Here is a 57,106-nt window from a genome sequence, read left to right on the forward strand (position 1 = left end):
GGACGCGGACAGACCATCCTGCTCGAACGCGAAAGGATCAAACGAGACACGATCAAAAAACGCCGCTTGAACCACCAAGCCAAAGCCGCTTAAATCAAACCCCAAACCGAGCCGGAAACTCCAATCTTCAAAAACACAAATAGTCTCAAATCATTCGACGACGGACAGGTCGGCTGCGGTCATCGTTTTTCTGTTCCCAAGCACCACGCCTATTATTTTGATCCGATTCGCTCTTTAATTTCCATCGAAATGGGTGGTTCGGCGATTATTGCATGCAGCTGGACTCAGGCTGTGCAGAACAGAAAGGATTATCGTTAAACCTGCGGTCTGTGGATTCTTTCTGCTAAGAAATAAAGCCCGATCATCGTTGTAAGGACAATTTTTGCCGCAAGCCAGAATGAGAGCAGGAGATAGCCGCCGCTCACCACAAAGATAGCAATACGTTTCCAAGCGGTTGGTAGCATTTCTATAAGAAGCTTTGCACTGGGTGCAATAAGTTCAGCGCCCATAAATAGGAAGACTGCGACGAAAGAAAGGGCCGTTAAGTAAGAAAACATGTGCGATAAGAACATGCGGAACGTGAGGGACATTTCTTGGTCGACGCCTCTGGTTCTTAAAACCATTTTTGGCGCCGGATTTGGCATTTCGAAATCCATCTCCTCCCGATTGAACGTCGCAACAGCAGCTAGGGCTGCGATGTAAAAACCAGGAAGGATTGCAAATACGTTCAGCATGTGCCTGCTTACGCTACCATCCCCTGTAAATTTGGGGCGAACCGGCAAGAGTTCGAAGCCGAGTGAAAGCAGGAGGCCCACAGTGAGCGGTACCCATGTCAGGAACGGCGCAAGGTCGGGGTGTTTGATCTTCCCAAATGCGAATGCTCTCCTGATCTGATACCAAATCATCTCAACCTACGTTCTCTCCGCTATGACGCGTGCTTTCATGGCGTTGGCCAGAAAAGGTGCGAGCTTTACCGAAGACTCATCCATTGGTGGTTTTATGTTTTTGACAAAATAGGACTTTATATAATTTTGCTGCTCCGGCGTTCCCGATGCGATATCATAATCTATGGCTCTGCTAACGCCTGATGGGTCCTTGAAGCGAACCTTAGCTGTGTGAAAATCGGCCTGTCGCGTGCGGAATGCATTGAGAAGCGTGGTCACACGACCTTGGCTGGGAATGGCTCTGTCAACGCGAATTTTTATAGACTTCTCACTTTCCACAAGATACTGATTTCCACCCAGATTATTGTGGGCATGGCTGTTCACAAGGGTCACGTTTTCAATAATGCCGTTTTCCATATCTTGGATCAAAGCTTGAGAGAGATGTCCCGACAACTCAATCGAGGGAACGAATGAGTGCATTTTCGCACCTCCTCCTCGAACACGGGCACCATTCGTGCCCGCATACTCGAAAACGGCACGTCTATCGGTAATCGCCTTCTTGAGCACTGCGTTCAACATCGCCTGAACTAGCCTATGGCTGAGCCCTGGAACACCTTCAAGGTGGCAGAGATAATGGTTCGGTTGGCCGCTCTGTTCCGCAAGTGAAAGAACTAAATGTGCTGCGCGGTCACCTCCCTCATCTGCCTGTTTTGCTGCTATCCTTGGGACGCCTGTATGTCGATGTGAATAAACTGCGTTTGCGGCGTTTGTGTCACAACGTCTGATTAGTATTCGGGCGATCTGACCTTGCTGATCGATATCGATGTCGCCGATCCGATAAATGACCGCCCCTTTCTCGCGTTCGTGCGAGCAATCGCCTACGTTATACATTGCTTGCCAGGCATTGATGATTTCTTGTAGCGGTGGAGGTGGCGCATTCTGGGCCCTTGCACCCACGGTTATATCGTAGGCAAATACTTGCCTCTCTGAACGTTTCAACATTAGCCCCTCATCTTTCCACGCTGCTCATAATTGTTTTATCTAACTTATATCGAAGGCGTAAAGCCAATAATTAGCGATAGAGCCGAAGGCAGTTTCAATCAACCGCGCACGAACCGAAGTTCGCTTCAAGTTTTGTACCTCTCATGTCAGAGTTTTTTTAAGCAGCATCCGAACTTCAGAATTGGTTAAATATATCGCGATAGCAGCCGCCCTCCCATCGTAGGGAACAACGAGTTCAAAGACATTGGCTGCTATGAGAATACAATCTGCTTCAACGGTTCATTTTCAACGTAAAATATCCAGTTTCTGCGATTTGCGCATTGCTCCGCTTGTTTCAGGTCCTGCCCTGGATAATATCAAACGGCACTTGGTTGGGTTGATTTGCGACAGGAAAAAGCCGCCGGCGCGCGCCAATCGTATTGACTGGCACTCGTTTGGGATTGATTGCGATATAGACACTGAACTGACGGAAAGCTTGAAGCGTGCGCTTGAGCCAGGATTAGAGGCGATTATCCGCTGGATTGGTCATGAAGGGTCGCGTAGTAGCTGTTCCGAGGACAATTTGAAGCCCAAACGATCCTTAAAAGTCGCAAAGCCTTCCCGAGCTTCGGCATCAAAAAAGCCGCAATCCCAAAAGGGGCGATCACCGGAAAAGAAGGGTAGGGTACCGTCCAAATCGGTGGAGGAATTTCCGACCCCGCTCTTCGACTGGACGGAGGATCCGGCGGATTTCCAAAGTGCGCTCAGTTATCATCTGCGCCGACATGGCGAAACATATTGGAAACTGCATCAAGCGGAGGTCAAAGGCGATGAAACTTTTGACCGCACGACTTTGATGAGTTGGCTGAATGGCAGTAAAATGCCGAGATCAGTTGAGAGCTTTGAGATATTGTCGCGTATTGAGCGACGCTATCGCCTTCGCGATGGCTATTTCAAAGCCAAGCTTCCTCATCAGGCTCGTTCCGCTTATGGTTTGAATGTCGGCGAGAATATAGGTGCTGCGGAACGGCGACGGCTTGCCTGGCATCTGCCGGATGATTTCAACAAATTGCCATTCAGCAAACGTCAAGAAATATTGGATTGGGTGCGGCGAGTTATCATTTCAGGCTCGACCGATTATCGGCGTTTTCAGGCAAGTGCAACGCGCCAGCGTTATGCAATCCGCTTTCCGGCCATATCATATGGCAATGCGCTATCGGCTCACCGGGGCGCCGAGAGCTTGAACTGGGATGATGAAATTGATCAGGTCGAAATCGAGGATCCTGATCTTCTGGCAGGGGTGGTGGATGCCCCGCCGCGGTTGTCGATGGAAATGGCAAATCTCGTTCGCTTCAAAACAGCAACATTGACCACAATGGGTTTTCAGCGCAACGGCGTTTGGGGAGAAGAAACGGCCTCGCAGAAAATCGAGCATCTCGGTTTGATGTTCGGTGCGTTGGCGGCTTCTCCCAAAGGTGAGATCAAAGGACGCGGTGTTCCGCTGAGCCAGTTGACATTCGGACTCCTTGTTTTCCCGGGCGTGTGGGACTGGTATTTGCAATGGCGCGAAAAGCGGCGTGGATTCTATACGTCCTGGGAACATGACATGTTGAGCGTTCTGCTTAGCATGACACGTCCTGAAACCGGCTGGTTGTGGCAGCATCCCGAGCTTTCCCGCAACATAAGGCCTGTCGCTGGTCTTATCACTGAAAACGAGATTGCAATGGCAAAAGAGGATTGGCACGCAGCCTGCGCAACCTGTTTCAGGCACGCTGCTCATCGTTCAAAAGAAATCCAGCGCGTCATGCGGGTCCACCGTGATCCCTTCGAACCTATTATGCCGGTGCTGGAGGCGGAAAGCCCGCTTGCTGAATATCGCAAGATCACCGAGGAAATCATCCGCCGGCTTCCTGACGAAAATCGCTATCCGGTTTCGGCGGCCGAGGCTGTCCGTTCCTTTCTCATGCTGCGTCTTGGACTTCATCTCGGCTTGCGTCAGAAAAACCTTCGGCAATTGCTCGTTTGTCCACGCGGTCACTTTCCGACCTCAGAGCGTCGGCTGGAAGACATGAAGCGGGGCGAAATCCGTTGGAGTGAACGAGATCATGGATGGGAAGTGCTTATCCCGTCCAACGCATTTAAAAACGCGAACTCATCATTTTTCGGCTCAAAGCCGTTCCGGCTGGTTCTGCCTGATTTGCAGGGTCTCTATGATTATCTCGAAGCCTATATAGGCCGGCACCGGAAAGTTCTGCTTCGACAATGCGAAGATCCTGGCACCCTGTTCGTAAAGACGGTCAAGACCACCAGCAAGGATGCCAGCTATAATCAGACAACTTTCTATGAAGCGTGGAGGCTGACAATCCAACGCTACGGGATTTATAATCCCTATACAGGACGTGGTGCTATCAAGGGGCTCCTGCCGCACGGTCCGCATAATGTCCGCGATGTTCTGGCCACTCATATTCTCAAACAGACCGGTTCTTACGAACAGGCGAGTTATGCAATTCAGGACACGCCGGAAATGGTTGCGTATCATTACGGTCGTTTTCTGCCGCAGGATAAGGCAGCGCTTGCGGCAAAAATTCTGAATCAGGTATGGGAAGCAGCATGACGCCGATAGGCATTCTCCAGCAATCTTGATAAGGGTAGCACTAAGTGCTATATATCCAATGTCAGAACGAGCTTTCAAAACGGCATGGTTCGCAAAGGCAGCGAAGAAAGCCCGAATTTCGGACAAGGCTCTTTTCCGGGCGATCGAACAGATCGCTCTGGGGCAGGCCGACGATCTGGGAGGCGGTGTGTTCAAGAAGCGGTTGAACGATAATATGTATCGTTCGATTGTTCTGGCCAAGGCAGGAGAGTTGTGGGTGTTTGCCTATCTCTTTGCAAAAAAGGATCGGGCAAACATCGATAATAGTGAACTTCTGGCGTTTAGAAAGCTTGCCGAGCTTTATCGGCGCAAGACGCCGGAAGATATCGACGCCGAAATAGAAAGCGGTGTTTTGTTGGAGATTGACAATGGCGACTAAGCGCAAATTCAAGAGCGACGCATTCGAAGCGATCCATAGCGCTGTCGAAGGCATGTATAAGACGGGCACTATCGACAAGGCGACCATGAAGACCTTCGATGAAACCTGTCTGGTTGTACCTCAGGAACTGACCCCGCCGGAAATCAAGGCGTTACGCGAGAAAAACCATGTCAGCCAGCCGGTCTTCGCGCGCTATTTGAATACGAGCGAATCCACGGTTCAAAAATGGGAAACCGGCGCGAAGCGGCCGAGTGGACCCGCGCTCAAGCTCCTTTCTATCGTGCAGAAACACGGCATCGAGTTGCTGTCGTAAGCTGGGGCGCCAAGCTCACTTGCAGCCAGCGTGATAGTTTGCGCTGGTGATCTTCACCCCAACGCCTCTGCCAATCTCTCAGAAATTCTTGTCGCTGCCTGTTTGATGGGATCGGCGGCAAGATGGGCATAGCGGGCTGTGGTCTGAACCTGACTGTGACCGAGAAGCTTGCCAATCATCGGCAGGCCTTCGCCGACGAGAAGGCCGCCTGATGCAAATGTGTGCCGTAAGTCATGAATGCGGACGTCTTCCAGTTCGGCTGCCTTGCGAATGCGCCTCCATGGCTTCTGCATGTCGTTGAGATGGTGTCCGTCTATGTGACCGACGATGACATAGGGATTGTCCTTCACTCGCGGCAGCTTCTCCAGAATGGCAACGGCTGCCTTGCCAAGATGAACCTTCTTTGCACCCGTCTTGCTATCAGGAAGCCGAAGCTCGTGTTCTTCCAGATAGACATATTCCCATTTCAGCTTCTGGATTTCCGATGATCGGCAGCCTGTCAGCAGAAGAAGCCGGAAGGCGGCAACTGCATGGACGGTCAACTCTCCATCCTTCTCCAGTGCCGTCATTGCGTCGCCCAGCCTTTTCAGTTCCCGTGCTGACAAAAACCGCTCGCGCTTGTGTTCGGGATATCGTCTGATGTCTTCACAGGGATTGGTATGGCGCTCCCGTATGCCCCATATTTCCGCAAGGCTCATCATTTTCGATAGGACACCAAGTGTCCTGTTTGCCTGATAGGGGATATGAGACTGGGAACCATGAAGTTCCGCCACATCGGCAGGCGTCACGGTTCGGGCACGCTGCTTTCCAAAAAACGGATTGATGAACAGTTCGACCGAACGCTTGTATTCACTTTGCGTGGTGGGTTTACAGCGAACGGCAACATGTTCCTTCATAAAGCGTGCGCCAAGTTCCACGACGGTAATCGACTGTCGCTCCCTGTCACGGTCGGCAGCAGGATCGCCATCGGCACCCCGGACATTGCCGAGCAGTCTGGTTGCCTCCTTACGGGCGAGATCAGCGGTAATCGGTCCGAACATGCCAAGCATGACGCGGCGCGATCTGCCATTCCTTCTATACTGCACGAGGAAGAAGCGTCTGCCGCTTGGCATGACACGAACACCGAAGCCGGGAAGTTCGCTGTCGAAGGCGATATAATCCTTTTCCCTGACAGCAAGCTGTTCGATACTGCGCTTGGTAAGTTTTACCGCCATGGCATCCATCCTTCCATCCAACCCAGGTCATCATCCAGCGTCTTTCTCCGGCTTTCAGATTGTGCTTTCGTGGAAGCATAGTGGAAGCGTCAGGAAGAAAGTCGTGGCGTGGCCAGTCGTGAAAAAGGATGGGATGACGACAAAAGAATATCAATAGAAAACCGAGGCTTATCGAACAGTAGAGTGCAAACAGAAAGCCAATCGAAGGATCGGAAAAACTGTCAAAATATCACTCATAACCTGAAGGCCGCAGGTTCAAATCCTGCCCCCGCAACCAAATCAACCCGCCTGAAGGCGGGTTTTTTTTGGACAAAAGCCAAAACATCCGCAAAAGACAGCGCGAAGGCTGACTTTCGTCCTCCGCCTCAGACGCTGAAGAGGAGGAATGAATCCGTTAAAGTAACACCTTGGAAGCTGATCGAGCGGATAAGCGTTTATCTGTAAAAATCCATATTTTCTAAGGCTGACGCGTTAAAATTACGGGCGTAATGATGGCCGCTATAGACCGCAGCAGCAATGATTGACGGCGCGTAACAGTCACCGATTGCCGTAACAGATTTGATACCCGCGTCTTGCCATTCATCCCTGCGGGCTTCTAACGTCGCTGACAACATATTGTTCGGATAGCGGCTGGTTACTGGTACCAACGTACCACATGGGATTTCGGTTTCCTTGCCGGAATAAACGCACTCAACCGCCAGACTGTCAGATGTCTGCTTTGCGAGCTTATGCAATGGAATTATCTTGACGCCTTGCTCTATCAATCGCGTCTGAATTTTGGACTGTTCGAGCGTGTGCTCCGTCCAGGGAGCCACGATTGGGGCCGGCGTTACAAGTGTCGTGTCAATGCCATGACTGATGGCGAGTTCGGCCAGAACAGAGCCGAGATAATAGCGATCGTCATCGAATATCACCATCGGTCCGGGGAACTCGTCCAGTGACGCCTTGTTTCTCAGAATGGTATCGACGCTGAGGGTTCGTCCTTCCAGTGTTTCCAGAGTTTTCCTGTGAGAGCGGCCGACTGCGTCCGTTCGCCAACAAGCGCCGGTAGCCAGCACCACGTGTGGAATTCCGTAAGCCAGGATCTCATCGGTATCCAGATGACTGTCGAGATACATCTCCACATTATTCGCGCGCTGCAATTGCGTCATGCGCCAGTCTCGAACACGCGCCCAGCTTGCCAGGCCGGGAAGGGCTGCTTCCTCCGTCACGCGTCCACCCCAATAGGTATGCTTTTCGGCTACGATGACTTCTGCACCGCGCTCCGCCATGGCGCGGGCCGCTTCAAGGCCAGCCGGCCCCCCGCCGACCACCAGAACTTTCTCGGCAGTTTGCAGCCTGCTGATCTTCTCCGGGTGCCACCCCTTGCGCGCTTCTTCGCCGATCGTTGGGTTCTGCGTGCATCGTAGCGGCGCAACAATGTTGTCGCTGGCAGTGCATATATTGCAGCCGATACATTCGCGAATGTTATCGACACGGCCGCTCCGGATTTTTTCCGGCAAAAATGGATCGGCGATTGAAGGGCGAGCGGCACCGATAATATCCAGAACGCCCAACCGGATTGCCTGTACCATGGTGTCCGGTGAAGTGTAACGCCCAACACCTACAACGGGTTTGCTGGTGAGTGATTTTACAAACGAGATATAAGGCTCCTGAAAGCCTTCCTGCGAAAAGCGGGATGTCTGGCTGTCGTTGGACCAGCCGGACAAGTTGACATCCCAGAGATCAGGTTCTTCGGCGAGCGCTGCAATTACGTCTCGTCCTTCGCCGTTGTGCTGGATGCCCTGGTCCCCGAGAAACTCTTCGACTGCAAAGCGCACGGCAATCGCGCACTTGTCACCGACGGCGTCGCGTGTATCTGCCAGTACCTCGCGAAACAAGCGCAGGCGGTTTTCGAACGACCCGCCATATTCGTCCGTGCGGCTATTGTAACGCTTCAGTAGAAAATGCTGCAGCAGGGTCATATCGTGCCCTGCATAAACATAGATAATATCGAAACCAGCTCGTTTAGCGCGAAGCGCGGCATCGCGATGCCATTTGCGAAACCGGGTAATATCGGCCTTGTCCATGGCTCTTGCCTGAACCGGATCTTCCACATCGACTATCATGTCCATAGGGCCGAGAGGCGGTAGTCTGGTCAAGCGGTTGGAGACGTGGATGCCGTTATGCACAAGCTGTATTGCGGCGAGGCTTCCATGCTGGTGAACGGCATCGGTCAGTTTTTGAAGACGGTCGGCATCTTTGTCATCCCATATGCGACCTTGATTGGAAGGGGTGATATCCGACGTGGGATGGATTTCCGTTTCCTGTGTGGAAACCACGCCCCAGCCGCCTTCGGCTTTCATCTCACGCAACCGCAGATCATGTTCAGGATAGCGGTGTCCCATGCCGCTGCAGTGCGGGACCTGATAGAAGCGGTTCTTTGTCGTGACGGGGCCAATCTTGATTGGCTCGAACAGAATTTCGTGGCGCTTGTCCATGGTCGCTCTGCTTATAGCTTAAAGGAATGTCACCCCGTTTCGGGGTGACAGAACGAAAATTGGATTTTCTGCTGCTCTCAACGCGCGAGAGAACGTTTGAAGCGAGCTTCGAGTTTAGCCTGACCGTATTCCAGCACGATGGACAGAGCCCAGTAGATCATCGATGCGGTGATGAGCATTTCGATGTGCCGGAACTCGGTTTGGCCTTGGGTGCGGGCAAGATACATGAGCTCCCATACGCCGATGACGGAGACAAGTGACGAGTCTTTGAGCATCGCGATAAACTGGTTGCCAGTCGGTGGGATGATAATGCGCATGGCCTGAGGAAGAATGACAAGCCACATCGTTTGGGAAGGCCCCAGACCCAGTGCAGCCGCACCCTCTTGCTGCCCGCGCGAGATGCTTTCAATTCCTGCGCGAAAGATCTCCGTCATATAGGCACCGTAACACAGGGATAGCGCCAGGATACCAGCGGGGATAGGTCCGATGACGTAGCCTACCTGGGGCAGCCCAAGATAGATAATATAGATCTGCATCAACAGCGGCAGGCCGCGGAAGAGCGAGGTGTAGAAGGTCGCCAAGCCGTAGATAAGGCCGTTCTTTGAAAGTTTGGCCACTGCGCCGATCAGTGCCAGAATGGTTGCGAAAAAAATCGAGGCTGCGGAAATATAAAGCGTCGTGACGACACCCTGACTGATCAGAAACCCAATCTTTCGGGCTATAAACTCAAATGAGAGATCGAATGAATAGAAGAAGATCATCAGCAGCAGGAACAGTTCCAGCCATATTGCTATGATCTGTGCCCAGCGAGGAAAAAGTCGCAGAAAGCTCCAATTGGCGAAGATGATAAGACTAAGCAGAATGGCGGAGAGCAATGTCGATTTGGTGAAGCCTGCCTTCGCGACTTTCGGATCGATGCCCAACCAGTTTGTGATGCCGGAAAACCGGACATTCAGGAAACAGAAGAATGCCGTCAGGATAACAAAAAACGCTACCTGAACGGTACGTTTAGCGGCCTCCGGCCTTGTTAGAAAAAACCTCCCAAGCATGTTCTCTCCCTGTTAGCTTGCCTTTCGCTCCGCAAGCCAATCCTGCATCTGCAATTTCCAATAGGTTAGTTGAGCGGCTGCAAGGCCAGCAGCGCCTCCAGCCCAGACAAGTCCGAATTTTTCGAAGAGTTTATAACGGTCACTTTGTCCGCAAATAGCTTCGGCGACGACCTTGCCGCCGATGGCAGTCGTGTTAAGCCCGTGGCCACCAAAAGCCGTGCAGTACCAGGTGGAATGATCGATTTGACCGATCTGGGGCATCAGATGTCTGGCGTAGGACATCAGGCCCGACCAGGCCAGTTCTGTCTTCAGTGAAGCTAGCTGGGGATATGTTCCGACCATTTCGTTGCGCAACTCGCGCACTACGCCTGGTGTATCGGCAGCTCTCGTCGTGATGCGCCCGCCCCATAAAAGTCTCCGACCGTCATCGATCACGCGGTAATAGTCACCGGCCCGACGGTTATCACCAATCGCGGATGTGGTGCGGATCGCCGATGCAATCAGTTCAGGTGCCTCTTCGCTGACCATCACATAAGTTGCGATCGGTAAATATGCGCGCTTGATCTGTCCGACCAGACCGTCAGTGTAACCACCTGTGGTGATCAGCACAGCGCCTGCTTTGACTTGTCCATGGGCCGTTTTTATAAGCTTGCCATCGCTGTGGTCGAACACTTGGACGACACGGCTATGTTCGAATATCTGTCCGTCAAGCCGCTCTATCTCGCGACCGAGTGCCCGCAAATAGTTCAACGGATGGATGTGAAAGGCGTTGGGGTCGCGGACCGACTGGAAGTAGCGCTTGGAATTCAGGATGTTGCGCGTTTCTGTTGTCGTATGAAACTCGATCTTGTAGCCATAGTCGCGATAGAGCTGATCGGCATAGTGTTTCAGGCTGTCACCATCGTCATATCGGCGAACGCTCATAATGCCGGGAGAAAGTTGGGCTTCCCCGATCTTTAGCGTGTCTATGTTCTGCCGAACGAACTCGACGCCCTCAATCGACATTTCATGAAGCGTTCTGGCGACAGTATCTCCGGTGCGGGCAGCAATGGCGTCGCCACCCGTTGCAAAACCGGGGCTGACAAACCCGCCATTGCGTCCAGATGCGCCGAAACCAATGCTTTCGGCTTCCAGAACAACAACTTTCTTGCCCGCCTGCGACATCTGCAACGCGGCCGATAATCCAGCCAGCCCGCCGCCAATCACTACGACATCTGCTGTCAATTCGCGTTCAAGCGTCGGGCGTACGAAGTCGTCCGCCTTGGTATGACTGTAATATGTGACGGGATAAGTCATCGTAACACCAGAAAAAGCATATCGTATGAGCCATCGGAGCGATGGCTCATTTCGATACTGACGTAAGAATAATATTAGTCGGCGCTGTAGTCCTTGCCGTACCACTTCGAGGTGAGGCTTGCCAAAGTACCGTCAGACTTCATCTGCTTGATGATTTCGCCGATCTTGGCTGTCCATTCTGGATCATTCTTTTCGGCGATTACAACGAGCGGCTCACGGAAAGCATACTCGCCCTCAATGATCTTCACGGGATATCCATTTTTGATGGCGTTCTGTGCCGTCTGCTCCGGAGCGATGATTGCGTCGACACGAACACCGTCCCCCAGTCTCAGATCGTCGAATGGCAACATGGAATCCGCATAGGTGCGGATTTCGCCTGGTTCGAGCTTGTACTCAATAGGGGGGAGGCCAGGTGCGTCGATTTCTAGCTGCCGACGAGCAAAATCTTCCGAGGTGGTTGCGGTCTCGACACCGATGACTTTGCCCTTAAGATCAGCGACAGATTTTGCTTCGCTGTCCTTATGAACGACATAGACATAGGGGCTGTAGTAGTAGACACCAGCAAAATCGATTACGTTGGCGCGCGCTTTGGTGGGGGTAACTGATCCGACGCCGACGTCATAACGTCCCTGCCAACGCCCACCTGTCAATGTTGCCCAGTCAGGCGTTTCGAAGGACACTGCGACCCCAAGGCGCTTGCCGATCTCATTGGCCACGTCGACGTCGAAGCCTACCAGTTTATTGGAGTCATCTAGAAAGCTTTGAGGTGGCCAGCCTGGATTGGTAGCCACAACCACGGCCTTTTTTTCCATGACGCGATCCAGCGTCTCTCCCGCATGAGCAGAGAACCCGGTAGCCAGAATGGCGCCTGCGATACCCATTATTGTTATGATTTTTTTCATTTTATCGAACCCCTCCTCTGGTTTGATGCAGGAGCATTGCATAAACGCGGAAGTGACGGCTAGGCTGGCCGAAGGGGCATGTCATGAAATTAACGCATGATGGTATGCTATTCGAGCAGAATGTGGGTTGAAGTCTGCTTGAGTTCGGGGCTCTTCGCATGAGGCCCCGATGTGACGAACCAAGCCGTCTGATTGTCGGTGTAGCAACTATTGATTGCGTACTGCCATCGCCGTGACTTCGACCCGCATATCCGGAGTCGCGAGCCCGGCAACGCCCACGGCGCAACGAACAGGAAATGGCTTTTTGAAAAAGCGCAGGTAAACTTCGTTGAAAGCAGGGCGTTCATTGATGTCCGTCAGGTATATTGTCAGGTGAATGACATTCGCCAGACTGCTGCCGGCCTTTTCGAGCGATGTTTTGAGGCTGTTCAGCGTGCATTCGCTTTGGGCCGTTATGTCACCGGTTTCCATGGAGCCATCTGGCCGGACGGGCACATGGGTGGTTACCAGAAAATTGCCAATGCCTGCGACATCGGAAGAAATCTCGCTTTCGTCCGTATCCTCTAGAAAATAGGGGGCTGCGTTGTTTGTCATGGTCATTCTCCAAGGGGTAAGAGCACATCGAGAAAAGTGCGAAGCGGTTTTCGAATAAGTTGCGCGTAAAGACAAGCAGACAGTGCATTGCAATGATGCAAACTGAACGCGAAATGCTTTTGGCCGTACGTCAGAAGCATCTGAAGCGAATGTACATGCCAAGCTTTGCGACTGACTGACTCAAGTGAGATAGCAACAATGTGTATTCGGGCGGCGGTTAAGGTATTGCGATGGTGGTCGAGCAGGTCTAAAAAACGGGTCGGAAGCGCCAAGTCTTCCCTCAACGACGACCAACTCTGGTCTGAAAGCCATCCATGACAGAAAAACATTCTCATCGCGGGCTTGTTGTCGCCGCGATTATGGCAAGCATGGCCATGATCGCCGTCGAGGCAACGATTGTGTCGACCGCAATGCCGCAGATCGCAGCGCAACTGGGCCAGCTCAATCTGTATTCCTGGGTTTTCTCGTCATTCCTGTTGACCCAGACCGCGACGACCGTCGTGTTTGGCAAACTTGCAGATATCTATGGTCGCAAGCCGGTTCTTATTTTTGGTATCGTTCTGTTCCTTGCCGCTTCAGTACTTGCTGGTTTCGCTTGGTCGATGCCTTCGATGATTGTTTTTCGGCTATTGCAAGGTATCGGGGCAGGGGCGATCCAACCTGCTGCCATGACCGTGGTAGCGGACCTTTTTCCGGGAGCTCAGCGCAGCAAGGTTCAAGGATATCTTGCCAGCGTGTGGGCATTATCAGCCGTTGTCGGTCCGTTGCTTGGCAGTCTGATAATTCACAATTTGAGCTGGGCGTGGGTGTTCTGGATCAATGTGCCGGTCGGTATTCTGGCGGCGTCGGGCTTTCTTCTCTTCCTACATGAAGAGAAGCGGTCCAAGCCGGTATCAGTAGATGTGTTTGGCGCAGCACTTTTCGCCGTCTCCATATCCTCGTTAATGATAGCGCTTACCCTGATGGAGAGTGGGATTTCGCCAGAAGGAATTGTAGCAGCGGTTCTCTTCGGTCTTTCGCTGATCGCCTTCATCTGGCAGGAGCGTCGCGCGAAGGAGCCTATGGTTGCGCCAGACCTCTGGCTGAAGCGCCCGATCGCATTTTCCAATCTGGCGGTTTTTCTGGCCAGCATGTCGATCATGGGGCTGACGACATTCCTGCCGATGTATGTGCAGACGGTTCTTGATCGTTCCCCGGTGGTAGCAGGCTTTGCCTTGACCATGCTGCTGCTGGGCTGGCCGTGCGGAGCAACGATTGCTTCGCGGCAGTTTACACGTTTCGGACTGCGTCCGATCATGATTGCTGGAAGCATTTGCATTCCGCTTGGAACGGTTCTGCTTGTCATGCTTACCCCGTCTAGTTCAGCTACGCAGGCCGGAGCCGGTTCGCTGATCATGGGATTTGGTATGGGGCTACTCAACATCGGGGCGCTGATCCTCACCCAGGATAGCGTAAGCTGGTCGGAACGCGGGAGTGCTACGGCATCGAATGTCTTCTCGCGCAATTTGGGTAGCACACTCGGAGCTGCTGTTCTCGGAGCTATACTGACCTACAGCCTCGCGAACGCCAATCACGGTGAAGCGATTACATCAGAACAACTTCGCGACCTTCTGAATGGTGCGGAGATGTTAGTTGACAGGCAAGAGCTTCGGTTGGTGCTTCAATATGCGCTGCACTCGACGTTTGTGGCGATGCTGCTTATTGCTGTGTTGATCGTGCCTGTCTGTCTCTGTGTCCCAGGGGTTAAAAAGGCTTATGAAGAAAAAGTGGTAACGTGAGCGCTCTCGGTTATCCGCAAGCCAAGGGCTCAGCCGATGATCGATCTCAAGTCGGCTGAGCTCGCGACCCTGCGATAACCGTTTGGCGAACTCTGGCTCTTTGTTGAGGAGTAAATGCCTGAAAAGCAAAAATCCCGGACGAAGCCGGGATTTTGTTGCCTATCTGATCGGAAAACTGGAGCGGGCGAAGGGATTCGAACCCTCGACCCCAACCTTGGCAAGGTTGTGCTCTACCCCTGAGCTACACCCGCTCGCGCCAGTCGTTTCCGTCAGGCAGGCGCTATATGAACTAACGCTCCGTAGATTGCAACAGGGAAATTACAGGAAAATGTCATTTCGGCGAAATTCGCTGCTGAGCATGCGTTAATCGTATGGAAACATTGTATTTTTCGAGATGACGATCCATGTTTCCGCCTTTGATTTCTTGTCGTAACAAGAGAAATACGCCCGCAGCAACAATGGAATCAGGCGGCATCGGTACGATTCAGGCCGTTGCGTTCAGTATGAACAATCCAATTTGCTTCGCACGGTTTCTAAGCCTGCAACCATGGTCTATAAGCGCTGTTGCATGTCGTAAAACGTGAGGAGCGCGGTGACGTGCGCTATATATTTGATGCTGAACAAAATGGGGTGGAATCATGCCTTTGTCGCCGAACGAGCTTCACGGTTATCTTGAAAAACTTGGTATAGAAGCGAAAACGGTCGAACATCCTCCATTGTTCACGGTCGCGGATTCCCAAAATCTGCGGGGTGAAATTCCCGGCGGACATACGAAGAATCTCTTCCTGAAGGACAAGAAAGACAATTTCTTTCTGGTTACAGTCGAGGAGGATGCCGTAGTTGACCTGAAATCGATTCATCAAGTGATAGGCGCGGCAAGCCGTGTTTCATTTGGCAAGCCGGAAAAGCTGATGGAATATCTTGGCGTGATCCCCGGCTCCGTCACAGTGTTTGGCGTAGTCAACGATACCGCGCATAATGTGCAGGTCGTTCTGGATGCAGATTTGATGAAATATGATGTCATCAACGGGCATCCATTGACCAATGAAGCTACGACTTCGATCAAACGTGAAGACCTCGTCGCCTTTCTGAAGTCCACCGGACACGAACCGCGTGTTCTCGCCGTTTCCGAGGGTGCGAAGGCGGATGCTTCGGTATAAACTGATTTTCAAACAGGCGACTTTTTCACGCACAGCAATTGGCGATTGATGTGGGACGCGGGAGCGCTAGATTACTGCGCAAATTGCTAGATCGTTCGTCTTGAAATCGACTGTCGAAGATACGAATTGAAAGATCGACATCGGCTTGTATGCGGACTGTCGCATCGGGCGGAAAATACGAAGGAATTCCTTATGACCAGCCAGAACAATCCTTATGCCGGTGCAGGCGGCCAGATGACGGCGAATGTCTCTTTCGGTTCGACACCAGCGGCTGCTGGAGGAACGGATCTCGTCAAGGACACCACGACGGCAAGTTTTCAGGCGGATGTTATCACCGAATCCCGCAATCAGCCGGTGCTGGTGGATTTCTGGGCGCCGTGGTGCGGACCTTGCAAGCAGTTGACCCCGATCATTGAAAAGGCGGTCCGCGACGCTGCCGGTGCTGTCAAGCTGGTCAAGATGAATATCGACGATCATCCGGCCATTGCTGGTCAGCTTGGGATTCAGTCCATTCCGGCTGTCATCGCTTTCGTCAATGGTCAGCCGGTTGATGGTTTCATGGGCGCTGTACCGGAATCGAAAGTGAAGGAATTCATCGCCAAGATCGGTGGGCCGAGCGATGCGGAAGCGGCACTTTCCGAAGCCATCACTGCTGCGAATGAGTTGGTTGAAGCCGGTGATTTCGTGCAGGCATCGGAGATTTTCTCGTCCATCCTTCAAGCCGTTCCGGATAATGTCGATGCGGTGGTCGGTCTGGCGACCTGTCTTCTTGAATCCGGTGATGCAGAAAAGGCGCGAGAAATTCTGGCTCAGCTACCGGCTGAACAGCAAAGCGCGCCTGCTGTTCGGGCGCTGGAAGCACGTCTTGCGCTGGCTGATCAGGTCAAGCTCATCGGCGATCCGGTTGAACTTGAAAAGCGCATACAGGCTGATCCGAAGGATTATCAGGCCCGCTTCGACCTCGCGCAGGTGCGTAATGCGCAGGGCCGGCGTGAAGATGCAGCCAATGAACTGCTTTTCATCATGAAGGCCGACCGCGAGTGGAACGACGACGGCGCGCGCAAACAATTGCTCCAGTTTTTCGAAGCATGGGGCAATGCCGATCCGGCAACGCTGGGTGCGCGGCGCAAGCTGTCGTCGCTTTTGTTTTCCTGATCGCGAGCGGTCAGGGGCGTGGCGGGCAAGTTGTGTATTGCGCGCCATGCGGATTCCAACTGTTAGGGCACATTTTCCGTGAGTCCTAAAGGGAGGTCGCAATGCAGGTGGGCAATGCCCGTTACAGAACGGGCGCTGATATACCCGAGACCGTGCCGGTTTTTCCGTTGAAAGGGGCGCTGCTTCTGCCCGGCGGTCAGCTTCCGCTCAATATTTTCGAGCCCCGTTATCTGGCGATGATCGAGAATGCTTTGGCGGGCAAGCGCATAATCGGCATGATCCAGCCGAAAATCGATGGTGATGACGACGACACGGTGGACGAACTGGATGAAAGCCTTCGCCCCCAGCTAAGCAACGTCGGTTGTCTTGGTCGCATCACGACTTTTGCCGAAACTGGCGATGGTCGCTTGCTGATTACCCTGCAGGGCATCTGCCGGTTTCGCGTGCGGGAAGAAGTCAATTGCCGTCAGCCTTATCGGCAATGCCGGATCATGCCATTTCTGGCCGATCTGGAGGAAGCGCGGGATTCGTCGGAAATAGACCGGGATGCTTTGCTGGGTGCTTTCCGCGACTATCTGGAAGCGCACAATCTGGAAGCGGATTGGGACAGTATTGCGCGGGCAAACAATGAAACCCTCGTCAACGCGCTCTCCATCATGTCGCCCTTCGGTCCGGCTGAAAAGCAGGCCCTTCTGGAAGCCCCGGATTTGAAGACGCGCGCTGCAACTTTGATCGCCATTACCGAAATGGTGTTGGCCAGAGTAAGGGACGACGATTTCGGATCGCGGCTGCAATAAATTTCGGGAATCAAGACAATGGATGACAAGACGGAAACCGGCAATATCGATGTGCGCCTGCTGGAGCTTCTCGTATGCCCGCTTACAAAGGGGCCGTTGGAATATGATGCGGAACATGCCGAACTGATCTCGCGCAAGGCGAAGCTTGCCTATCCAATCCGGGGCGGAATACCTATCATGCTGCCGTCTGAAGCGCGCAGTTTGACAGAGTAAACGCAGGTCGATTTGCAGATGATGGAACGCCTGAAGCACTGAAGAGTATACGCTCTATCGGCTGTTATATAATTTCTGCATAAGCCTCTATCTTTTTCATAAGTTTCAGCCCTGCGCATTATTGCTTGTCGGACAACGGGGCTCTATAACCCTCGCGGAACATGAAAAAGGCAGTAACGGGCGGCGTCACGCCGCTCGCTGCTGTCGTGAATTTGAACGCAATATTCTCGGGAAACGGGCCTCCGTTTTCTGGAATATGCGGTAAAAAACAGAGGCTTGGCATTATGGCATCCAGAAAACTCCTTCTCCTGCCCGGCGACGGCATCGGTCCAGAGGCGATGGCGGAAGTCCGCAAGATTATCGCTTTCCTCAACTCAGGCCTTAATCTCGGCTTTGAAACCGAGGAAGGCTTGGTTGGCGGCTGCGCTTACGACGCGCACGGTCAGGCGATTTCGGATGCCGATATGGAGAAGGCGCTGGCTGCCGATGCCACGCTGTTCGGCGCTGTCGGCGGTCCGAAGTGGGACAGTGTGCCTTATGAAGTGCGCCCGGAAGCCGGTCTTCTGCGTCTGCGCAAGGATATGCAGCTTTATGCAAACCTTCGCCCAGCCATCTGCTATCCGGCACTGGCCCATTCTTCGTCGCTGAAGCCTGAAGTGATCGAAGGGCTGGATATCCTCATCCTGCGTGAATTGACCGGCGGTGTTTACTTCGGTGAGCCGAAGGAAATCATCGATCTCGGCAATGGCCAGAAGCGCGGTATCGATACACAGGTCTACGACACCTACGAAATCGAGCGCATCACCGATGTCGCCTTCGAGCTGGCGCGTACGCGCCGCAACAAGGTTACGTCGATGGAGAAGCGTAATGTGATGAAGTCAGGTGTCCTGTGGAATCAGGTCGTCACCGCGCGTCACAAGGAAAAGCACGCTGATGTTGAGCTGGAACATATGCTGGCCGATGCTGGCGGTATGCAGCTCGTGCGCTGGCCGAAGCAGTTCGACGTTATCGTGACGGACAATCTGTTCGGTGACATGCTGTCGGACGTCGCTGCGATGCTGACAGGCTCGCTCGGCATGCTGCCGTCAGCTTCGCTCGGTGCGGTTGACTCTAAGACCGGCAAGCGCAAGGCACTTTATGAGCCGGTCCATGGTTCTGCACCGGACATCGCAGGCAAGGGCGTCGCAAATCCGATTGCGATGATCGCCTCGCTTGCCATGTGCCTGCGTTATTCCTTCAACCTCGTCGATGAAGCGGATCGTCTGGAAGCCGCGATTGCGCAGGTTCTTGATGACGGTCTGCGCACGGCCGACATCTGGTCGGAAGGCACAACCAAGATCGGCACCGTCGAAATGGGCGATGCCATCCTCGACAAGTTCTCGAAACTTTCTGCTGAGTAAGCGAGATACCACCGTTTGATGAAAGCCCGTCATGCAGTCAGCATGACGGGCTTTTTCTTTTTTGAATAGACGCCCGATTTGAGGCTGTAAATTCATGCTTCGCTGCATAAGAATAGCGGCATGTTGTTCACACTCCCAGATCAAAACAAACTCTACGATGCACTTGTCGCCCGCGATGCCGCTTATGAGGGCAGGGCTTATGTCGGCGTTACCTCGACCGGAATTTTCTGCCGCCTGACGTGTCCGGCGCGGAAACCGAAACAGGAAAACTGTCGCTTTTTTGCATCGGTTGCAGAATGCATGGCCGACGGATTTCGGCCCTGCAAGAGATGTCATCCACTACAGCCCGCTGCCGAGGCGGAACCTTCCGTCAAGAAGCTTCTCGATGCGCTCGAGGCTGATCCCGAACGCCGCTGGAGTGAGGATGATGTTGTCCGGATGGGGCTTGATTTGTCGACGGTCCGTCGCAGTTTCCGTCGTCATTTCGGAATGACATTTCTGGAAATGGCACGACAGGAGCGCTTGCGGCACGGGTTTCAGGCGCTTGCCGATGGCGGGCGCGTGATCGATGCGCAGATCGATGCCGGTTTTGAATCTCCCGAAGCTTTTCGTGCCGCCTTTGCGCGCATTCTCGGGCTTCCACCCGCAAAATTACGCGGTGATGGCCTGTTGCGTGCCGATTGGATCAAATCGCCGCTCGGTACCATGATCGCGATCTGTGATGCGCGAAGCCTGCATCTTCTTGAGTTTGTCGACCGCAAGGCGCTGCCAGCAGAGTTGAAGAAGCTTTATGCCACTTGTCACGGGAATTTGGGGATTGGCCGTTTCGATACGCATGATCTCGTCGAACGACAGCTTGCAGCCTTTTTCAACGGTCGCTTGCCGGCATTCGATTTGCCGCTGGTGCTGCATGGCAGTGCTTTTACGCAGCATGTCTGGCGTGAGCTTCAGAACATCAGGGCAGGGGAGACACGCAGCTACAGTGAACTTGCTCAGGCCATGGAAAAGCCGCTCGCCGTGCGTGCTGTCGCGCGGGCCAATGGTGCGAACCAGATTGCGATCATCATTCCCTGTCATCGCGTGATCGGCGCGGACGGGGCATTGACTGGCTATGGTGGTGGCCTGTGGCGCAAGCAGAAACTGATCGAAATCGAAGCGCAGTATCGGCGATAGAGTGCCAGACGAATACAAAAACGCCGCCCATCGGGCGGCGTTCTGTGTTGTTCAGTTGACAATGATCAGTCGAGCTTATGCAGGTCGACGCCTTTGGTTTCCTTGACGAAAATCATGCCGATCACGAAGGTGATGGAGGCGATGATGATCGGGTACCAGAGGCCGTAATAGATGTCGCCCTTGGCAGCGCTGAGTGCGAACACACCAGCCGGAAGCAGACCGCCGAACCAGCCGTTACCGATGTGATATGGCAGCGACATGCCGGTGTAGCGGATGCGGGTCGGGAACATCTCGACAAGGATCGCGGCGATTGGGCCGTACACCATCGTCACGTAGATGACGAGGATGGTCAGGATGGCGATCGTCAGGAACCAGTTCACCTGTGCAGGGTCGGCAACCATCTTGAATGCGCCAGCATTCGGGATGGTATAGACGGCCTGATCGGTGCTGACGCCAAGGCCGTCGGCTTCGGTCTGGGTCAGAAGCTTCTGCTTTACCAGATCGGCAGCCGGAACCATGGCCTTGTCTCCGCCGCGGATAGCTTCGGCATTGAGCTGAAGTTCCGGATTGGCGGCGACAAAGGCATCCAGCTTGCTATCCGGCACTTTCGCCGGGTCGCGAACGAGCGGGAAGCCGGCCTTCTGCAAGGCCAGGTTCATATCGTGAGATAATGCCGACTGCTTGGCCGCAGCGTCTGTTCCAGCCTGAACCGCGTCGTAAGACGTGATCGTGCTGTCGCCGAGTGTGATGGTTGCAGGGGTGCCAGCCGCTGCCGTCTGCACGACTTCATAAGGCACCGAGCTCTTGGCGAGGAAGCTTGTCGCGACATCGCAAGACGTGGTGAACTTGGACGTGCCGGTGGCGTTGAACTGGAAGTTACAATCGCCTGGCGCAGCCGTAACGGTCGCCTTGATGGTCTGTTCAGCCTGAGCCAAGGCCGGGTTTGCAGCGCCGGTCAGGGCTTTGAACAGTGGGAAGTAAGTCACGGCAGCGAGCAGCAGACCCGCCATGATGATCGGCTTGCGACCGATCTTGTCCGACAGCCAGCCGAAGAAGACGAAGCCGCTCGTACCGATCAGGAGCGCAATAGCCACCATGATATTTGCCGACTGGTTTTCGACCTTCAGAACGTTCTGGAGGAAGAACAGTGCGTAAAACTGACCACAATACCAAACTACGGCCTGACCGGCAGTGAGACCGAAGAGTGCGATAAGGGCAATCTTGGCATTCTTCCATTGGCCGAATGCTTCGGTAAGCGGAGCCTTGGAGGTCTTGCCTTCTTCCTTCATGCGCTTGAATGCAGGTGACTCGCTCATCTGCATGCGAATCCAGACGGAGATGCCGAGCAGGACGATGGAGACGAGGAATGGAATGCGCCAGCCCCACGCAGCGAAAGCTTCCTTGCTCATGATGCTCTGGATGCCGAGGATGATCAGCAGCGACAGGAACAGACCGAGCGTTGCGGTGGTCTGGATCCATGACGTGAAGAAACCACGACGATTATTCGGAGCGTGTTCCGCAACATAGGTTGCGGCACCACCATATTCACCGCCGAGCGCGAGGCCCTGCAGCATGCGCAGGGCGATCAGGATGATCGGGGCGAAAATGCCGAGCGTGGCCGAGCCGGGCAGGATACCCACCAGGAACGTGGATGCGCCCATGATGACGATGGTAACAAGGAATGTGTATTTACGACCGACGAGATCGCCGATACGTCCGAAGACGAGCGCGCCGAACGGACGCACAAGAAAGCCTGCCGCAAAGGCGAGCAGAACGAAAATGTTTCGGGTTGCTTCCGGATATTCATTGAAGAAGGCTGCGCCGATGAAGGCTGCAAGCGTTCCGTAAAGATAGAAGTCGTACCATTCGAAGACGGTACCAAGCGATGACGCAAAGATCACCTTGCGCTCTTCGCTCGTCATTTTCTGCGTGCCGACATCGGCACTTGACGAGACTGCCATTAATCTGTCCTCCCAAACAGAGCCCCTGACGGGCAAATGTAAGGCGATCCTTCTTCACCGGGTAAATGAAGTTCGCCTGATGCACCGGGACCAGTTCCTCTCAACTGTCCGGGCGCTCTCCTCACACTTGCATGATGAACCGAAAAAGGGGATTCGTGCAGTAGTCTTTAGTATGAGACAGAACTGACGGATTGAAATACTAGGGAAAAATAATAAAGCGCATCCCGAAAAGTGTGAAATGGCTTTCAGGCTGCGCGTAACAATAAACAGATAGCGCGTCTCGATCTGATTCAATCAGATCGAGACGCGCTCTAAAGAGCCAAAAAATGCGCTCCTTGAGGGGTTGGAGAATTGACTCCATCTATAAATCGCGTAAAAGCAGTGACGAACGAAGGAGAACCCGCGTGGATCGCGTCAACGTAGCGTCAGTTTCGCTTGGAACTGCCGGCATTTTTGCCGGGGCAGCGCGCATGCCTTCGATTTCCAAAACACTCACGGCCATCACTAAAACGACCACGAAAACGGTCTGATTCCCTTGGCCTGCTCGCCCTCTCCCCGGGTCTGGCCCGGGGGCCGAAGTCCCGCGTGGCCTGCGGGGTTCCGAATCTGGAAGCGGAGAGGGACAGGAGACGAAAAATGGGTTTCAAGGTTGCAGTTGTCGGCGCCACCGGAAATGTCGGGCGCGAAATGCTCAATATCCTCGAGGAGCGCGGCTTTCCGGCTGATGAAGTTGTCGCGCTTGCATCGCGCCGCAGCCAGGGCACGGAAGTTTCTTATGGCGACCGGACGCTGAAAGTTAAGCCGCTCGACCAGTATGATTTCTCCGATACCGACATTTGCCTCATGTCCGCGGGTGGAAACATTTCCAAGGAATGGTCGCCAAAGATCGGTGCGCAGGGTTGTGTTGTTATCGATAATTCTTCCGCGTGGCGCTATGATATGGACGTGCCGCTTATCGTTCCAGAAGTGAACCCTGACGCCATCGAAGGCTTCCGCAAGAAGAACATCATTGCAAACCCGAACTGCTCGACTGCGCAGCTTGTGGTGGCTTTGAAGCCTCTGCACGATGCGGCCAAGATCAAGCGCGTTGTTGTCTCGACCTACCAGTCTGTTTCGGGCGCTGGCAAGGAAGGTATGGACGAGCTGTTCCAGCAGTCGCGTGCGGTTTTCGTGGCAGATCCTGTCACGGCTCAGAAGTTCACCAAGCGTATCGCCTTCAACGTGATTCCGCATATCGATGTTTTCATGGAAGACGGCTACACCAAGGAAGAATGGAAGATGGTGGCCGAAACCAAGAAGATGCTTGATCCAAAGATCAAGCTCACGGCAACTGCTGTTCGCGTTCCTGTCTTCATTGGTCACTCGGAAGCCGTCAATATCGAGTTTGAAAACCCGATTTCGGCTGAAGAAGCGCGTGAAATTCTGCGCGAAGCACCGGGCTGTCAGGTTGTCGACAAGCACGAAGATGGCGGTTACATCACGCCTTATGAGTCCGCTGGTGAAGACGCGACCTACATCAGCCGTATTCGCGAAGACATCACGGTTGAAAACGGTCTGGCACTGTGGGTTGTTTCCGACAATCTGCGCAAGGGCGCTGCTCTCAACACGATTCAGATCGCTGAATTGCTGGTCGCACGCGGCCTGATCAAGCCGAAAGCACTTGCCGCCTGATCTGTTGTATTCAATGACGATAATGAAAAGCGCCGGGAGACCGGCGCTTTTTTGTTAGAGCGCGTTTCGATCTGATTGAATCAGATCGGCGCTCTAACCTCTTTTATTTGAAGCATAATCTTATCGATCCTCGTTTCACTCCGGTCGGATCATGCTCTAGCGGGAAATGCTCCCTGCAAGATTGCCGCGTATATCGAGCAATCGGGCGCGTAAATCTTGCAACTCATCAAGAGGCTGCCCAAGCGCGCAGAAAACCTGTTCGGGGATGCTGTCGGCTTCCTTGCGCAAGGTCTGGCCTTCTTCGGTCAGTGTGATGCGAACCTGCCGCTCATCCTGCGGGTCGCGCCGACGCGCAATGCGCCCTGCAGCCTCCAGGCGTTTCAACAATGGGGTCAGGGTCCCTGAATCCAGATTGAGTTTTGCGCCGATCTCCGAAACGGTTCGGTCGTCCTGTTCCCAAAGAACGATCATCACCAGAAATTGCGGATAGGTCAGATCAAGCTTGCTGAGGATTGGTTGGTAGGCACGTGTCAGCGCATTCGCGGTCGAATAGATCGCAAAGCAGACCATGTTGGAAAGGCCGAGATTGGAATCCTGATCGTCGCGCTTCATCATGATAACTCCTTAGAGAACATATACATCATGCGCAATTTGATTGCGCGTCACATAATTGTGATATTAAATTTTGCAAAACTAGATTGTGCACAATTTAATAATCTGCAAGTTTGGCTGCGGAGACAAACCAAAGGAGAAGCCAAATGCCAATTCTGTACACAACCCAATCCACAGCAACCGGTGGCCGTACCGGCAGCGCCAAGACTGCCGACGGTCGGCTCAGTGTCGTTCTCGATACGCCGAAAGAACTCGGTGGTTCAGGTGGTGAGGGCACCAATCCGGAACAGCTTTTTGCTTCCGGTTATGCCGCCTGCTTTCTCGGTGCGTTGAAATTCGTTGCCGCCAAGGAAAAAGTTGCCATTTCGGCAGACAGCACGGTGACCGCGACGGTCGGTATCGGTCCGCGTGAAGACGGCACAGGCTTCGGGCTTGATGTGGCGTTGCAAGTGGCACTTCCAGGCGTGGATAAGGCGAAGGCGGAAGAGCTGGTTCAGGCCGCGCACATCGTCTGCCCATACTCGCATGCAACGCACGGCAACATCGATGTCCGCCTGAGCGTAGCTTAATTCAGAAATGCAAAAGGCGTCCGATGAGGGCGCCTTTTTCTTGTAATGTGCTGTGAATTTTATCTGGAAGTCATTTCGACCGTCAGCGTATCAAGCGCTTTCTCGACCTGCTCGTACACCTCGGTTCCCAATGGCAGGATCGGGCGTGGCGGCTCGATTCTTGCCAGGCCAAGAAGGTCGGCGATTACATACATTACACGGAAGCTGCTGTGGGTTTTGAATAGATCCCAGAGCGGCGCGAAAGTCGCATTGATGCGTTCCGCGTCAGCCTCGTTTCCGCTTTGAGCCGCACGTGTCAGGGCCAGAGCCGGTGCCGGGAGAAGGCCTGCAACCACGCTGTACCAGGCATCTGCACCAGCCAGCAGCGCATCTGCTGCCCCCCAGTCCCCGCTATAACCGATGGCAAAGCTTGACGGTGCTTCCGCACGCAGCTTTGACATTGCGCCCACGTAATCGCCATTTGCAGGCAGGGGCATCTTGATCGCGCTTATATTCTTTACATTGGCAAGCCTTGCGATCAGTTCTTCGCTGAAGATGAACTTTGTCGTGCCGGGATTATTGTAGATGCAAAGGGGAAGGTCAGTCGTCTCGGCAACGGTCTTGAAGTGCTGGAACACTTCTTCCTGTGTGAGCGGCGTGTAGGAAACAGGTGCCAGCAATAGCCCGTCGGCATCTGCATCTGCTGCATCCCGCGCTAGTGCCTGCGCGTCATCCGTCCGCAATGCGCCGACGCCGACGATGATCGGTGTTACGCCGTCGACGCACTTGACGGCAGTCTTGATTGTATGAAGTCGCTGCTCGCGTGTAAGAAAGGCATAGCTGCCCGTGCTTCCCAGAAGGCCGATCGAATCCGCTCCCGCCTCCTGTATACGTGCAAGCAAACCGCAGAGCGCGTCCTCCATAAGTTTGCCTGCGGTGTCGATTGGTGTGAGCGGAAAAGCAGAAAGACCTTTGAAGAGTTCCATGGTGCTCATTTCTCAAACGGGTTAGGCGCGATAGAAGCAGACGGATATCGGCAAGACTGAAGACCGCGCAAAAACGCTTTCGCCTCAGCGGCGGGCACGGCCTTGAAAGTGAGTTAGAGCAGATAGAATCCTCTGAGGAAATGCCAGAAATGCCATTGGTATCGTTAAGCGCCAGTGGAAACATTCATCTCAACTGTGCAGCTTTACTCTGCTTGTGTCTCGATATTTTCCATATCGTCATCCGACAGGCCGAAATGGTGGCCGATCTCGTGGATCAGTACATGGGTGATAATGTCGCCCAGCGTTTCCTCATGTTCGGACCAGTAGTCGAGGATCGCGCGACGATAGAGCGTGATGCGATTGGGGCCTTCGCCGGTCTGCAAGCTGAAGCGTTCGCCGATGCCGCGGCCTTCGAAAAGGCCGAGCAGGTCGAACGGCGTTTCCAGCCCCATATCCTCGATGATCTGGTCGTCAGGAAAATCGGCGATCTGGATGATAATGTCGCCGCACAACGCGCGAAACTCCTGCGGCAGGTGCGCAAGAGCTTCAATCGCGATGGATTCGATTTCGTCAAGCGAGGGCGAAAGACGTCCCGCCCAGTCGCCGCTTTGATCTTCTCGGGCCATTCCAGCCAATCGTGTCCTATTCACTTGTACAGGCCACCAGTCCTGCGATCGGGCATTCTGGCCGAGTATATATAGGGCATACCGACATTATGCCCAGGGACGCTGTTCGGCGTGCTTGGCCTCGAATGTGTCGATGCTGGCAGCCTTTTCCATGGTCAGGCCGATATCATCGAGACCGTTAAGCAGGCAGTGGCGCTTGAAATCGTCAAGGTCGAAGGAAATCGTGCCGCCATCGGGGCCGTGAATTTCCTTGGTTTCGAGATCGATAGTGAGGGTTGCATTGGCGCCGCGCGAAGCATCGTCCATCAGCTTGTCCAGATCTTCTTGGGCGACCTTGATCGGCAGGATGCCGTTCTTGAAGCAGTTGTTGTAGAAGATGTCAGCGAACGAGGTCGAGATCACGCAGCGAATGCCGAAATCGAGCAGAGCCCATGGCGCATGCTCGCGCGAGGAGCCACAGCCGAAATTGTCGCCCGCGACGAGAATCTGCGCGTTGCGATAGCCGGGCTTGTTCAGGACGAAATCCGGGTTCTCCGTGCCATCTTCATTGAAGCGCATTTCTGCGAAAAGACCCTTGCTCAGACCCGTGCGCTTGATCGTCTTCAGGTAATCCTTCGGAATGATCATGTCCGTATCGACATTGACGATCGGCAAGGGGGCGGCGACGCCCGTGAGCTTGGTGAACTTATCCATGTCCTGAACCTGTCGGTTGGGAATTTGCAATTTGCAAACTGGTTTACATCAGCTTGACCGAGAGTCAACGTTTGAGGCCATAACTGCCCAATAGGTCGCAACTCCCGACCCGCTTCGCGAATTACCCGGCGCGCGGACAAGCGCGCCGGATATCTCCACTGTCGGGTTAAGCGCATAATCCTGTCTGGAAACTGCGTCAAGTTTTCCGGATCATGCGTCGTTGACGCAGTTCGCGCAATTATCCGACGTTGAGGGCGACGCCACCCGTCTCACTGCCAGTCAGGCGGCGGGATTTGCCATCGGTGCCGACGACGATCGTATAACGCCTGCGCCGCATCGAGAGGTTGGGCGAAACTGCCACATCGATGGCCGGATCGAACTGCAACGTGATGCGCCAGAGTTCAGGCTTGATCGTTTCCTCGACAGCGATGATGCGGGCATCGAACGGCGTGGTGTGAAACATGCCGGTGATGCGCTGCCCGACGCGGTAAGGCGCAGTGTCGTCCTGAACGGGGGCGGTCTCCACCTTCGTGTCATTGGCGGCCAACGTATTCCAGTCGCGTGTGCCGGACTGGCGAGCCACAAGGTCGAGTGCCTTGCCGTGGCTGATGGTGATGCCTTCCTCGCTCAAAGCCTGCCGCAGACGGCGGGCCTGATGTTTGAAGTCAACGTTAGTGGTCCCAGCGATGATAGCTGTGGTCATTGTTTTCGCTCCTGGTTGTGAGCGGCGTTTTCATGAACGGGTGCCCGCATTGCCGTTTCTGCCGTCACCGGAACAAAAACGAAGTTTCAGAATGCTTTACCATGGCCGTAAGGCTGCGGGCGGCCGGTGCATTCAACCGAAGGCCGGAAAATAAGCAGCCATGATGCGGATTTCAAGCCCCCTATCAAGGGCGTTGGGACCTTGCACCTTTTCGTGGTTCCGTGCACAAATCGGGATATGAAAACTATTGTTCGTCCCCGCCGTTCCGTCCTGTTCGTTCCTGCTGCCAATGCTCGCGCCCTGGAAAAGTCGCTGACCCTCTCAGCGGATTGCGTGATCTATGATCTGGAAGATTCCGTTGCTCCGGAAGCAAAGGTCGCCGCGCGTGATGCGCTGGCGGCGCATTTCGCGAGTCATCCGAAGGTCGGTTTCGAGCGGATCGTGCGAGTCAATATGGCGGAAACGCCATGGGGCAGGGACGATATTGCGGCGGCAGCGAAGATGGGCGCGGATGCGATCCTTCTGCCCAAGGCCGAACGCCCGCAGGACATAATCGACGCGGCCAACCGGCTTGATCGGCAAGATGCCGATCCGGCAGTTGGTGTATGGGCGATGATCGAAACCGCGCGCGGTATTCTCAATGCCGACGAAATCGCGGTTCTCGGACATCGTTCGGCGGTGCGGCTTGCCTGTTTCGTCGTCGGGCCGAACGATATTGCGCGGGAAACCGGTGTGCGCCCACAAGCGGGGCGGCCGTATCTGATCCCGTGGCTGATGCAGATCATTCTTGCGGCGCGCGCTGGCGGCATCACCGTTCTCGACGGCGTTTATAATGATTTTCGCGATAGCGTTGGCTTCGAAGCAGAATGCGCGCAAGGTGCTGCCATGGGCTTCGACGGCAAGACGTTGATTCATCCAGGCCAGATCGAAGCGGCCAACCGCGCATTCTCACCGACCGAGGACGAAGTAGCCCATGCCCGCGCCGTTGTTGAAATTTTCGCCCGGCCTGAAAATGCCGACAAGGGTGTCGTCTCACTCGACGGGCAGATGGTCGAACGCCTGCATCTTGAAATGGCCGAGCGCGTGCTCGCCAAGGCGGGCGTAAAGTTATAACAGAGGAAGTAACAGCATGAAGTTATATCGTTTCATTACAGGCCCGGACGATTCCGCTTTCTGTCATCGCGTCACCGCAGCGCTCAACAAGGGCTGGCAGCTCTATGGCTCACCGACCTATGCCTTCAACGCTGCAACCGGCGTCATGCATTGCGGCCAGCCGGTGGTAAAGGAAGTCGACGGCGTCGATTACACGCCTGACATCAAGCTCGGCGAATACTGATGGCCGTTCGCCGCATCGTTGCCAATATAGCCGCTGCCGATCTTGCGGCGGCAAAGCGCTTCTACGGCGACTTGCTGAGCCTTGATGTGGCGATGGATTTTGGCTGGATCGTCACCTACGCCGCCGACGCGCAGGCACGAGTACAGGTCAGCATCATGAGCGAAGGCGGGTTGGGTACGCCGGTGCCCGATCTTTCCATCGAGGTGGACGATGTCGATGCCGTGCTGGAGCGCGCCATCGCGCTGGGATTTCCCGTCGAATACGGTCCAGCGGATGAGGAATGGGGTGTTCGTCGTTTCTATACGCGCGATCCCTATGGGCGGCTCATAAATATTCTGACCCACAAGATTTAAAAAAGGCCGGTTTCCCGGCCTTTTTGTTTTTGAATTTAATTCAAACCGCGCTTTTCAATCATCGCGTCCGGTGTCGGCATCTTTCCACGGAATGCCTTGTAGAGCTCTTCCGGGTCGCGGCTGCCGCCAGCGGCATAGATATGCTGCTTCAGCTTCGCCGCCAGTTCGGGATTGAAAGCATCGCCGGTTTCCTCGAATGCCGAGAAAGCGTCTGCGTCCAGCACCTCCGACCACATGTAGGAGTAGTAGCCTGCAGAATAGCCATCGCCAGAGAAGACGTGGGTGAAATGCGGCGTGCGATGGCGCATGATGATTGCATCCGGCATGGAAAGCTTTTCCAGCGTCTTTACCTCGAAAGCGAGCGGATCAGCGATCTTTTCCTTGCCGGTATGGAACGCCATGTCCACCAGCGCGGACGAGGTGAACTCGACCGTGTTGAAGCCAGCGTTGAAGGTGCGGGCCGCAAGGACCTTGTCGAGAAGTGCTTTCGGCATGGCTTCGCCGGTGCGATAGTGCACAGCGTATTTTTCGAGAACCGCAGGAACGGTCAGCCAGTGTTCGTAAAGCTGCGACGGCAATTCCACGAAATCGCGTGAAACGGCAGTGCCGGAAACCGCAGGCCAGGTCACATCCGACAGAAGCCCATGCAGCGCGTGGCCGAACTCGTGGAACAGCGTGCGTGCGTCGTCGAGCGAGAGCAGGGCAGGTTCACCGGCCTTTGGCTTTGCAAAGTTCATCACATTGTAGATGATCGGCTTCTGACCATCACCCAGCTTGTGGCTTGATTGCAGGGAACTCATCCAGGCGCCCGAGCGCTTCGAGGTGCGGGCGAAATAGTCGCCAAGGAAGAGGCCGCGTTCGCTGCCATCCGCATTGAAGACCTGAAACACCCGCACATCGGGGTGCCATGCGGCGATGCCCTTCTTTTCCTCGAAGCGGATGCCGAACAGGCGGCCTGCGACGTCAAAGGCAGCTTCGATGATCTTTTCGAGCTGAAGATAGGGCTTCAGTTCCGCTTCATCAAAGGCGAAGCGTTCGGCACGCAGCTTTTCGGCATAGAAACGCCAGTCCCATGGCGCAACCTTGTGATTGCCGCCATCGGCTGCGATCAGACGTTCCAGTTCAACCTCTTCTTCGTGGGCCTTGGCGCGTGCCTTGTCCCAGACAGGTTCAAGCAGGTCCATAACCGCCTTCGGCGTCTTGGCCATGGTGTCGTCGAGCTTGTAGGCGGCAAAATTGGCGTAACCGAGCAGATGCGCCTTGCGTTCGCGCAGTTCCACCATCTCGCGCACGATGTCACGATTGTCGCTTTCGCCGCCATTCTCACCGCGCTTTGCCCAGGCGTGGAATGCCTGCTCGCGCAAGGTACGGCTCTGCGAGAATGACAGGAACGGCTCGACGATCGAGCGCGACAGCGTAACCGCCCAGGCATCCGGCTTACCGCGCTCCGCTGCAGCGCTCTGCATGGCGTTTTTCAGAAAATCAGGAAGACCGGTGAGGTCCGCTTCATCAGTGATGAACAGGGCCCAGCTCGATTCATCTTTCAGCACATTCTGTCCAAAGCGCGCGCCAAGTCCGGCAAGCTTTTCATTGATGCCTGCAAGTTCCGTCTTGCCCGCCTCATCGAGCTTCGCGCCTGACCGGACAAAACCTTTCCACGTCTTTTCAAGAACGCGTTTGGTCTCGGTGTCGAGGTCCAGCATGTCGCGGTTTCCATAAAGCGCGTCGATGCGGGCGAAAAGCGCCGGGTCCATCATGATGCGCGAATAATGGCGCGACATTTTCGGCGCAATCTCACGCTCAAGCGCCTGGATCGTGTCATTGCTATGCGCGCCAGCACGCATCCAGAAAATAGCCGATACGCGGTCGAGCGCCTTGCCCGTCAGTTGCAGTGCCTTGAGCGTGTTGTCGATGGTTGCCTCATCGGTCGCCTTGGCTATGGCTTCCACTTCTGCGAGATCCGCAGCCAAGGCCGCATCGAATGCAGATGCGAAATCGTCATCCTTGAAGGCGGTGAAATCCGGCAGGCCCAGCGGTCCGTTCCATTCGGTCAGCGCATGATTGTAGGCGGGCTTGTCGGACATGATGAAACTCCAGATCAAGTGAATTTGGTATGAAGCAGACTTAGGATCTAGAAAGCGGTCGGGCAAGAGGTTCACGACATTGAAGACCGCTTTCGGGAAAAAGCGTTCGACATCGCCTTGTAGGGCTTGACTTTGTTGGCGACCCAGCGCACATCACGCTCGCAGCCGGATTTCTGCGGCAGCAATTTCAACCGGAGTTTTATTCTCTTATGCCAAGCGACAGTCACAGTCGATTGTTTCAGCCGTCAAGGCAGTTCGTGATCTGATCGCTTGCGGTCGGCTTGCACGGTCTGCCTTCGACGGCGGATCGACAGAAAGGCAAGCCCATGACCGACAACAACTTCTTCCCGGAAGTACTCGATGTTGCCGACCTCCCTGCTGCAGCCATCGCAAGCCGCATTGCGGACATGCGTACCGGCGACGCAGTGGAACTCGTTAACGAACTCGATGCCGATGATGCAGTCGCCGTCATCGCTCAGCTTTCGCATGAAGATGCCATCCGCCTGCTCGACCAGCCGGAACTGCATCGCGCTACCGAAATCATCGCGACCCTCCCGCCCGGCCTCGCAAGTCTCCTGCTCGACGGCATGTCGGCGGACCGTGCAACAGACGTTTTTCAGGAGCTGGAAGACGACGACCGTGCACGCCTGTTTCCCATTCTCGCACCTGAGACCAAGATCGCGCTGAAGAAACTGATGGGCTATCCGCCGAATACGGCAGGTTCGCTCATGACCATCGAATTCATCGCCGTGCCTTCCAACTGGAATGTTGGCCAGACGCTGGAGCATATCCGCAAGGTCGAACGCACGCGCGAAACGGTTTACGCCATCTATGTCGTCGATCCGGTCAGCCGCGTTCTATTGGGCGTGGTCAGCTTGCGCCGTCTCATTATCCGCCAGCCGGACGAGCCGATCCTGTCTATTGCTCGCGACGATGAGCCGATCACCATTTCGCCGCTGGCAAGCCGCGAGGAAGTGGCGCGCCTGTTCCGCAAGCACGACCTTCTGGCCGTGCCCGTGGTGGACGAGAGCCGCCATATTATCGGCATTGTGACGGTCGATGACGTGCTCGACGCCATGACGGAAGAGGCAAGCGAGGACGCCTATCGTTTCGGCGGTATGGAGGCGCTGGACAGGCCTTATATGCGCATAGGATTCGGCGAGATGCTGAAGAAGCGCGCCGGCTGGCTTGGTATCCTCTTCCTCGGCGAAATGCTGACTGCAAGTGCGATGCAGCATTTTGAACTGGAGTTGGAAAAGGCATTGGTGCTGACGCTGTTCATCCCGCTGATCATGTCTTCGGGTGGTAATTCCGGCTCGCAGGCAACGTCGCTGATTATCCGCGCGCTGGCCTTGCAGGAAATCAAGCTCAAGGACTGGTGGCGTGTCGCCCTGCGCGAATTGCCAACGGGACTGGCGCTCGGCAGTTTCCTCGGTGTTATCGGCATCATACGCATTGCCATATGGCAGACGCTTGGCATCTACGACTATGGTGAACACTGGATTCTGGTGGCCGCAACCGTCGGCATGGCGCTGGTTTGCATCGTGACGTTCGGTTCGCTGACCGGGTCCATGCTGCCTTTCATACTGCAAAGGCTAGGATTCGATCCGGCCAGCGCATCGGCGCCTTTCGTCGCTACGCTGGTCGATGTGACGGGCCTTGTGATCTATTTCAGCGTTGCGCTGGTGATCCTCTCCGGCACACTGTTGTAGGTCTGACTGACAAAAAACTGACAGATTGACGGTGTAAAAGCCCATTGAAAACTGGGCTTTTTGTCTTAAATACGGGGCAGTTTCGCGCTGCCCCTTTCAAAAATGCAAAAAAACCTGTAAGAGCGCCGCATTGTTTTTCCGCGCGGGTCATGTTGGCGCGGCTCCCAACTCATATAGAAGTGATCTCCATATGGAATTGCGTAATATCGCTATTATCGCACACGTCGATCATGGCAAAACCACACTGGTCGACGAACTGCTGAAGCAGTCCGGCTCGTTCCGCGACAACCAGCGCGTTGCAGAACGCATGATGGATTCCAACGACATCGAAAAGGAACGCGGGATCACCATTCTCGCGAAGGCCACTTCAGTTGTCTGGAAAAACACGCGCATCAACATCGTCGACACGCCTGGCCACGCCGATTTCGGCGGCGAAGTTGAGCGTATCCTGTCGATGGTGGACGGCGCTATCGTTCTCGTTGATGCTGCTGAAGGCCCGATGCCGCAGACGAAGTTCGTCGTTGGCAAGGCGCTGAAGGTTGGTCTGCGTCCGATCGTTGCGATCAACAAGATCGACCGTCCCGATGGCCGTCATGAAGAAGTCATCAATGAAGTGTTCGACCTCTTCGCCAATCTCGACGCGACCGACGAACAGCTCGACTTCCCGATCCTTTACGGTTCAGGCCGTAACGGCTGGATGGCGCTGAACCCGGAAGGTCCGCAGGACGAAGGTCTGGCTCCGCTTTTCGATCTGGTTCTCAAGCACGTTCCGGCGCCGAAGGTTGCCGAAGGTCCGTTCAGCATGATCGGCACGATCCTTGAAGCCGATCCATTCCTCGGCCGCATCATCACCGGTCGTATTCATTCGGGCTCGATCAAGTCGAACCAGGCCGTCAAGGTTCTGGGTCAGGACGGTACGCTGCTCGAAACCGGCCGTATTTCCAAGATCCTTGCTTTCCGGGGTATCGAGCGCCAGGCCATTGACGAAGCACAGGCAGGCGACATCGTTGCAATTGCCGGTCTCTCCAAGGGTACCGTCGCCGACACGTTCTGCGATCCATCGGTAAGTGTTCCGCTTGAAGCGCAGCCAATCGATCCGCCGACCGTGACTATGTCCTTCATCGTCAATGACAGTCCGTATGCGGGCACCGAAGGCGACAAGGTGACGAGCCGCGTTATCCGTGACCGTCTGCTCAAGGAAGCCGAAGGCAACGTTGCGCTCAAGATCGAGGAATCGAACGAAAAGGATTCGTTCTTCGTGTCTGGTCGTGGTGAATTGCAGCTTGCAGTTCTGATTGAAAACATGCGCCGCGAAGGCTTTGAGTTGGGCGTTTCGCGTCCACGCGTTGTCATGAAGGACGGCGAGAACGGCGAAAAGCTGGAGCCGGTGGAAGAAGTCGTCATCGACGTCGATGAAGAATATTCCGGCACGGTCGTGCAGAAGATGTCCGAGCGCAAGGCCGAGATGGTCGAACTGCGTCCTTCGGGCGGTAATCGCGTCCGTATGGTTTTCTATGCGCCGACCCGTGGTCTCATCGGCTATCAGTCGGAGCTTCTGACCGATACGCGCGGCACGGCGATCATGAACCGCCTGTTCCATGATTATCAGCCTTACAAGGGTGAAATCTCGGGCCGTAACAATGGCGTTCTGATTTCCAACGATCAGGGCGAGTCTGTTGCTTACGCGCTCTTCAACCTTGAAGATCGCGGCCCGATGATTATCGACGCAGGCGTCAAGGTTTATCAGGGCATGCTGATTGGCATCCACTCGCGCGACAACGACCTTGAAGTCAACGTCCTGAAGGGTAAGAAGCTCACGAACGTTCGCGCCTCGGGCAAGGATGAAGCCGTGAAGCTGACGCCGCCGATCAAGATGACGCTGGAACGCGCTCTGTCGTGGATTCAGGACGACGAGCTGGTTGAAGTGACGCCGAAGTCGATCCGTCTTCGCAAGCTCTACCTCGACCCGAATGAGCGCAAGCGCTTCGAAAAGAGCGGCAAGTCAAGCGCTGCATAAGTTCGACAGCATAAAAGGAAACGGCGCCTTCGGGCGCCGTTTTTGTTTGCATGCTTATCGCTCGCCGCGACGATAAGGCTGCATCAACGCTTGCGGAACACGTGCGCGCCGCGCCATGACGATCAGCGCCACAATCGACATGATGTAAGGGATCATCAGGAAGAGCTGGTAAGGCACGACCTTGCCGTAGACCGTCTGCAGGCGTAGCTGGAACGCGTCGAACAGCGCAAATAGAAGTGCGCCCAGAAGTGCGCGGGCAGGTTTCCACGAGGCGAAGACGACAAGCGCGATACAGACCCAGCCGCGCCCCTGCATCATCGTCGGGAAGAACGAGTTGAAGGCGGAGAGCGTGAGGAATGCACCGCCGACAGCCATAAGCGCGCTGCCGAACATGATCGTGAAAATGCGCACGCGGATCGGATTGATGCCCTGCGCTTCGGCGGCATGCGGGTTTTCGCCTGTCATGCGGATGGCGAGGCCAAGCGGTGTGCGAAAGAGCACGTAACCGAGCAGCAGCGCCAGTGGAATGGCGATCCATGTCAGCGCCGTCTGCGTTCCGAACACCTGCCCGATAAACGGAATATCCGTAAGCCAGGACGGGTTGACCGGCTGGAAAGGCGTGATCGTCGGCGGAGTTGAAGAGAGCGGCACCAGAAGACGAAACAGGAAATAGCTGAGGCTCGATGCAAACAACGTGATGCCCAAGCCCACGACATGCTGTGACAGACCGAGCGGTACGGTGAGGGCTGCATGAAGCAGGCCAAACAAGGCACCGGATGCTGCCGCTGCAAGCACGCCTGTCCAAAGATCCGCGCCATTATAGACCGTCAGCCAGCCGATCATCGCGCCGAAGGTCATGATGCCTTCAATGCCGAGATTGAGCACGCCCGCACGCTCGCAATAAAGTGCGCCAAGCGTACCGAAGATCAGCGGCGTTGCGATGCGCAGGACCGAGACCCAGAGGCCTGCGGACAGCAGGATATCCATCAACTCGTTCATCGGGCGATCCTGTATTGTGTGAAGAACAGAGCAACCAGCATGGTCAGGAGCGACAGAGCCACGGTGACATCGGCAATGAAGCTTGGAATGCCGATAGCGCGGCTCATGCCGTCAGCACCAACGAACATTGCGGCTGCAAAAAGCGCTGAGAAGATCGCGCCGATAGGATTCAAATTGGCCAGCATGGCGACGATGATGCCAGAATAGCCGAAGCCGGGCGACAGATCGGTCGTCACGTAACCCTTCACGCCCATGACCTGTATCGCGCCTGCAAGGCCTGCAAGACCACCAGAAATGCAGGCGACTTTTACCAGCGTCTTGCCCAGCGGAACGCCTGCAAAGCGCGCGGCGCGCGGATTGAGACCTGCAGCCTTGGTTTCAAGCCCGAACACGGTGCGCTTTTGCACATAGGCGAGGATGAGCGCCAGAGCGATGGCGATGACGATACCGATGTGAAGCCGCATACCTGCCATGATTTTCGGCAGCACTGCCGCATCCGGCACAGGCTCGGATTGCGGCCAGCCAAAGGCGAGGGGGTCTTTCATCGGACCTTCGATCATCATCGAGACGATGAGCACGGCAACGAAGTTCAAAAGCAGCGTCGTCACCACTTCATCGACACCGAAACGCAGGCGAAGGCCGAGCGGAATGAGCAGGAAAATCATACCTGCAATTGCGCCGACCACAAGCAGCAGTGGAATAAGTATGGGAGCCGGAAGCTGCAATTGTGTGCCACAGGCGACGACCGCAAGAGCGCCCATATAGAACTGGCCTTCGGCACCGATATTCCAGAGTTTGGAGCGGAAGGCGACGGCGGCGGCAAGGCCGGTCAGCATCAGCGGCGTTGCGCGAGTGAGCGTTTCGGTGATCGAAAGTTTGTTGCCGAAAGCACCAATGGCGATCTGGCGGAAGGATTCGAGAACCGGCGCACCGGCGGCGGCAATCAGCAGTCCGGCAAGCACGAAGGCGGTCAAGACGGCGAGAACCGGCGCGGTTGCTACCAGAGCCATGGGCCGTGTTTCGCGTCGTTCAATACGCATCAGTTCAGCCCCTTCGTGGTATTTGTCTGCCATTCGCCAGCCATCATCAGGCCCAGCCGTTGTGCATCGGCTTCTTCCGCGTCGATGGGCGGCGATAGCCTGCCTTTGACGATGGCCTGAACCCGGTCGGCAAGGCCGATAATTTCATCGAGGTCTTCCGAGATTAGCAGCACCGCCGCTCCCTTGGTGCGTGCTTCCAGAATGCGGGCATGGATGGCTGCGACGGCACCTTCGTCGAGGCCGCGTGTCGGCTGCGCCGCGATCAGGATGCGCGGGGCGGTTTCCAGATTGCGGCCCAGAATGAGCTTCTGCATGTTGCCCCCGGAAAGCAGTCGAATGCGGCTGTCGGGCGTTCCGCCGCGCACATCGAAGTCCTTGATGATCCGGTCGGTAAATTCACGCGCAGCCGTGCGGTTGACCAGAAGACCATTGGAAAACTGCGGATCACGCACGCGTTCCAGAACAGCATTTTCCCAAAGTGTTAGGTCACCGATTGCGCCTTCCGCATTGCGATCTTCCGGAATGCGGCCAACACCTTCCGCCACAAACTGGCGGGGGTCGAATTTGGTGACGGTCTGCCCGAACATGACAAGTGAGCCGCTCGCAGGCTGGCTAAGGCCTGAAACAAGACGCCCAAGCGCTGCTTGCCCATTGCCCGACACGCCAATGATGCCGAGCGTTTCACCAGCGCGGAGATGAAAGTCGAGATCGCTAAGGCGGGTTGCGCCATCTTCCACCACGGTTATATTCTTGGCTTCCAGCAAGGTTTCGCCGGGCGTGGCCGCAGCGCGCGAAGGGCGCGAAACGCGACGGCCGACCATCAGTTCGGCGAGTTCCTCTTTCGAGGTTTCGGAAGCCTTGCGCTCAGCGACAAGCTTTCCACCGCGCAGGACGACAACGCGGTCGGCTGCCGACATGACTTCATGCAGCTTGTGCGAGATGAAGATCAGCGACAGGCCCTGACGCGCCATTTCTTTCAGTGTCGCGAACAGGTTTTCGGCTTCCTGCGTGGTCAGAACGGCAGTCGGCTCGTCGAGGATCAGAATATCGGCGTCGTTATAGAGCGCTTTCAGAATTTCCACACGCTGCTGTTCGCCGACAGAAAGATCGCCAAGTCGAGCATCGGGATCGACCTGAAGGCCGAAGCGTTTGGCAATGTCGGCAATCTTGGTGCGCGCGGGTCCGTGTGCCGATTTAAGCTTCCAGAGGCTTTCAGTGCCGGTGATGATATTTTCAAGCACTGTGAGGTTGGGCGCGAGCGTGAAATGCTGGTGTACCATGCCCACGCCCGCATCGATGGCAGCGCGAGGCTTGCCTTGCGGGATTTCCTCGCCCTTGACGAAGACGCGGCCTTCGTCCGGCACATAATGGCCGAACAGGATGTTCATCAGCGTGGTTTTGCCTGCACCATTCTCGCCAAGAAAAGCGAGGATTTCGCCGCGCTCAAGCTTCAACGAAATGTCGTCATTGGCCGTAAGCTGGCCAAACCGCTTGGTGATGTTCTGTAGTTCAAGAACGGTCGTCGTCATATGCTCAACCCCGCAACGGGAAATCTGTGCTGCCACCGCTGGTCCTCCTCCAGACGCTGGCCAAGGTTCAGAAGCAGCCGGTCAGCGCCCATCGGCGCCACAAGCTGCAAGGCGACCGGCATGTCGTTAGCGTCGGTTCCAAAGGGAAGCGAGAGTGCCGGGAAACCGGAAAGATTGGCAAGTGCCGCATAAGGCGCGAAGGCATTCATCTTCTGCCAATGCACATCGACATCGCCGTGATCCATCGGAAAGGAACCGAGCGGCATCGGCCCGCGCGCGAGCATAGGCGTAATCAGCACGTCGATGTCGCGGAAAATCTGCCACAACATATGTGTAGCGCTGACGGCTCCGTTCATGGCGCGGTAAAGCGCGGTGGCTTCCATGCGCCGCCCGCGCTCCGCAACCGCACGGGTAAGCGGTTCCAGCTTGTCTTCATCAAGGGCCAGAAAATCGATTGCAGCAGCGAGATTGACGGAAATGATGCGGTCGAAAGCACGTGCGCTGGAAGCGATCAGCGGGCTGAATTCCGAAGCCGGGATTTCGCGAATTGCGTGCCCCTGCGCTTCAAGGAAATGCGCTGCATCGGCCACAACCTGCAGACGTTCGGGCGCGACCGGATAGGCGGAGAGGTCGCCGGTCACGACACCCACACGAAGGCGGTTTGGCAAATCGCCTGCCTGCATCGCGGGGTCAGGCAGAAAGCCTTCCGTGTTGCCTTCGACAAGCGGCAGAAGCGCTTTCGCGTCGCGCACTGAACGACAAAGTGCAAACTCGCTTGCAATGCCTGCGAGATAATTGCCGAAATGCGGACCCGCTGGTATCGCGCCACGACTGGGTTTCAGGCCGATAAGACCACACGTCGCGGCTGGCACACGAATGGAGCCGCCCGCGTCGGTGGCGTGCGCAATTGCGACGATCCCGGCCGCAACGGCTGCTGCCGCTCCGCCGGACGAGCCGCCGGGTGAAAGCGTTTCATCGAAGGGATGGCGTGCGTGCGGTGCTCCCGATGGCTCGCTCGCAAGCGCCAGACCGAATTCGGGGACAGTGGTGGTGCCAAAAAAGTTGAGCCCGGCTGCGCGCAACCGGCGGCCAAGCTCGGAATCCATCTGCGGTGAGGCATTAAGGAATGCCTGTGAGCCGAGCCGGATCGGCAGACCAGCACAGGGACCGCCCAGATCCTTGAACAGGGAGGGAACGCCCGCGAAGGTTGCTCTGGATGGCGCTGCATCGAATGCAATGGCACCAGAGCGGCCAAAATCGCGATCGAGATATGCAATGGCGCCCAGAGGGCGCCATTTTTCTGCGGCGGTGAGGGCGGCGTCCATGGCTTCTTCCGCCGTAAGGAATCCGTCGGCGATCGCCTTCGCGAGCGCGGTTGCATCCTGCCGGTTCATGTCGATTGCCACGGAATGCCTGCCCGTCTTACTTTGGTTCGGCCGGGTTCGGCTTGTACTCGAACTTGCCTTCCTTCAGTTCCACACGACGGGCTTCCATTTTGGCTTCGGCCTCGGCAGGGGCAATGCCCTTGACGTAGATGATGTCGTTGCCGCCTTCCTTCATCAGGCTGAATGGCGTGTAATCCTTGCCGGTTGCCTGGCTGGCCTTCACGTCGGCGACAGCCGCATTGAGGATCGGGCGGAAATTCCAGATCGCATTGGCAAAAACCGTATCCGGGTAACGCGGCGTATAGTCGATCAGGGAGCCGATGGCCTTGATGCCGCGTTCCTTGGCGGCGTCCGCCGTGCCGATGCGCTCACCGAAAAGGATGTCCGCGCCCGAGTCGATCTGGGCAAGACCGGCTTCACGTGCCTTTGGCGGGTCGAAGAAGGTGCCGATGAACGACGCGATGAATTTCGCGTCTGGGCGGGTTTCCTTCACGCCGTCCTGAAAGGCATTGATAAGCATGTTGACTTCCGGGATCGGCACGGCGCCGACCGAGCCGAACGTGCCGGATTTGCTCATCGCGCCTGCCAGCATGCCCGCGAGATAGGCGGCCTCGAAGTTCCATGTGCCAAAAACACCGAAATTATCGCCCTGCGGCTTGCCGGAGGAGCCCAACACGAAAGCCGTCTTCGGATAATCGCCTGCCACCTGGCGGGCTTCGCGTTCGACGGCATAGGATTCGCCGACGATCAGCTTGATGCCCTGTTCGGCATATTCGCGCATGGCGCGGGGATAGTCGCTTGCCGAAACGCCTTCGGAGAAGACATATTCGATGACGCCTTCGTCATTGGCCTGTTTCAGTGCGTCGTGGAGGCGTGAATTCCAGGCATTTTCGACCGGCGAGGCGTGGATGCCTGCGACCTTCAGCTTTTCATCGGCGGCGAAGACGCGGGTGGTGATTGCCGTTGCGCCGAGTGCTGCAGACATTGCGAGAATGTCGCGACGGGTAAAGTTCGGTGTTTTGATGATTTTTGTCATTTGGTCAGGGACCCCTCATGTGTGTTTTCGGCGCACGGGCGCGCGCAGCCGGTTGCTTCGTTTTGACGTGCGGATTTCATGAGCAACGATTTCCATCATTGCCCAAACCACCTTTAATTCAAGAAGATTCTAAAGCTGGCCGACTGGTGCGTAGTCAGCCCCGTCAACCGAAGACGGACGGCCTTCGAGGTTGATGCGGCTTATGCGCTGCGGGGTTTCGGCGATGACCTTGCCGCGCTTCACGACCTTGAGACGGTTTGCCTTGAGGCGCAGCGCTTCAATCGGGTCACGTGCCTGCAGCACCACGAAATCCGCATTGCAGCCTTTTGCAAGGCCATAGCCTTCAAGGCCCAGCGCCTTGGCGGAATTGACGGTGAGCGCGTCGAAAACCTGTTTCTTGCCTTCGATGGAGGTCATCTGTGCGACATGGATCGCCATGTGGCCGACTTCCAGCATGTCACCGGAACCCATCGAGTACCAGGGGTCCATCACGCAGTCATGGCCGAACGCGACATTGATGCCAGCAGCCATCAGTTCCGGCACGCGCGTCATGCCGCGACGCTTCGGATAGCTATCCGCACGGCCCTGAAGCGTGATGTTGATGAGCGGGTTCGGAATGGCATTCATCTTGGCTTCCGCAATCAGCGGAATGAGTTTCGAGACGTAATAATTGTCCATGGAATGCATGGAGGTCAGATGCGAGCCGGAAACGCGGCCTTGAAGGCCGAAGCGCATTGTTTGCGCTGCCAGCGTTTCGACATGGCGCGACATCGGATCGTCGCTTTCGTCGCAATGGATATCGACCGGCAGGCCGCGTTCAGCGGCAATGCGGCAGAGTTCTTCCAGCGAGGCTGCGCCATCGGCCATGGTGCGTTCGAAATGCGGGATGCCGCCGACGACGTCGAGGCCCATATCGAGCGAGCGGTTGACGAGTTCGACCGCGCCCGGCGAACGATAATAACCGTCCTGCGGGAAGGCCACGAGTTGCAGGTCGATATAGGGTTTCACCTTCTCGCGCACTTCGATCATCGCTTCAGCGGTGAGGAGGCGCGGGTCGCTGACATCGACGTGGCTGCGAATGGCGAGCAACCCTTGCGAAACGGCCAGATCGCAATAGCGCAGCGCGCGTTCCACCATGGCTTCAACGGTCAGTATCGGCTTCAGTTCGCCCCAGAGCGCGATACCTTCAAGAAGGGTACCGGAACGGTTGAGGCGCGGCAGGCCGAGCGACAGGGTGGCATCCATGTGGAAATGCGGATCGACGAAAGGCGGGGTTACGAGCCGGTCGGTTGCATCGATTTCCTGAGCTGCCTGATGCTCCCCCTTGGAAGGCACGATATCGGCAATCTTGCCGTCCTTGACCAAAATGTCCTGCTTCTCGCGACCGTCGGGGAGATTGGCGTTTCTCACGATCAAATCGAACATCGGCGGGACCTTTCATCTGGATATGCAAGAACAGAGCCCAAAAAGAAGGGCTCATTTTCCAATTGCCTTATACCCTATATCTGGTGGGCGCAATGCCGGGGGAAGCTGGAAGGGGTCGTCATCCTCAATGGAAAATGCTAGGCCGCGAAATCATCTTTGTAGGATTGCCATGTTCACGATCAGTCGCGTCGAAACCTTTAGTCAGGAGATCAGGAAAAGTCGGTTTCTGGCCATCGCCGCACCTGTCGCGAGCGAGCAGGCGGCGAAGGATTTTTTGAGCGAGCATTCCGACCTGTCGGCCAGCCATAATTGCTGGGCCTGGCGCATGGGGCAGAACTACCGTTTCAGCGATGATGGAGAGCCAAGCGGAACGGCAGGAAAGCCGATCCTGCAGGCCATCGACGGCCAGCAACTGGACAATATTGCCATTGTGGTTACGCGCTGGTTCGGCGGTATTTTGCTAGGCAGCGGGGGCCTGATGCGCGCTTATGGCGGCACGGCTGCGACCTGTCTGCGACAGGCGGAGAAAACCGAGGTCATCCCGCTGGTGGGATTTCAGTTTGCCTGCGATTTTTCAGATCATGCTTTGTTGAAAGCACGTCTGACAGCGGTGGAAAACCTCGCCATTGCGCAAGAGAACTTCACCGGCACCGGCGTGGAAATCACAGGCGCTATGCCCATTGCCGCGCGGGATGAACTATCCCGCCTCGTCACCGATCTGACGCGCGGAAAGACCGTCATCAAGTTCGACGATTAGCTCATACCCGTCGTATATTGCTGGCGCTTGTTCTCATACATCAGCAGGTCGGCCCGCTTGGCGACAGTTTCCAGCTTTTCGCCTGGCATACTTGTCGCAGAACCGATGGAAAGGTTTAGCTTGAGCTGGGAATAATACTGGTTGTTGATATCGACCAGCCGCTGGATGTCCTCAACCATGGCCTCCGTACCGCGCTCATCCACATAAGGCAGCACAACCGCGAATTCGTCGCCGCCGATGCGGGCCGCGTGGCCCGGCTGCTTCACGGCTTCATTCAGCACTTCACCGATGCGCCGCAGCAATCCATCGCCTGTCGCATGGCCCCATTGGTCATTCGCAGCCTTGAGGCCATTGAGATCGATGATGATGACAGAAACGGGCGTATGGCCCTTGCGTTCAAGCCGGTTCAGTTCATCGACATAATAGGCGCGATTGTGCAGCTTGGTCAGCACGTCGTGCTTGCCCAGATATTCCAGATAGGCTTCGGCCTTCTTGCGCGCAGTGATGTCGGTAAGCGCGATCTGCACAAGCGACCAGTCCGTTTCATGCCCCGGCAAAACCGAGAGCTGCAGAAGAACATGCCGCTCGGAGCCGTCGAGTGCATAGTTCACCACTTCGCGTCGCTGGAACAGGACACCGTTCCACAGATCGATGAGCTGTTCGCGGAACGATGATTCCATTTCGTCCTTGAAGACGAGCGGCAGGTTCTGCAGCAGCGCCTTCTTGTCAGGCGCAAGGAAGAGGGCAGTCGTCTCGGTGTTGATTTCAAGAACCCGGATTTCGCTCATGCACTGGCGCACGAATTCCGGATGCACGTCGGTAAACACCCGAAAATCAACGATGCCGCGCTGACGTACATCGTCCATCAGTTGTTTGATGCGGCTGAAATCCTCAACCCAGAGCGAGACCGGCGAATGCTCGAAAAGCCCCTGCGCGTGCTGCTTGTGCCGGTCCTCTTCGCGACGGGCATTTTCGCGTGCGGTCACATCTTCGATGGAAAGCAGAACGCGCTCCCACGTGTGCTCATAGCCGGGCAGCACGACACCCTTGAGCTGGATATCGAGCCGCTTGCCACTGAGCGAATAGTTGATGGTGTCGCTTGAGAAAGCATTGCCGCCGTTCCAGAGCTGGACCATCTCGTCGATATGCGGGTCCAGCATGTCGTCGCGAAACACACGTTCGAGATTGGCGACCAAATGGCTGACGCTGTCTGCCTCGAAAAGCGAAAGCGTCTTGCGGTTGACCTTCAGGACCCGGATATGGCTGGTGCAGATGCGAAGCCGGGTCGTGTCTTCATGTAGGAAAGCCCTGAGATCGGTAACGCCAAGCGCTCGCCATTCTTCGAACTGCTTGCGCAGGCCGCTATAATCCTCAAGCCACAGGGAAATTGGCGCAAGGTCAAAAATATTGGCGCTGTCACTCAAGGCGGACTCGATATTCATGGATTTCCCGCTCTACCATTGGCTTCCCGCATTTCCCATTCAGGATATGCGTCCAAACCGGATTCGCTTTTCCCACCGGGAAAAGCCGCGATGGATTGTTGGGAGCGCGTTATATTACGAGAGGCTTGGATAAACTAGAGGTTTTATTGTTTAAAAACTTCGCTTTTACGTAAGGTGAAAAAGGCAGCTCCTCATGGGAGCCGCCCTTTTTTATGTTGGCAGCAATCAGTTCTCGACCGGCAGACGATGGCGAACCAGCGTCGTCCAGTATGAGCAACCCCAGGCAATGACATCGTCGTTGAAGTCATATTTCGGGTGATGGAGATTGGCGCTTGGGCCGTTGCCGATATTGATCATCGCGCCCGGCACTTCGTTCAGCATGAAGGCAAAATCTTCACCGCCCAACGTCGCCGGCATGTCGCGCGTCACACGGTCGGAACCAGCGACCGCTTCTGCGGCGATTGCCGCCAGTTCCGTTTCCTGCTCGTGATTGACGGTGACAGGGTAGCTGCGCTGATAGTCGAGCGTGGCCTTGGCCCCGAAAGCATCGGCAATGCCCTGCACAGCGCGGGTCAGCTTTTCCTCGATATGATCGCGCACTTCCTCGCGAAGCGTACGAACCGTGCCGGTTAGCCGGATTTTCTGCGGAATGACGTTGAACGCATCGCCACCCTGAATGGTGGTGATCGAGATCACGGCGGAATCCAGCGGATCGATGGTCCGCGCCGTCAGAGTCTGGATCGCCTGAATGAGTGCTGCCGTCACCGGAATGGGATCGATGGTCTGGTGTGGTGAGGCCGCATGTCCGCCAACGCCCTCAATGGTGATGTCGAGAACATCGACCGACCCCATGATCGGGCCGGAATTGATGGTGAAATGACCGACCGCGAGGTTGGGTCGATTATGCATGCCATAGACTTCGTTGACCGGCCAGCGCTTGAACAGACCGTCGTCGATCATCGCCTTGGCGCCAGCGCCACCTTCTTCGGCGGGCTGGAAGATCACGATGACCGTGCCGTCGAAGGCGCGGCTTTGCGCCAGTTCGCGGGCCGCGCCCAGAAGCATGGTCGTATGCCCGTCATGGCCGCAGGCATGCATCTTGCCCGGCACTTTCGACGACCATTCAGCGCCGGTTTCTTCGAGGATCGGCAGCGCATCCATGTCGGCCCGCAGACCGATGGCGCGACCGGAGCGGTTCGACTGCCCACGAATGACGCCGACGACGCCAGTGCGTCCGATGCCGGTCACGACCTCATCAACGCCCGCGGCACGCAGCGCTTCGGCGACCTTTTCCGCCGTCCGGTTCACATCGTAAAGCAGCTCGGGGTTTTCGTGCAGGTCACGGCGGAACGCGACGAGTTCGTCAAGCTGGTTCGATGTCCAGTTTTCAACCGGCATGTCAGGCTCCTTTTGTGTTGTCTTCAGTCGTGTCGAGGCGATAGCGGAAATCGCAGTGGCTTGCGCCCTTCATGATGGTCTGCGTGCGTTCCAGCTTCATTTCGGGATTGTAGCCGATGCAGAAATCGCCATCGCGATTGCAGGAGAGCAGATGACCGATATGGCCAAGACCCATCTCGCGATACATTTCCGAATAGCGGCAGCGTGTGACGTTGAAATCGAAGTGATTTTCGCCCTGCGAAATCACGTCGATCTCCAGCGCGTTTTCCTTCGTCCATAGTGGCTGGATGTCGGCAAAATCCTGTATCGTCGGCGTGCGGCCCAGCTCGTCGGCAAAGCTCTTGCCCTGTTCGATGGCCGAACGGCTGACGGCTTCACCGATTGCCGCCTGCGCTTCTTCCTCACCGGAGCGTTCGCGAATGACTTCGTAAACATTCTTGAGAACCAGCGCTTCGATGCGGCGACGTTCGAGAATTGACATTTGATTCATGGACCTGACCTTTCACATGAACGTTGAATGAGATGACTTAAAGATTTGGCTCGGAGAGATCCTTGCGCCGAAGCCATGCGAGATAGAACGGTGCAATTTTTCGGGCGACCTTATGAAAAGGCAGCGGTGCCGGTTCCGAGACGGGAAGGGCAAGCTCCTGTACCGGCTCGCCATCCAGCGCGCGTGCGAATTCACGCCCAAGCGATGTGCCCAGAGCGACCCCACGCCCGTTGCAGCCGATCCACGCCCAGCCATTGGGGCCGAGCTGATGAACGCGTGGAAAGCGATCCCACGTCATGCCGATATAGCCGCTCCACACATGGGTGATTTCCGGTTGCCCGAGCGCTGGAAAGGCTTCCGCCATGTTGCGTGCCGTCTTGCGCTTGACGCGTTCGGCAATGTTGAAATCGCCCATCACCACGCCGCCGGTAATCAGCCGGTTGCGGGCATCGTAGCGGAAGAAGCGCAGGTCGCCGCGTGTATCGGAAACCGCTTGCCGTCCGGGCAAAATCGTTGCGCGCAGATTGTCACTGACGGGCGCGGTCGCCATCTGCCACGAGAGTACCGGCACGATGGTGCGAGCGAGGCGTGGGGCAAGTCCCTCACGCAGCTCGCCGGTATAGGCATTGGTGGCGAGCAGGAAGCCCTTGGCGCGCACTGTGGCGCTGGCAGTCTTGACTTCCCAATGGTCGCCCACCTGGGCATAGGAGATGACCGGGCTTTGCTCGTGAATGATCGCGCCGTGGCGTTCGGCAGCGGCTGCAAGCCCGCGCGCGAAAGCCAGCGGGTTGATATGGCCGCCGGTCGGGTTGAACATGCCGCCATACCAGAAATCGCTGCCCAACAGCCGCGATGTCGCTGCACGGTCGAAAAACTCTGCCGGAAAGCCGAAGCGTTTCCACGCGTCCACGCGGGTTTGCGAAAGCTTCACCCGGCCCGGCGAATGGGCGGGCTGGAACCAGCCGTTCTGCTCGGCCTCGGCTTCGATGTTTTCGTCGCGCACGATGGAGAAAAGAATGTCGGCGCTATTGCCGATCAGTCTGGCAAAACGTTCACCCGAAGCGCCATAGCGTTTGGCGATTGCATCGGGCTCGGCGGAAGTCATGGTCGGGATGACCTGTCCGTTGTTGCGCCCCGATGCGCCCCAGCCCACGGCATTGCCTTCCAGCAGGATGACACGCTTGCCGCGTTTTGCCAGATGGAGTGCTGCCGAAAGCCCCGTAAAACCACCGCCGACAATGGCGACATCGGCTTCCGCGTCATCGGTCAGCGGCTTGGCCGGTATGCGGGCAGGGGCAGTAGCAGCCCAGATGGAGGGTGGAAAGACTATGTTCTGCATGGCTTCACGCATTTTCCAAACGAGGCGGTGTCCAGCCCTTGCCGGGAATGGAGGCAAGCAGGCGCTGTGTATATTCATGTTGCGGATTGGCGAAGACTTCGGCTGTCGGTCCTGTTTCTGCGATCTCGCCCTTGGACATCACGATGATACGATCACAAAGCTGGGCAGCGACGCGCAGATCATGCGTTACGAAAAGCAGCGACAGGTTGAGCCGTTCGCGCAGGTCAGCAAGAAGACGAAGAACTTGCGCCTGCACGGAGACATCGAGCGCGGAGACCGGTTCATCCGCAACAACGATGCGCGGCTCCAGAGCCAGCGCGCGGGCGATGCCGATACGCTGGCGCTGTCCGCCCGAGAACTCATGCGGAAATCGGTCGGCGGCAGCGGGCGAAAGTTCGACCAGCTCCAGCAGCTCGCGTGCTTTCGCATGGGCCTGTTCCTTCGACACGCCATGGACGATAGGCCCCTGTGCGATCAGGTCCACGACGCGGCGGCGCGGGTTGAGCGAGGCCATAGGGTCCTGAAAGACCATTTGGATGTCCTTGCGCATGGCGCGCACTTCTCGCGGGCTGGCGCTCAGAAAATCCCTGCCATTCACATCGACCTTGCCGCTATCGGCTTCCAGCAGACGCGTGACGATGCGCGAAACGGTTGTCTTGCCTGAGCCGCTTTCGCCGACGACGCCGAGCGTTTCGCCCTGACGCAGCTCGAACGAAAGGTCCTTCACGGCCGGAACGGCACTTCTTTTGCCAATGAGCAAGCCGCCGCGCGCCTTGAAGGTTTTGCGTAAAGCGCTCGCCTTGAGAATGACCGGCTGGGCGTCCACCGATGGCTTGGGTTCGGGTGGCGTGAGGGCCGGAACCGATGCAATCAGCGCCTTTGTATAGGGGTGCTGCGGATGGTTCAGCACTTCACTTGCCGGGCCTTCTTCGACCAGTTCGCCAAGCCGCAGCACGGCGACGCGGTCGGCAATTTCGGCCACTACGCCGAAGTCATGCGTGATGAACAGAATGCCGGTATTGTGTTCGCGCTGCAAATCGCGGATCAGTTTCAGGATTTGTGCCTGCGTGGTCACGTCGAGCGCCGTGGTCGGTTCATCGGCGATAATGAGACGCGGTTTCAGGATCAATGCCATCGCAATCATGACGCGCTGACGCTGTCCGCCCGAAATCTGGTGCGGATAGGCGTTATAGGCGGATTCCGGGTCCGGTATCTTCACCTCTGCCAGCATATCCAGTACGGCGGCACGGCGCTCCTTGCGGCCAAGTTTAGTGTGCAGGCGCAGCACTTCATCGATCTGCCAACCAACTGTCTTCTGCGGGTTGAGCGCAGTCATCGGCTCCTGAAAGATCATGCCGATGCGGTCGCCGCGCAGTTTCTTCATATCGGCTTCGCTGAGTGAATAAAGATCGGTGCCTTCAAGCTTGATCGTGCCGTGGGTCACATGCACATGCGGTTCCGGCAGAAGGCGCATGATCGCGCCTGCCGAAAGCGATTTGCCGGAGCCGCTTTCGCCAACGAGACAGACGATCTCACCGGGATTGATGGTCAGTGTCAGGTCCTGCAAGGCATAGGGACGGTCGGCGCCCTTCGGCAATGCAATCTGCAGGTTTTTAATTTCAAGAACGGGTGCGGCGTTCATTATTTCTTCTGCCTCGGATTGAGCGCGTCGTTCAGGCCTTCGCCGAGCAGGCTGAAGGAAAGAACGGTGAGCAGAATGGCGATGCCGGGAATGACCGAGCAGAACCAGTCGGTGCGCAGCACGGCGCGACCCTGGCCGATCATGTTGCCCCAGCTTGCATAGTTCGGATCGCCGAGACCAAGGAAGGCGAGAGCGCTTTCCATCAGGATGGAGGTGGCCATCACCACGGATGCGAAGACGATCACCGGCGGCAGGGCATTTGGCAGGATTTCGCGGAAGATAATCGACATGTTGCCGACGCCCAGATTGCGCGCGGCATCGATGAATTCGCGCTTGCGCAACGCCAGAAATTCGGCGCGCACCATGCGGGCAGGCGCGGTCCATGACACGATGCCGATGCAGATGATGATATTCTCGATGGAAGAACCGAAGATCGCCACCAGTGTCAGAAGCAGCACGAAACTCGGCACGGTCTGGAAGGCCTCGGTGATGCGCATCAGAACGTCATCCACCCAGCCGCCATAATAGCCGGCAAGAGCGCCGATGACGATGCCGATCACGATGGAAATCAGGGTGGCCACCACGCCGATCAGAAGCGAGATGCGCGCGCCATGGAAGATGCCTGCCATGATATCGCGCCCGAGCTGATCGGTGCCCAGCGGCGTTGCCGCGTTGACGAATGGCCAGACGAGCGGATCGCCAGCGCGCCGCAGCGGGTCGCCGGACGCAATGACATCGGCCAGCAGCGCGATCAGGACCACGGCAATGAAGAGGATGAGGCCCAGCACGGCGGCGCGGTTGCGGCTGAAGCGCTGCCACAGAATTTTCGTGCGGGAGACCTGCGGGCGGGTGAGGGAGAGGTCCTGGGAAGTCATGACAGTTCGATCCTGGAATCAAGCCGCGCATAGATGAGATCGGTGATGAAATTGACGATCACCACCAGCACCGAGCACAGGAAGATGATGCCCATGAGCGTGTTGAGGTCGCGCTTGATCACGGAGGTGTAGGCGAGCTGGCCAAGGCCGGGCAGCGAGAAGATCGTCTCGATCACAACCGAGCCGCCAAGCACGGTCGAGAACTGCAGGCCGAGCAGCGTGACGACAGGCAGGAAGGCGTTGCGCATGATGTGATGGAACATCAGCCTTGCACCGCTGGCGCCTTTGGCGCGTGCGGTCCGAACATAATCGAGGTCGGCTACTTCCAGCACGCTGGTACGCATCAGGCGCATGTAGAAAGCGAGATAGATAAGCGAAAGCGCCGTTGTCGGCATGACGAGGTGGACGGCAATATCCCAGACATTCTTCCAGCCGGTATAGAAACCGCCCAGCGTCTTGTAGCCGCCGACCGGCAGCCAGCCGAGCTTGACGGAAAAGATGAACATCAAAATGAGGCTGAGGAAGAAGCTCGGCATGGCGTAGAAGACAAGGCCGAGCGTGGAGATGACATTGTCGGTCAGCGAATAAGCCTTGCGCGCGGCGAAAGCCCCAAGCGTGATGCCAAAAATGAACGCCACCGACAGGGACGAAACCATCAGCAGGAGCGTCGGCACGAGGCGGGCCATCAGCACGTCCAGCACAGGCAGTTCATAGACATAAGACCAGCCAAAATCGAACCGTGCCAGCTTGGTCATGTAAATCCAGAGCTGCGTCCAGACCGGCTGGTCGAGGCCGTATTCGGCGCGCAGATTGGCGACGAATTGCGGGTCTGCACCACCCATGTCGCCAACAAGCGCGTCAACCGTGTCGCCGGGCGCAAGCTTGATCAGCAGGAACGCCCCGATCATGATGAGAAGAATGACGGGGATCGCCTGTAAGATGCGCCGCAGCGCAAAAGTCAGGATCGGGGGCAGGGGCATTGCGGATTATCCTGCAAGATATTCATTTCAGCATTCAGGGAAGAGAGGAACCGCTGCCGGAGAGCCCGGCAGCGGTTGTGTATCGCTTATTGGTCGATCCAGAGGTCGTACCAGCTTGATGAATCCCACCGCGGCGTGTTGTGGTGGTTTTTGAGAACCTTGTTGGTCACGCCGACGAACGGATGTTCGATGGCGAAGATGACAGGCAGGTCCTTCATCTCAAGCTGCTGGATCTGGTGATAGAGATCGGCGCGTTTGGCCGGGTCCAGTTCGCTCGCGGCCTTGTCGATCAGGCTGTCCATCTCGTCAGACTTGTAGTCGAACTGGTTGGACCATGCGGTGCCAACTGGAGCGCCGGAGCGCAGCCAGACCGTCGTGGATACGGCCGGATCGGAGCGGAACTGATGCCAGCCGCTTGCCGTGTCGAAGTCGTGATCGCGATAAACACCGTTCAGGAAGCCCGGCGCATCATTGGTCAGGATTTCGACGTCGATGCCGACTTCCTTCATCGCCTGAGCGTAATATTCAGCCCAGAGCTGCGTATATTCGCCCCATGGTGCCGGGCGATGGCGCAGCTTGAAGCGGATGCCGTCAGGACCAGCCGGATAACCGGCTTCGTCGAGCAGTTTCTTGGCCTTTTCAACATCATACGGGTAGGTTTGAACCTGATCCGTATAGTTGGCGCCGCCGGCGCTCGGGATCGGGCCACGGCCCGGCTTGGCATAGCCGCGCATGATCGTCTTGATAGCGAAATCGATATCGAGCGCGTGATAGATCGCCTGACGAACCTTCAGATTGGCAAGGATCGGATTGCGCAGGTTGAACTCGATGGTCGAGTGGGCGACGTTGTTTTCGAAGCCCTTGGTGCCGGTGTCGAAGCGGCCATCCTTCTGGAGGCGCTCGGTATCCGACATGGAAATGCCGTTGAAGGCGGTTTCCATCATTTCACCGGCCTCGAGCGCTGCGGCAGCAGCGGCCTTGTCCGGCATGAAACGCCAGATGACGCGGTCGAGGTAAGGATATTCCTTGCCGCGCCAGTAATCATCGTTGCGCTCGGCAATGATGTGCTGGCCGCGCTCATATTCGACGAACTTGAATGGTCCCGTGCCAACCGGCGCGGAATTGTACTTGTTCTTCAGAATATCGGTGCCTTCATAAAGATGCTTCGGCACCGGATGGCCGAGATCTGGCATGGCGGCGACCAGCAATTCCAGAGGCATCGGCTTGGAGTAGCGGAACACTGCCGTATGCGGACCGGTGCAGTCGACGGCTTCGAGATTGGCCTGAAGCGTGGTCGAATAGTTGAGCAATTTTTTCCAGAGGTTCATCGCGCTGAACGAAACATCATCGCAGGTGAAAGGCTGGCCGTCGTGCCAGCGCACATTCTCGCGCAGCTTGAAGGTGATGGCCTTGCCGTCTTCGGAGGATGACCAGTTCGTCGCCAGAACGGGCACATAGCCCTCATAGGTGCGGTCGATCAGCGGCTCCATGATGCGGCCGGTGATCTGATAGACGCCGGTGGAGGCGCGTAGAGCAGGGTTAAGCACACCCTGCTCGGTATTCATATGGACGATGACAGTACCGCCGCGCTTTACGTCTTCGGCGTGCGAAGGCGCTGTCGCAAGCGAAAACGCCGCAAGAAACAGGCCAAGGCCAACTTTTTTGATATGCATTCTCTGTTCCCCTGAAGGACGTTGAGGGAGGGCTTTCGAGCCTCTTTTCCCGCACGTCCCAATATTGTTCAAGCCCCTGAAATCGCAACAAAATGCTACTTCAGAGGGTCTTTATTGTATGCAAGCATTGATATGCTAGAATCCGTGGCGATATTGTCAAGATAAACTAATATGTCGAGAAAAATTGGTAAAATTTCTCGACCAGCCTGCGTTAATAAGTGTCGATTTTCTACGACGGAGTTTGTTGATGAGCCAGAATTCCCCCGAGCAGAACGCAAATTCGGGCAAGAACGAACGTGGTGCGGTCTGGATAACCGGTGCCGGATCGGGCATCGGCGCTGCCATGGCGCGACGGTTTGCGCGCGAGGGCTGGCCGGTGGCGCTGACGGGCCGCAAGGCGGATTCGCTTGCATCGATTGCCGAAGAAATCGTCTCCAATGGTGGCGAGGCGCAGATATTTCCAGCGGACGTTCTCGACCGCGAGGCAGTTGTCGCTACCGCCAGCGCCATCGTGGAATGGGCAGGCCGTCTGAACGTGCTCTGCAACAATGCCGGCCTCAATATTCCGCGCCGTAACTGGGCAGATATCGATTTCGACTCATGGGATGATGTCATCGACATCAACATCAAGGGAGCGATCAATGTGATTGCCGCTGCCCTGACTCCCATGCGGGCCCAGGGCGGCGGCCTGATGATCCACACATCGTCATGGGCGGGGAGGTTCTCATCACCGAATGGCGGCGTTCCTTATGGCGCTTCCAAACATGCGCTCAACGATCTGAGTGCCAGCCTGAATGCGCAGGAAGGGCCGAACGGCATCCGGTCAACGGTGCTGTGCCCCGGCGAGGTGGCGACGCCGCTTCTCGCGCGTCGACCGGGCTTCGATCTCTCCCGCATGGATGATGTGATCCAGCCCGAGGATATGGCCGAAACCGCGCTCTATGTTGCCAATATGAATCCCAAGGTTACGATCCACGAGATCGTTCTGGCTCCGACGAAGAAATAAAAAGGAAGTTTTGTATGTCTCATCCTGTCAAAGGCGTCGATCATGTTTTCCTGCTGGTCGGCGATCTGGAGAAAAGTGCTGCGCAATATCGCCGTTTCGGATTTACGCTGAGCCCGCGCGGTCTCCACAGCAAGGAGAAGGGAACCGGCAACTACACCATCATGTTTCCCGAGGATTATTTCGAGCTGCTTGGTATCGTCGCCGAGACGCCGGGTAATCTGCACCAGCGCGAGAAACTGACAGCGCAGGGCGAAGGCCTCCATGCCATTGCCTGCCGGATCGACAATGCGCGCGATGCCAAGACGGAACTGGGCGCACTTGGCATCAAGACAGGTGAGGTCGGCGTGTTCCAGCGCCCGGTGCAACTGCCGGGTGGCAGTGAGGGTGTCGCAGCTTTTGAAACCGTATCCTTCGCAGAAAGCGAAGTGCCGCAGGGCATGGTGTTCATGTGCCAGCACAAGACCCGCGAAACAGTCTGGCTGCCGGAACTGATCGAACATGCAAACGGTGCGAATGGCCTTTCCGCCATTGTTGCCATTTCATCCGAGCCGGAAACCGCTGCCAGAGGTTTTGCCCGCCTGTACGCCAATGGCAAGGCCGATACACGGGATGGCGGCTGGAAGGTTTCGACCGGTCCACGCTCGGCGGACATATTGGTTGTAAGCGAGGAAAAAGCCTCAGAAATCTATCCCGGCGTCGATTTTGCTGCGACGCCTGGCAAGGCTTTCGCCGTTTTGCGCATCCGGGTTGCTTCGCTGGACAAGGCGCGCGGCGTTCTTGACGCCAATAGCGTTTCCCACGTGAAGACATCTGCGGGCATCGCCGTGCTGCCGGAAAATGCCAGCGGCACGGTTCTGGAATTCTCGGAACAGTAAGTGTGTAGAAAGGCGGGGCTGAGAGGCCCCGCTCATCGTGTTCAGCGCGGAAAGCGCTGGTTGTCTTCCAGCACGTTCAGGTCCATGTGGTTGCGCATGTAGCGCTCGGACGCCTTTTGCAGCGGCTGGTAGTCCCATGGATAATAGGCGCCGTTGCGCAATGCCGGATAGACGACGTGACGGCGCGCCTGACTGGCACGGATATCGGCATCGTAGCGGTCCAGATTCCAGCGCTTTTCTGCCTTGGCCAAAAGGTCATCCAGAGCGGCTTTGAATTCCGGTTTTTCCGCCAGATTGTGCAGCTCGTCCGGATCGTCGGCAAGGTTGAACAGTTGCGGCGGGTCGGCGCGGCAAAGATTGAGCTTCCAGTCACCATCCCGCAGCGAGACCATCGGTGCTATGGTGCCCTCGGCGGCATATTCGACCGGAACCGCGCCGCGTTCGGCGGAACCCGATGCAACATCTGTCAGTGAAACGCCGTCGGTCCATGGCATGATGCCCTTGAGGTCGATCCCGGCAAGGTCGGCCAGTGTCGGGAGAACGTCGAGCGTCGAGACGGGCGTATCCACGTGGCCCGCCTGCAATTGCGGGGCCGCGATCATCAACGGCACGCGAGCAGAGCCATCGAAGAAGCTCATCTTGAACCACAGGCCGCGTTCGCCGAGCATATCGCCGTGATCGGAGGTGAAGACGACAATCGTGTCCTCCGCCATACCGCAGCGTTCGATCACGTCAAGCAGGGTGCCGATCTTTTCATCCACATAGGAGATATTGGCGAAATAAGCCTGCCGCGCTGTTCGAACCTGTTCACGGGTCAGCTCGTAGTCTTCAGCCTTGCAGGCCCGCAACAGGCGTTCCGTATGTGGGTCGATCCCGCTTTCAGGCAGAGGTCCGATTTTCGGATCAAGTTCGGGAATGTCCGCATAGAGATCGAAGAAGCGTTTGCGCGCCACGTAAGGGTCATGCGGATGGGTGAAGCTGACAGTCAGGCACCATGGCCGTTCGTCGTGGCCGCGCGCGAGATCATAGAGCTTCGCTTCAGCCTGATAGGCAACTTCGTCGTCATATTCGAGCTGGTTGGTGATTTCGGCCGAACCAGCTCCGGTGATCGAACCGAGATTGTGATACCACCAGTCGATGCGCTCGCCGGGCTTGCGATAATCTGGCGTCCAGCCGAAATCGGCCGGATAGATGTCAGTGGTGAGCCGCTGTTCGAACCCGTGCAGTTGATCTGGCCCGACGAAGTGCATCTTGCCGGAAAGCGCGGTCTGGTAGCCGGCATTGCGAAGGTGGTGCGCATAGGTCGGGATTTCAGACGAAAACTCTGCTGCATTGTCATAAACGCCGGTCCGAAACGGCAACTGGCCCGACATGAACGACGCGCGCGCCGGTGCGCAAAGCGGGCTTGCCGTGTAGCAATTGGCAAAGCGGGCGGAACGTTCGGCAAGCTTTCTCAGATTTGGGACATGAAGGAATTCGGCCGGGCCATCCG

At 56.3% G+C, this 57,106-nt stretch carries 51 protein-coding genes and 1 tRNA gene (1 of these 52 cut by a window edge); 21 read left to right on the top strand and 31 right to left on the bottom strand.

Annotated features, from left to right (window positions below; translation table 11 throughout):
- Positions 1-314: 314 nt before the first annotated feature.
- Together FIB18_RS12455 and FIB18_RS12460 are read right to left on the bottom strand one after the other, a co-directional pair.
- Positions 315-905, bottom strand: a complete 591-nt coding sequence (locus FIB18_RS12455) for a hypothetical protein (protein ID WP_140021024.1) — start codon at positions 903-905, stop codon at positions 315-317.
- 6 nt (positions 906-911) lie between these two features.
- Positions 912-1,886 (bottom strand): hypothetical protein, encoded by a 975-nt coding sequence (locus FIB18_RS12460; protein WP_140021025.1) that lies wholly within the window; start codon positions 1,884-1,886, stop codon positions 912-914.
- Positions 1,887-2,139: 253 nt separating this feature from the next.
- On the opposite strand from FIB18_RS12460, the gene FIB18_RS12465 reads away from it, so the two are divergent.
- From FIB18_RS12465 to FIB18_RS12475, 3 genes are read left to right on the top strand one after another with little or no spacing between them, the layout of a single operon-like run.
- Positions 2,140-4,479 (top strand): hypothetical protein, encoded by a 2,340-nt coding sequence (locus FIB18_RS12465; protein ID WP_140021026.1) that lies wholly within the window; start codon positions 2,140-2,142, stop codon positions 4,477-4,479.
- 58 nt (positions 4,480-4,537) lie between these two features.
- Positions 4,538-4,897 carry a type II toxin-antitoxin system RelE/ParE family toxin gene (locus FIB18_RS12470; protein ID WP_140021027.1) on the top strand — a complete coding sequence of 120 codons (360 nt, stop codon included), beginning with the start codon at positions 4,538-4,540 and terminating at the stop codon, positions 4,895-4,897.
- Positions 4,887-5,210, top strand: coding sequence for a helix-turn-helix domain-containing protein (locus FIB18_RS12475; protein WP_113533231.1), 324 nt, complete (start codon positions 4,887-4,889; stop codon positions 5,208-5,210). Before FIB18_RS12470 ends, FIB18_RS12475 begins: the two co-directional genes overlap by 11 nt.
- A 53-nt stretch (positions 5,211-5,263) precedes the next feature.
- Here FIB18_RS12475 and FIB18_RS12480 read toward each other — a convergent pair whose 3' ends face one another.
- Positions 5,264-6,424 (bottom strand): tyrosine-type recombinase/integrase, encoded by a 1,161-nt coding sequence (locus FIB18_RS12480; RefSeq protein ID WP_140021028.1) that lies wholly within the window; start codon positions 6,422-6,424, stop codon positions 5,264-5,266.
- Positions 6,425-6,532: 108 nt separating this feature from the next.
- Between FIB18_RS12480 and FIB18_RS12485 the strand changes: the two genes are divergently transcribed.
- The gene (locus FIB18_RS12485) at positions 6,533-6,868 is read left to right on the top strand and encodes a hypothetical protein (RefSeq protein ID WP_140021029.1); all 336 of its coding nucleotides are present in this window, start codon (positions 6,533-6,535) and stop codon (positions 6,866-6,868) included.
- Here the strand turns inward: FIB18_RS12485 and FIB18_RS12490 are convergent.
- From FIB18_RS12490 to FIB18_RS12510, 5 genes are all read right to left on the bottom strand, one after another.
- Entirely contained in the window at positions 6,859-8,904 is a 2,046-nt protein-coding gene (locus FIB18_RS12490) for an oxidoreductase (protein WP_140021030.1), read from the bottom strand. The genes FIB18_RS12485 and FIB18_RS12490 overlap by 10 nt on opposite strands.
- A gap of 77 nt (positions 8,905-8,981) precedes the next feature.
- Positions 8,982-9,953, bottom strand: a complete 972-nt coding sequence (locus tag FIB18_RS12495; RefSeq protein WP_140021031.1) for an amino acid ABC transporter permease — start codon at positions 9,951-9,953, stop codon at positions 8,982-8,984.
- 12 nt (positions 9,954-9,965) lie between these two features.
- Positions 9,966-11,249, bottom strand: a complete 1,284-nt coding sequence (locus FIB18_RS12500; protein ID WP_140021032.1) for an NAD(P)/FAD-dependent oxidoreductase — start codon at positions 11,247-11,249, stop codon at positions 9,966-9,968.
- Between the two features lie 74 nt (positions 11,250-11,323).
- Positions 11,324-12,151: a transporter substrate-binding domain-containing protein gene (locus FIB18_RS12505; protein ID WP_140021033.1), complete on the bottom strand. Its 828-nt coding sequence runs from the start codon at positions 12,149-12,151 to the stop codon at positions 11,324-11,326.
- A 207-nt stretch (positions 12,152-12,358) separates the two neighbouring features.
- Entirely contained in the window at positions 12,359-12,745 is a 387-nt protein-coding gene (locus tag FIB18_RS12510) for a RidA family protein (RefSeq protein ID WP_140021034.1), read from the bottom strand.
- Between the two features lie 314 nt (positions 12,746-13,059).
- Here FIB18_RS12510 and FIB18_RS12515 point away from each other — a divergent pair, with 314 nt between their 5' ends.
- Positions 13,060-14,523, top strand: a complete 1,464-nt coding sequence (locus FIB18_RS12515) for an MDR family MFS transporter (protein ID WP_140021035.1) — start codon at positions 13,060-13,062, stop codon at positions 14,521-14,523.
- 176 nt (positions 14,524-14,699) lie between these two features.
- Here the strand turns inward: FIB18_RS12515 and FIB18_RS12520 are convergent.
- Positions 14,700-14,774 (bottom strand) — tRNA-Gly (locus FIB18_RS12520).
- A gap of 387 nt (positions 14,775-15,161) precedes the next feature.
- Between FIB18_RS12520 and FIB18_RS12525 the strand changes: the two genes are divergently transcribed.
- The 6 genes from FIB18_RS12525 (at position 15,162) to FIB18_RS12555 (ending at position 20,421) form a co-directional block, all read left to right on the top strand.
- Positions 15,162-15,683, top strand: coding sequence for a prolyl-tRNA synthetase associated domain-containing protein (locus FIB18_RS12525; protein WP_140021036.1), 522 nt, complete (start codon positions 15,162-15,164; stop codon positions 15,681-15,683).
- Positions 15,684-15,875: 192 nt separating this feature from the next.
- Positions 15,876-16,838 carry a thioredoxin gene (gene trxA, locus FIB18_RS12530; protein ID WP_140021037.1) on the top strand — a complete coding sequence of 321 codons (963 nt, stop codon included), beginning with the start codon at positions 15,876-15,878 and terminating at the stop codon, positions 16,836-16,838.
- Positions 16,839-16,939: 101 nt separating this feature from the next.
- Positions 16,940-17,635: an LON peptidase substrate-binding domain-containing protein gene (locus FIB18_RS12535; RefSeq protein ID WP_140021038.1), complete on the top strand. Its 696-nt coding sequence runs from the start codon at positions 16,940-16,942 to the stop codon at positions 17,633-17,635.
- An 18-nt stretch (positions 17,636-17,653) separates the two neighbouring features.
- Positions 17,654-17,848 carry a Trm112 family protein gene (locus tag FIB18_RS12540; protein ID WP_140021039.1) on the top strand — a complete coding sequence of 65 codons (195 nt, stop codon included), beginning with the start codon at positions 17,654-17,656 and terminating at the stop codon, positions 17,846-17,848.
- A 284-nt stretch (positions 17,849-18,132) separates the two neighbouring features.
- Positions 18,133-19,248: a 3-isopropylmalate dehydrogenase gene (leuB, locus tag FIB18_RS12550; RefSeq protein WP_140021041.1), complete on the top strand. Its 1,116-nt coding sequence runs from the start codon at positions 18,133-18,135 to the stop codon at positions 19,246-19,248.
- 120 nt (positions 19,249-19,368) lie between these two features.
- A complete protein-coding gene (locus tag FIB18_RS12555; RefSeq protein ID WP_140021042.1) occupies positions 19,369-20,421 on the top strand; it encodes a bifunctional transcriptional activator/DNA repair enzyme AdaA in 1,053 nt (350 codons plus the stop codon).
- Between the two features lie 65 nt (positions 20,422-20,486).
- On the opposite strand, the gene FIB18_RS12560 is transcribed toward FIB18_RS12555, so the two are convergent.
- On the bottom strand, positions 20,487-22,382 hold the full coding sequence (locus FIB18_RS12560) for an MFS transporter (protein WP_140021043.1): 1,896 nt from the start codon (positions 22,380-22,382) through the stop codon (positions 20,487-20,489).
- 636 nt (positions 22,383-23,018) lie between these two features.
- On the opposite strand from FIB18_RS12560, the gene FIB18_RS12570 reads away from it, so the two are divergent.
- Positions 23,019-24,053, top strand: a complete 1,035-nt coding sequence (locus tag FIB18_RS12570) for an aspartate-semialdehyde dehydrogenase (protein ID WP_140021045.1) — start codon at positions 23,019-23,021, stop codon at positions 24,051-24,053.
- 156 nt (positions 24,054-24,209) lie between these two features.
- Here FIB18_RS12570 and FIB18_RS12575 read toward each other — a convergent pair whose 3' ends face one another.
- Positions 24,210-24,665 carry a MarR family winged helix-turn-helix transcriptional regulator gene (locus tag FIB18_RS12575; RefSeq protein ID WP_140021235.1) on the bottom strand — a complete coding sequence of 152 codons (456 nt, stop codon included), beginning with the start codon at positions 24,663-24,665 and terminating at the stop codon, positions 24,210-24,212.
- A gap of 146 nt (positions 24,666-24,811) precedes the next feature.
- Here FIB18_RS12575 and FIB18_RS12580 point away from each other — a divergent pair, with 146 nt between their 5' ends.
- A complete protein-coding gene (locus FIB18_RS12580) occupies positions 24,812-25,234 on the top strand; it encodes an organic hydroperoxide resistance protein (RefSeq protein WP_140021046.1) in 423 nt (140 codons plus the stop codon).
- A gap of 59 nt (positions 25,235-25,293) precedes the next feature.
- On the opposite strand, the gene FIB18_RS12585 is transcribed toward FIB18_RS12580, so the two are convergent.
- The 4 genes from FIB18_RS12585 to FIB18_RS12600 form a co-directional block, all read right to left on the bottom strand.
- The gene (locus tag FIB18_RS12585) at positions 25,294-26,208 is read right to left on the bottom strand and encodes a dihydrodipicolinate synthase family protein (protein WP_168436773.1); all 915 of its coding nucleotides are present in this window, start codon (positions 26,206-26,208) and stop codon (positions 25,294-25,296) included.
- Positions 26,209-26,402: 194 nt separating this feature from the next.
- Entirely contained in the window at positions 26,403-26,825 is a 423-nt protein-coding gene (locus tag FIB18_RS12590; RefSeq protein WP_140021048.1) for a metallopeptidase family protein, read from the bottom strand.
- Between the two features lie 87 nt (positions 26,826-26,912).
- A complete protein-coding gene (gene leuD, locus FIB18_RS12595; RefSeq protein ID WP_140021049.1) occupies positions 26,913-27,518 on the bottom strand; it encodes a 3-isopropylmalate dehydratase small subunit in 606 nt (201 codons plus the stop codon).
- A gap of 238 nt (positions 27,519-27,756) precedes the next feature.
- Complete coding sequence (locus tag FIB18_RS12600; RefSeq protein WP_140021050.1) at positions 27,757-28,221, bottom strand: glyoxalase superfamily protein; 465 nt, start codon at positions 28,219-28,221, stop codon at positions 27,757-27,759.
- A gap of 237 nt (positions 28,222-28,458) precedes the next feature.
- Between FIB18_RS12600 and FIB18_RS12605 the strand changes: the two genes are divergently transcribed.
- The 3 genes from FIB18_RS12605 to FIB18_RS12615 are packed head-to-tail and all read left to right on the top strand — an operon-like array spanning position 28,459 to position 29,910.
- Complete coding sequence (locus tag FIB18_RS12605) at positions 28,459-29,334, top strand: HpcH/HpaI aldolase/citrate lyase family protein (protein WP_140021051.1); 876 nt, start codon at positions 28,459-28,461, stop codon at positions 29,332-29,334.
- Positions 29,335-29,350: 16 nt separating this feature from the next.
- Positions 29,351-29,557 (top strand): DUF1737 domain-containing protein, encoded by a 207-nt coding sequence (locus FIB18_RS12610; protein WP_002965766.1) that lies wholly within the window; start codon positions 29,351-29,353, stop codon positions 29,555-29,557.
- Positions 29,557-29,910, top strand: a complete 354-nt coding sequence (locus tag FIB18_RS12615) for a VOC family protein (RefSeq protein WP_140021052.1) — start codon at positions 29,557-29,559, stop codon at positions 29,908-29,910. Before FIB18_RS12610 ends, FIB18_RS12615 begins: the two co-directional genes overlap by 1 nt.
- Before the next feature lie 35 nt (positions 29,911-29,945).
- Here the strand turns inward: FIB18_RS12615 and FIB18_RS12620 are convergent, their stop codons facing one another.
- The gene (locus FIB18_RS12620; RefSeq protein ID WP_140021053.1) at positions 29,946-31,994 is read right to left on the bottom strand and encodes a M3 family metallopeptidase; all 2,049 of its coding nucleotides are present in this window, start codon (positions 31,992-31,994) and stop codon (positions 29,946-29,948) included.
- A 326-nt stretch (positions 31,995-32,320) separates the two neighbouring features.
- Between FIB18_RS12620 and mgtE the strand changes: the two genes are divergently transcribed.
- A complete protein-coding gene (gene mgtE, locus FIB18_RS12630; protein WP_140021054.1) occupies positions 32,321-33,706 on the top strand; it encodes a magnesium transporter in 1,386 nt (461 codons plus the stop codon).
- Positions 33,707-33,896: 190 nt separating this feature from the next.
- The gene (gene typA, locus FIB18_RS12635) at positions 33,897-35,723 is read left to right on the top strand and encodes a translational GTPase TypA (protein ID WP_109987500.1); all 1,827 of its coding nucleotides are present in this window, start codon (positions 33,897-33,899) and stop codon (positions 35,721-35,723) included.
- A gap of 54 nt (positions 35,724-35,777) precedes the next feature.
- On the opposite strand, the gene FIB18_RS12640 is transcribed toward typA, so the two are convergent.
- The 6 genes from FIB18_RS12640 to FIB18_RS12665 all read right to left on the bottom strand — a co-directional run bounded on the left by FIB18_RS12640 (position 35,778) and on the right by FIB18_RS12665 (position 43,137).
- Positions 35,778-36,722, bottom strand: a complete 945-nt coding sequence (locus FIB18_RS12640) for an ABC transporter permease (RefSeq protein ID WP_140021055.1) — start codon at positions 36,720-36,722, stop codon at positions 35,778-35,780.
- Complete coding sequence (locus FIB18_RS12645) at positions 36,719-37,762, bottom strand: ABC transporter permease (RefSeq protein WP_140021236.1); 1,044 nt, start codon at positions 37,760-37,762, stop codon at positions 36,719-36,721. The genes FIB18_RS12640 and FIB18_RS12645 overlap by 4 nt, the downstream gene beginning before the upstream one ends.
- Positions 37,762-39,291 carry an ABC transporter ATP-binding protein gene (locus FIB18_RS12650; RefSeq protein WP_140021056.1) on the bottom strand — a complete coding sequence of 510 codons (1,530 nt, stop codon included), beginning with the start codon at positions 39,289-39,291 and terminating at the stop codon, positions 37,762-37,764. The genes FIB18_RS12645 and FIB18_RS12650 overlap by 1 nt, the downstream gene beginning before the upstream one ends.
- On the bottom strand, positions 39,288-40,685 hold the full coding sequence (locus tag FIB18_RS12655) for an amidase (RefSeq protein ID WP_140021057.1): 1,398 nt from the start codon (positions 40,683-40,685) through the stop codon (positions 39,288-39,290). Before FIB18_RS12655 ends, FIB18_RS12650 begins: the two co-directional genes overlap by 4 nt.
- 28 nt (positions 40,686-40,713) lie before the next feature.
- Entirely contained in the window at positions 40,714-41,712 is a 999-nt protein-coding gene (locus FIB18_RS12660) for a BMP family protein (protein WP_140021058.1), read from the bottom strand.
- 129 nt (positions 41,713-41,841) lie between these two features.
- Entirely contained in the window at positions 41,842-43,137 is a 1,296-nt protein-coding gene (locus FIB18_RS12665) for an amidohydrolase family protein (protein ID WP_140021059.1), read from the bottom strand.
- 169 nt (positions 43,138-43,306) lie between these two features.
- On the opposite strand from FIB18_RS12665, the gene FIB18_RS12670 reads away from it, so the two are divergent.
- Positions 43,307-43,894 carry an IMPACT family protein gene (locus FIB18_RS12670; RefSeq protein WP_140021060.1) on the top strand — a complete coding sequence of 196 codons (588 nt, stop codon included), beginning with the start codon at positions 43,307-43,309 and terminating at the stop codon, positions 43,892-43,894.
- Here the strand turns inward: FIB18_RS12670 and FIB18_RS12675 are convergent.
- The 8 genes from FIB18_RS12675 to FIB18_RS12710 form a co-directional block, all read right to left on the bottom strand.
- Complete coding sequence (locus FIB18_RS12675) at positions 43,891-45,336, bottom strand: sensor domain-containing diguanylate cyclase (RefSeq protein ID WP_140021061.1); 1,446 nt, start codon at positions 45,334-45,336, stop codon at positions 43,891-43,893. The two genes, FIB18_RS12670 and FIB18_RS12675, sit on opposite strands and share 4 nt — an antisense overlap.
- Positions 45,337-45,561: 225 nt before the next feature.
- Positions 45,562-46,734: a M20 aminoacylase family protein gene (locus FIB18_RS12680; protein ID WP_140021062.1), complete on the bottom strand. Its 1,173-nt coding sequence runs from the start codon at positions 46,732-46,734 to the stop codon at positions 45,562-45,564.
- 1 nt (position 46,735) lies between these two features.
- The gene (locus FIB18_RS12685; RefSeq protein WP_140021063.1) at positions 46,736-47,224 is read right to left on the bottom strand and encodes an L-2-amino-thiazoline-4-carboxylic acid hydrolase; all 489 of its coding nucleotides are present in this window, start codon (positions 47,222-47,224) and stop codon (positions 46,736-46,738) included.
- A 37-nt stretch (positions 47,225-47,261) separates the two neighbouring features.
- Positions 47,262-48,563, bottom strand: a complete 1,302-nt coding sequence (locus tag FIB18_RS12690; protein WP_140021064.1) for an NAD(P)/FAD-dependent oxidoreductase — start codon at positions 48,561-48,563, stop codon at positions 47,262-47,264.
- A gap of 4 nt (positions 48,564-48,567) precedes the next feature.
- Positions 48,568-50,205 (bottom strand): ABC transporter ATP-binding protein, encoded by a 1,638-nt coding sequence (locus FIB18_RS12695; protein ID WP_235894888.1) that lies wholly within the window; start codon positions 50,203-50,205, stop codon positions 48,568-48,570.
- Entirely contained in the window at positions 50,205-51,080 is an 876-nt protein-coding gene (locus tag FIB18_RS12700; protein WP_140021065.1) for an ABC transporter permease, read from the bottom strand. The genes FIB18_RS12695 and FIB18_RS12700 overlap by 1 nt, the downstream gene beginning before the upstream one ends.
- Entirely contained in the window at positions 51,077-52,060 is a 984-nt protein-coding gene (locus FIB18_RS12705; protein WP_140021066.1) for an ABC transporter permease, read from the bottom strand. The genes FIB18_RS12700 and FIB18_RS12705 overlap by 4 nt, the downstream gene beginning before the upstream one ends.
- 86 nt (positions 52,061-52,146) lie before the next feature.
- On the bottom strand, positions 52,147-53,733 hold the full coding sequence (locus FIB18_RS12710; RefSeq protein ID WP_140021067.1) for an ABC transporter substrate-binding protein: 1,587 nt from the start codon (positions 53,731-53,733) through the stop codon (positions 52,147-52,149).
- 247 nt (positions 53,734-53,980) lie between these two features.
- On the opposite strand from FIB18_RS12710, the gene FIB18_RS12715 reads away from it, so the two are divergent.
- Entirely contained in the window at positions 53,981-54,739 is a 759-nt protein-coding gene (locus tag FIB18_RS12715; protein ID WP_140021068.1) for an SDR family oxidoreductase, read from the top strand.
- A gap of 14 nt (positions 54,740-54,753) precedes the next feature.
- Positions 54,754-55,614 (top strand): VOC family protein, encoded by an 861-nt coding sequence (locus FIB18_RS12720; RefSeq protein ID WP_140021069.1) that lies wholly within the window; start codon positions 54,754-54,756, stop codon positions 55,612-55,614.
- 41 nt (positions 55,615-55,655) lie between these two features.
- On the opposite strand, the gene betC is transcribed toward FIB18_RS12720, so the two are convergent.
- On the bottom strand, positions 55,656-57,106 hold the 3' portion of the coding sequence (betC, locus tag FIB18_RS12725; protein WP_140021070.1) for a choline-sulfatase. 58 nt of this gene lie beyond the right edge of the window; only the last 1,451 of its 1,509 coding nucleotides appear in the window; its start codon lies beyond the right edge, outside the window; the stop codon is at positions 55,656-55,658.

It is taken from the genome of Brucella pecoris (genome assembly GCF_006376675.1).
GTDB lineage: Bacteria > Pseudomonadota > Alphaproteobacteria > Rhizobiales > Rhizobiaceae > Brucella > Brucella pecoris.

Excerpts from the sequence above, each read along its gene's own strand:
- FIB18_RS12535 (WP_140021038.1), top strand. The coding sequence starts at position 16,940 with ATGCAGGTGGGCAATGCCCGTTACAGAACGGGCGCTGATATACCCGAG.
- FIB18_RS12690 (WP_140021064.1), bottom strand. The coding sequence starts at position 48,563 with ATGCAGAACATAGTCTTTCCACCCTCCATCTGGGCTGCTACTGCCCCT.
- FIB18_RS12495 (WP_140021031.1), bottom strand. The coding sequence starts at position 9,953 with ATGCTTGGGAGGTTTTTTCTAACAAGGCCGGAGGCCGCTAAACGTACC.
- FIB18_RS12715 (WP_140021068.1), top strand. The coding sequence starts at position 53,981 with ATGAGCCAGAATTCCCCCGAGCAGAACGCAAATTCGGGCAAGAACGAA.
- FIB18_RS12560 (WP_140021043.1), bottom strand. The coding sequence starts at position 22,382 with ATGGCAGTCTCGTCAAGTGCCGATGTCGGCACGCAGAAAATGACGAGC.
- FIB18_RS12660 (WP_140021058.1), bottom strand. The coding sequence starts at position 41,712 with ATGACAAAAATCATCAAAACACCGAACTTTACCCGTCGCGACATTCTC.
- trxA (WP_140021037.1), top strand. The coding sequence starts at position 15,876 with ATGACCAGCCAGAACAATCCTTATGCCGGTGCAGGCGGCCAGATGACG.
- FIB18_RS12510 (WP_140021034.1), bottom strand. The coding sequence starts at position 12,745 with ATGACAAACAACGCAGCCCCCTATTTTCTAGAGGATACGGACGAAAGC.
- mgtE (WP_140021054.1), top strand. The coding sequence starts at position 32,321 with ATGACCGACAACAACTTCTTCCCGGAAGTACTCGATGTTGCCGACCTC.
- FIB18_RS12490 (WP_140021030.1), bottom strand. The coding sequence starts at position 8,904 with ATGGACAAGCGCCACGAAATTCTGTTCGAGCCAATCAAGATTGGCCCC.
- FIB18_RS12710 (WP_140021067.1), bottom strand. The coding sequence starts at position 53,733 with ATGCATATCAAAAAAGTTGGCCTTGGCCTGTTTCTTGCGGCGTTTTCG.
- FIB18_RS12620 (WP_140021053.1), bottom strand. The coding sequence starts at position 31,994 with ATGTCCGACAAGCCCGCCTACAATCATGCGCTGACCGAATGGAACGGA.
- FIB18_RS12575 (WP_140021235.1), bottom strand. The coding sequence starts at position 24,665 with ATGAAGCGCGACGATCAGGATTCCAATCTCGGCCTTTCCAACATGGTC.
- FIB18_RS12555 (WP_140021042.1), top strand. The coding sequence starts at position 19,369 with ATGTTGTTCACACTCCCAGATCAAAACAAACTCTACGATGCACTTGTC.
- FIB18_RS12475 (WP_113533231.1), top strand. The coding sequence starts at position 4,887 with ATGGCGACTAAGCGCAAATTCAAGAGCGACGCATTCGAAGCGATCCAT.
- FIB18_RS12670 (WP_140021060.1), top strand. The coding sequence starts at position 43,307 with ATGTTCACGATCAGTCGCGTCGAAACCTTTAGTCAGGAGATCAGGAAA.
- FIB18_RS12515 (WP_140021035.1), top strand. The coding sequence starts at position 13,060 with ATGACAGAAAAACATTCTCATCGCGGGCTTGTTGTCGCCGCGATTATG.
- FIB18_RS12720 (WP_140021069.1), top strand. The coding sequence starts at position 54,754 with ATGTCTCATCCTGTCAAAGGCGTCGATCATGTTTTCCTGCTGGTCGGC.
- FIB18_RS12615 (WP_140021052.1), top strand. The coding sequence starts at position 29,557 with ATGGCCGTTCGCCGCATCGTTGCCAATATAGCCGCTGCCGATCTTGCG.
- FIB18_RS12600 (WP_140021050.1), bottom strand. The coding sequence starts at position 28,221 with ATGACCACAGCTATCATCGCTGGGACCACTAACGTTGACTTCAAACAT.
- FIB18_RS12650 (WP_140021056.1), bottom strand. The coding sequence starts at position 39,291 with ATGACGACGACCGTTCTTGAACTACAGAACATCACCAAGCGGTTTGGC.
- FIB18_RS12465 (WP_140021026.1), top strand. The coding sequence starts at position 2,140 with ATGAGAATACAATCTGCTTCAACGGTTCATTTTCAACGTAAAATATCC.
- FIB18_RS12460 (WP_140021025.1), bottom strand. The coding sequence starts at position 1,886 with ATGTTGAAACGTTCAGAGAGGCAAGTATTTGCCTACGATATAACCGTG.
- FIB18_RS12645 (WP_140021236.1), bottom strand. The coding sequence starts at position 37,762 with ATGCGTATTGAACGACGCGAAACACGGCCCATGGCTCTGGTAGCAACC.
- FIB18_RS12695 (WP_235894888.1), bottom strand. The coding sequence starts at position 50,205 with ATGAACGCCGCACCCGTTCTTGAAATTAAAAACCTGCAGATTGCATTG.
- FIB18_RS12655 (WP_140021057.1), bottom strand. The coding sequence starts at position 40,685 with ATGAACCGGCAGGATGCAACCGCGCTCGCGAAGGCGATCGCCGACGGA.
- FIB18_RS12525 (WP_140021036.1), top strand. The coding sequence starts at position 15,162 with ATGCCTTTGTCGCCGAACGAGCTTCACGGTTATCTTGAAAAACTTGGT.
- leuB (WP_140021041.1), top strand. The coding sequence starts at position 18,133 with ATGGCATCCAGAAAACTCCTTCTCCTGCCCGGCGACGGCATCGGTCCA.
- FIB18_RS12585 (WP_168436773.1), bottom strand. The coding sequence starts at position 26,208 with ATGAGCACCATGGAACTCTTCAAAGGTCTTTCTGCTTTTCCGCTCACA.
- leuD (WP_140021049.1), bottom strand. The coding sequence starts at position 27,518 with ATGGATAAGTTCACCAAGCTCACGGGCGTCGCCGCCCCCTTGCCGATC.
- FIB18_RS12470 (WP_140021027.1), top strand. The coding sequence starts at position 4,538 with ATGTCAGAACGAGCTTTCAAAACGGCATGGTTCGCAAAGGCAGCGAAG.
- FIB18_RS12590 (WP_140021048.1), bottom strand. The coding sequence starts at position 26,825 with ATGGCCCGAGAAGATCAAAGCGGCGACTGGGCGGGACGTCTTTCGCCC.
- FIB18_RS12675 (WP_140021061.1), bottom strand. The coding sequence starts at position 45,336 with ATGAATATCGAGTCCGCCTTGAGTGACAGCGCCAATATTTTTGACCTT.
- FIB18_RS12640 (WP_140021055.1), bottom strand. The coding sequence starts at position 36,722 with ATGAACGAGTTGATGGATATCCTGCTGTCCGCAGGCCTCTGGGTCTCG.
- FIB18_RS12480 (WP_140021028.1), bottom strand. The coding sequence starts at position 6,424 with ATGGCGGTAAAACTTACCAAGCGCAGTATCGAACAGCTTGCTGTCAGG.
- FIB18_RS12665 (WP_140021059.1), bottom strand. The coding sequence starts at position 43,137 with ATGTTCGATTTGATCGTGAGAAACGCCAATCTCCCCGACGGTCGCGAG.
- FIB18_RS12685 (WP_140021063.1), bottom strand. The coding sequence starts at position 47,224 with ATGAATCAAATGTCAATTCTCGAACGTCGCCGCATCGAAGCGCTGGTT.
- FIB18_RS12700 (WP_140021065.1), bottom strand. The coding sequence starts at position 51,080 with ATGACTTCCCAGGACCTCTCCCTCACCCGCCCGCAGGTCTCCCGCACG.
- FIB18_RS12570 (WP_140021045.1), top strand. The coding sequence starts at position 23,019 with ATGGGTTTCAAGGTTGCAGTTGTCGGCGCCACCGGAAATGTCGGGCGC.
- FIB18_RS12540 (WP_140021039.1), top strand. The coding sequence starts at position 17,654 with ATGGATGACAAGACGGAAACCGGCAATATCGATGTGCGCCTGCTGGAG.
- FIB18_RS12455 (WP_140021024.1), bottom strand. The coding sequence starts at position 905 with ATGATTTGGTATCAGATCAGGAGAGCATTCGCATTTGGGAAGATCAAA.
- typA (WP_109987500.1), top strand. The coding sequence starts at position 33,897 with ATGGAATTGCGTAATATCGCTATTATCGCACACGTCGATCATGGCAAA.
- FIB18_RS12610 (WP_002965766.1), top strand. The coding sequence starts at position 29,351 with ATGAAGTTATATCGTTTCATTACAGGCCCGGACGATTCCGCTTTCTGT.
- FIB18_RS12505 (WP_140021033.1), bottom strand. The coding sequence starts at position 12,151 with ATGAAAAAAATCATAACAATAATGGGTATCGCAGGCGCCATTCTGGCT.
- FIB18_RS12580 (WP_140021046.1), top strand. The coding sequence starts at position 24,812 with ATGCCAATTCTGTACACAACCCAATCCACAGCAACCGGTGGCCGTACC.
- FIB18_RS12680 (WP_140021062.1), bottom strand. The coding sequence starts at position 46,734 with ATGCCGGTTGAAAACTGGACATCGAACCAGCTTGACGAACTCGTCGCG.
- FIB18_RS12605 (WP_140021051.1), top strand. The coding sequence starts at position 28,459 with ATGAAAACTATTGTTCGTCCCCGCCGTTCCGTCCTGTTCGTTCCTGCT.
- FIB18_RS12705 (WP_140021066.1), bottom strand. The coding sequence starts at position 52,060 with ATGCCCCTGCCCCCGATCCTGACTTTTGCGCTGCGGCGCATCTTACAG.
- FIB18_RS12500 (WP_140021032.1), bottom strand. The coding sequence starts at position 11,249 with ATGACTTATCCCGTCACATATTACAGTCATACCAAGGCGGACGACTTC.